57 protein-coding genes (2 of these 57 running past the window's edge) are annotated in these 55,173 nt (G+C 67.2%); 24 read left to right on the top strand and 33 right to left on the bottom strand.

From position 1 onward, the window contains the following. Nucleotides 1-202, top strand: partial view of a response regulator gene (locus C8J47_RS15640; RefSeq protein WP_060526092.1) — the 3' portion only. The gene continues 185 nt to the left of window position 1, outside the view; 202 of the gene's 387 nt are visible here — the last part of the coding sequence; its start codon lies off the left edge, out of view; the stop codon is at nt 200-202. Here C8J47_RS15640 and C8J47_RS15635 read toward each other — a convergent pair. The 6 genes from C8J47_RS15635 to C8J47_RS15610 form a co-directional block, all read right to left on the bottom strand. Further along, nucleotides 192-1,724, bottom strand: coding sequence for a sensor histidine kinase (locus C8J47_RS15635; RefSeq protein WP_259467595.1), 1,533 nt, complete (start codon nt 1,722-1,724; stop codon nt 192-194). The genes C8J47_RS15640 and C8J47_RS15635 overlap by 11 nt on opposite strands. A gap of 5 nt (nt 1,725-1,729) precedes the next feature. Continuing rightward, on the bottom strand, nt 1,730-2,329 hold the full coding sequence (gene ssb, locus C8J47_RS15630) for a single-stranded DNA-binding protein (RefSeq protein ID WP_056053734.1): 600 nt from the start codon (nt 2,327-2,329) through the stop codon (nt 1,730-1,732). Between the two features lie 8 nt (nt 2,330-2,337). Further along, the gene (locus tag C8J47_RS15625) at nt 2,338-4,212 is read right to left on the bottom strand and encodes a ferrous iron transporter B (protein ID WP_121886446.1); all 1,875 of its coding nucleotides are present in this window, start codon (nt 4,210-4,212) and stop codon (nt 2,338-2,340) included. A 9-nt stretch (nt 4,213-4,221) separates the two neighbouring features. Next, nucleotides 4,222-4,497 (bottom strand): FeoA family protein, encoded by a 276-nt coding sequence (locus C8J47_RS15620; protein WP_060526089.1) that lies wholly within the window; start codon nt 4,495-4,497, stop codon nt 4,222-4,224. A 237-nt stretch (nt 4,498-4,734) separates the two neighbouring features. Then, nucleotides 4,735-5,388 carry a COQ9 family protein gene (locus C8J47_RS15615; RefSeq protein ID WP_121886445.1) on the bottom strand — a complete coding sequence of 218 codons (654 nt, stop codon included), beginning with the start codon at nt 5,386-5,388 and terminating at the stop codon, nt 4,735-4,737. Further along, a complete protein-coding gene (locus C8J47_RS15610; protein WP_121886444.1) occupies nt 5,385-6,383 on the bottom strand; it encodes a DMT family transporter in 999 nt (332 codons plus the stop codon). The genes C8J47_RS15615 and C8J47_RS15610 overlap by 4 nt, the downstream gene beginning before the upstream one ends. 51 nt (nt 6,384-6,434) lie before the next feature. On the opposite strand from C8J47_RS15610, the gene C8J47_RS15605 reads away from it, so the two are divergent. Both C8J47_RS15605 and C8J47_RS15600 read left to right on the top strand, forming a co-directional pair. Further along, on the top strand, nt 6,435-7,523 hold the full coding sequence (locus C8J47_RS15605; protein ID WP_121886443.1) for an alkene reductase: 1,089 nt from the start codon (nt 6,435-6,437) through the stop codon (nt 7,521-7,523). Nucleotides 7,524-7,786: 263 nt separating this feature from the next. Then, the gene (locus tag C8J47_RS15600; RefSeq protein ID WP_259467593.1) at nt 7,787-8,281 is read left to right on the top strand and encodes a hypothetical protein; all 495 of its coding nucleotides are present in this window, start codon (nt 7,787-7,789) and stop codon (nt 8,279-8,281) included. Between the two features lie 3 nt (nt 8,282-8,284). Here the strand turns inward: C8J47_RS15600 and C8J47_RS15595 are convergent, their stop codons facing one another. The 11 genes from C8J47_RS15595 to gltX form a co-directional block, all read right to left on the bottom strand. Beyond that, nucleotides 8,285-8,659: a hypothetical protein gene (locus C8J47_RS15595; protein WP_056053716.1), complete on the bottom strand. Its 375-nt coding sequence runs from the start codon at nt 8,657-8,659 to the stop codon at nt 8,285-8,287. 48 nt (nt 8,660-8,707) lie between these two features. Beyond that, complete coding sequence (locus C8J47_RS15590) at nt 8,708-9,523, bottom strand: DUF1206 domain-containing protein (protein ID WP_121886441.1); 816 nt, start codon at nt 9,521-9,523, stop codon at nt 8,708-8,710. A 99-nt stretch (nt 9,524-9,622) separates the two neighbouring features. Further along, the gene (locus C8J47_RS15585; RefSeq protein WP_121886440.1) at nt 9,623-9,823 is read right to left on the bottom strand and encodes a DUF4169 family protein; all 201 of its coding nucleotides are present in this window, start codon (nt 9,821-9,823) and stop codon (nt 9,623-9,625) included. Further along, nucleotides 9,816-10,361 carry a GNAT family N-acetyltransferase gene (locus C8J47_RS15580; RefSeq protein ID WP_121886439.1) on the bottom strand — a complete coding sequence of 182 codons (546 nt, stop codon included), beginning with the start codon at nt 10,359-10,361 and terminating at the stop codon, nt 9,816-9,818. The genes C8J47_RS15585 and C8J47_RS15580 overlap by 8 nt, the downstream gene beginning before the upstream one ends. Further along, complete coding sequence (gene ribH, locus C8J47_RS15575) at nt 10,358-10,780, bottom strand: 6,7-dimethyl-8-ribityllumazine synthase (protein ID WP_121886438.1); 423 nt, start codon at nt 10,778-10,780, stop codon at nt 10,358-10,360. The genes C8J47_RS15580 and ribH overlap by 4 nt, the downstream gene beginning before the upstream one ends. After that, complete coding sequence (gene ribB / locus C8J47_RS15570) at nt 10,780-11,946, bottom strand: 3,4-dihydroxy-2-butanone-4-phosphate synthase (protein WP_121886437.1); 1,167 nt, start codon at nt 11,944-11,946, stop codon at nt 10,780-10,782. The genes ribH and ribB overlap by 1 nt, the downstream gene beginning before the upstream one ends. Beyond that, on the bottom strand, nt 11,930-12,553 hold the full coding sequence (locus tag C8J47_RS15565; protein ID WP_121886436.1) for a riboflavin synthase: 624 nt from the start codon (nt 12,551-12,553) through the stop codon (nt 11,930-11,932). Before C8J47_RS15565 ends, ribB begins: the two co-directional genes overlap by 17 nt. Then, complete coding sequence (ribD, locus tag C8J47_RS15560; RefSeq protein WP_121886525.1) at nt 12,553-13,536, bottom strand: bifunctional diaminohydroxyphosphoribosylaminopyrimidine deaminase/5-amino-6-(5-phosphoribosylamino)uracil reductase RibD; 984 nt, start codon at nt 13,534-13,536, stop codon at nt 12,553-12,555. Before ribD ends, C8J47_RS15565 begins: the two co-directional genes overlap by 1 nt. Then, nucleotides 13,533-13,880 (bottom strand): hypothetical protein, encoded by a 348-nt coding sequence (locus tag C8J47_RS15555; RefSeq protein WP_056053696.1) that lies wholly within the window; start codon nt 13,878-13,880, stop codon nt 13,533-13,535. The genes ribD and C8J47_RS15555 overlap by 4 nt, the downstream gene beginning before the upstream one ends. Nucleotides 13,881-13,935: 55 nt before the next feature. After that, complete coding sequence (locus C8J47_RS15550) at nt 13,936-14,601, bottom strand: TonB family protein (RefSeq protein WP_121886435.1); 666 nt, start codon at nt 14,599-14,601, stop codon at nt 13,936-13,938. 517 nt (nt 14,602-15,118) lie between these two features. Continuing rightward, on the bottom strand, nt 15,119-16,444 hold the full coding sequence (gene gltX / locus C8J47_RS15545) for a glutamate--tRNA ligase (RefSeq protein ID WP_121886434.1): 1,326 nt from the start codon (nt 16,442-16,444) through the stop codon (nt 15,119-15,121). Between the two features lie 96 nt (nt 16,445-16,540). Between gltX and C8J47_RS15540 the strand changes: the two genes are divergently transcribed. Next, nucleotides 16,541-17,479, top strand: coding sequence for a ribose-phosphate pyrophosphokinase (locus C8J47_RS15540; RefSeq protein WP_056053689.1), 939 nt, complete (start codon nt 16,541-16,543; stop codon nt 17,477-17,479). Nucleotides 17,480-17,808: 329 nt separating this feature from the next. On the opposite strand, the gene rpoZ is transcribed toward C8J47_RS15540, so the two are convergent. Further along, nucleotides 17,809-18,153: a DNA-directed RNA polymerase subunit omega gene (rpoZ, locus tag C8J47_RS15530; protein ID WP_056053686.1), complete on the bottom strand. Its 345-nt coding sequence runs from the start codon at nt 18,151-18,153 to the stop codon at nt 17,809-17,811. 128 nt (nt 18,154-18,281) lie between these two features. Here rpoZ and C8J47_RS15525 point away from each other — a divergent pair, with 128 nt between their 5' ends. Beyond that, nucleotides 18,282-19,442, top strand: coding sequence for a phosphatidylserine/phosphatidylglycerophosphate/cardiolipin synthase family protein (locus C8J47_RS15525; protein WP_121886432.1), 1,161 nt, complete (start codon nt 18,282-18,284; stop codon nt 19,440-19,442). Between the two features lie 246 nt (nt 19,443-19,688). On the opposite strand, the gene C8J47_RS15520 is transcribed toward C8J47_RS15525, so the two are convergent. Continuing rightward, nucleotides 19,689-20,303, bottom strand: a complete 615-nt coding sequence (locus C8J47_RS15520) for a class I SAM-dependent methyltransferase (RefSeq protein ID WP_121886431.1) — start codon at nt 20,301-20,303, stop codon at nt 19,689-19,691. Between the two features lie 215 nt (nt 20,304-20,518). On the opposite strand from C8J47_RS15520, the gene C8J47_RS15515 reads away from it, so the two are divergent. Next, nucleotides 20,519-20,848: an antibiotic biosynthesis monooxygenase gene (locus tag C8J47_RS15515; RefSeq protein WP_121886430.1), complete on the top strand. Its 330-nt coding sequence runs from the start codon at nt 20,519-20,521 to the stop codon at nt 20,846-20,848. Next, the gene (locus C8J47_RS15510; protein WP_121886429.1) at nt 20,845-22,149 is read left to right on the top strand and encodes an MFS transporter; all 1,305 of its coding nucleotides are present in this window, start codon (nt 20,845-20,847) and stop codon (nt 22,147-22,149) included. The genes C8J47_RS15515 and C8J47_RS15510 overlap by 4 nt, the downstream gene beginning before the upstream one ends. Nucleotides 22,150-22,406: 257 nt before the next feature. On the opposite strand, the gene C8J47_RS15505 is transcribed toward C8J47_RS15510, so the two are convergent. Next, nucleotides 22,407-22,970, bottom strand: a complete 564-nt coding sequence (locus tag C8J47_RS15505; RefSeq protein WP_259467592.1) for a TetR/AcrR family transcriptional regulator — start codon at nt 22,968-22,970, stop codon at nt 22,407-22,409. A gap of 122 nt (nt 22,971-23,092) precedes the next feature. On the opposite strand from C8J47_RS15505, the gene bdcA reads away from it, so the two are divergent. Together bdcA and C8J47_RS15495 are read left to right on the top strand one after the other, a co-directional pair. After that, the gene (gene bdcA / locus C8J47_RS15500; RefSeq protein WP_121886427.1) at nt 23,093-23,806 is read left to right on the top strand and encodes an SDR family oxidoreductase; all 714 of its coding nucleotides are present in this window, start codon (nt 23,093-23,095) and stop codon (nt 23,804-23,806) included. 19 nt (nt 23,807-23,825) lie between these two features. Further along, nucleotides 23,826-24,479: an NADPH-dependent F420 reductase gene (locus C8J47_RS15495; RefSeq protein ID WP_121886426.1), complete on the top strand. Its 654-nt coding sequence runs from the start codon at nt 23,826-23,828 to the stop codon at nt 24,477-24,479. 378 nt (nt 24,480-24,857) lie between these two features. On the opposite strand, the gene C8J47_RS19610 is transcribed toward C8J47_RS15495, so the two are convergent. Both C8J47_RS19610 and hemC read right to left on the bottom strand, forming a co-directional pair. Next, on the bottom strand, nt 24,858-26,543 hold the full coding sequence (locus tag C8J47_RS19610) for a uroporphyrinogen-III synthase (RefSeq protein ID WP_259467591.1): 1,686 nt from the start codon (nt 26,541-26,543) through the stop codon (nt 24,858-24,860). Continuing rightward, a complete protein-coding gene (gene hemC, locus C8J47_RS15485) occupies nt 26,540-27,445 on the bottom strand; it encodes a hydroxymethylbilane synthase (protein WP_121886425.1) in 906 nt (301 codons plus the stop codon). Before hemC ends, C8J47_RS19610 begins: the two co-directional genes overlap by 4 nt. Nucleotides 27,446-27,505: 60 nt before the next feature. On the opposite strand from hemC, the gene tsaD reads away from it, so the two are divergent. Continuing rightward, nucleotides 27,506-28,534, top strand: coding sequence for a tRNA (adenosine(37)-N6)-threonylcarbamoyltransferase complex transferase subunit TsaD (gene tsaD / locus C8J47_RS15480; protein WP_121886424.1), 1,029 nt, complete (start codon nt 27,506-27,508; stop codon nt 28,532-28,534). After that, nucleotides 28,531-29,508: an NAD(P)H-dependent glycerol-3-phosphate dehydrogenase gene (locus C8J47_RS15475; RefSeq protein WP_121886423.1), complete on the top strand. Its 978-nt coding sequence runs from the start codon at nt 28,531-28,533 to the stop codon at nt 29,506-29,508. Before tsaD ends, C8J47_RS15475 begins: the two co-directional genes overlap by 4 nt. 214 nt (nt 29,509-29,722) lie before the next feature. Here C8J47_RS15475 and C8J47_RS15470 read toward each other — a convergent pair whose 3' ends face one another. After that, nucleotides 29,723-31,579: an AsmA family protein gene (locus tag C8J47_RS15470; protein WP_121886422.1), complete on the bottom strand. Its 1,857-nt coding sequence runs from the start codon at nt 31,577-31,579 to the stop codon at nt 29,723-29,725. Between the two features lie 153 nt (nt 31,580-31,732). Beyond that, the gene (locus tag C8J47_RS15465; RefSeq protein ID WP_082441494.1) at nt 31,733-31,891 is read right to left on the bottom strand and encodes a DUF1674 domain-containing protein; all 159 of its coding nucleotides are present in this window, start codon (nt 31,889-31,891) and stop codon (nt 31,733-31,735) included. A 104-nt stretch (nt 31,892-31,995) separates the two neighbouring features. Between C8J47_RS15465 and C8J47_RS15460 the strand changes: the two genes are divergently transcribed. The 6 genes from C8J47_RS15460 to C8J47_RS15435 all read left to right on the top strand — a co-directional run bounded on the left by C8J47_RS15460 (nt 31,996) and on the right by C8J47_RS15435 (nt 39,593). Beyond that, entirely contained in the window at nt 31,996-33,273 is a 1,278-nt protein-coding gene (locus C8J47_RS15460) for an RsmB/NOP family class I SAM-dependent RNA methyltransferase (RefSeq protein WP_121886524.1), read from the top strand. 168 nt (nt 33,274-33,441) lie between these two features. Then, nucleotides 33,442-34,098: a ribulose-phosphate 3-epimerase gene (gene rpe / locus C8J47_RS15455; protein WP_121886421.1), complete on the top strand. Its 657-nt coding sequence runs from the start codon at nt 33,442-33,444 to the stop codon at nt 34,096-34,098. Beyond that, nucleotides 34,095-35,831, top strand: a complete 1,737-nt coding sequence (locus C8J47_RS15450) for a heparinase II/III family protein (protein WP_259467590.1) — start codon at nt 34,095-34,097, stop codon at nt 35,829-35,831. The genes rpe and C8J47_RS15450 overlap by 4 nt, the downstream gene beginning before the upstream one ends. Before the next feature lie 205 nt (nt 35,832-36,036). Next, the gene (gene purH, locus C8J47_RS15445) at nt 36,037-37,611 is read left to right on the top strand and encodes a bifunctional phosphoribosylaminoimidazolecarboxamide formyltransferase/IMP cyclohydrolase (RefSeq protein WP_121886420.1); all 1,575 of its coding nucleotides are present in this window, start codon (nt 36,037-36,039) and stop codon (nt 37,609-37,611) included. A gap of 273 nt (nt 37,612-37,884) precedes the next feature. Next, nucleotides 37,885-38,223, top strand: coding sequence for a P-II family nitrogen regulator (locus tag C8J47_RS15440; RefSeq protein WP_056053652.1), 339 nt, complete (start codon nt 37,885-37,887; stop codon nt 38,221-38,223). An 11-nt stretch (nt 38,224-38,234) separates the two neighbouring features. Further along, nucleotides 38,235-39,593: an ammonium transporter gene (locus C8J47_RS15435; RefSeq protein ID WP_121886419.1), complete on the top strand. Its 1,359-nt coding sequence runs from the start codon at nt 38,235-38,237 to the stop codon at nt 39,591-39,593. Nucleotides 39,594-40,325: 732 nt separating this feature from the next. Here the strand turns inward: C8J47_RS15435 and C8J47_RS15430 are convergent. The 3 genes from C8J47_RS15430 to recQ are packed head-to-tail and all read right to left on the bottom strand — an operon-like array spanning nt 40,326 to nt 42,948. Beyond that, nucleotides 40,326-40,757 (bottom strand): hypothetical protein, encoded by a 432-nt coding sequence (locus tag C8J47_RS15430; RefSeq protein WP_121886418.1) that lies wholly within the window; start codon nt 40,755-40,757, stop codon nt 40,326-40,328. Beyond that, nucleotides 40,754-41,182, bottom strand: a complete 429-nt coding sequence (locus C8J47_RS15425) for a TIGR01244 family sulfur transferase (RefSeq protein ID WP_056053640.1) — start codon at nt 41,180-41,182, stop codon at nt 40,754-40,756. Before C8J47_RS15425 ends, C8J47_RS15430 begins: the two co-directional genes overlap by 4 nt. After that, nucleotides 41,179-42,948 (bottom strand): DNA helicase RecQ, encoded by a 1,770-nt coding sequence (gene recQ / locus C8J47_RS15420; RefSeq protein ID WP_121886417.1) that lies wholly within the window; start codon nt 42,946-42,948, stop codon nt 41,179-41,181. Before recQ ends, C8J47_RS15425 begins: the two co-directional genes overlap by 4 nt. A 270-nt stretch (nt 42,949-43,218) precedes the next feature. On the opposite strand from recQ, the gene C8J47_RS15415 reads away from it, so the two are divergent. The 3 genes from C8J47_RS15415 to C8J47_RS15405 all read left to right on the top strand — a co-directional run bounded on the left by C8J47_RS15415 (nt 43,219) and on the right by C8J47_RS15405 (nt 45,406). Further along, a complete protein-coding gene (locus tag C8J47_RS15415) occupies nt 43,219-43,521 on the top strand; it encodes a metalloregulator ArsR/SmtB family transcription factor (RefSeq protein WP_121886416.1) in 303 nt (100 codons plus the stop codon). Beyond that, nucleotides 43,503-44,162 (top strand): SdpI family protein, encoded by a 660-nt coding sequence (locus tag C8J47_RS15410; RefSeq protein WP_121886415.1) that lies wholly within the window; start codon nt 43,503-43,505, stop codon nt 44,160-44,162. Before C8J47_RS15415 ends, C8J47_RS15410 begins: the two co-directional genes overlap by 19 nt. An 89-nt stretch (nt 44,163-44,251) precedes the next feature. Beyond that, nucleotides 44,252-45,406 (top strand): type I restriction endonuclease, encoded by a 1,155-nt coding sequence (locus C8J47_RS15405; RefSeq protein ID WP_121886414.1) that lies wholly within the window; start codon nt 44,252-44,254, stop codon nt 45,404-45,406. Between the two features lie 361 nt (nt 45,407-45,767). Here C8J47_RS15405 and C8J47_RS15400 read toward each other — a convergent pair whose 3' ends face one another. Beyond that, nucleotides 45,768-47,597 carry an ABC transporter ATP-binding protein/permease gene (locus C8J47_RS15400; RefSeq protein ID WP_121886413.1) on the bottom strand — a complete coding sequence of 610 codons (1,830 nt, stop codon included), beginning with the start codon at nt 47,595-47,597 and terminating at the stop codon, nt 45,768-45,770. Between the two features lie 133 nt (nt 47,598-47,730). Here C8J47_RS15400 and C8J47_RS15395 point away from each other — a divergent pair, with 133 nt between their 5' ends. After that, complete coding sequence (locus C8J47_RS15395) at nt 47,731-47,961, top strand: hypothetical protein (protein ID WP_121886522.1); 231 nt, start codon at nt 47,731-47,733, stop codon at nt 47,959-47,961. A 107-nt stretch (nt 47,962-48,068) separates the two neighbouring features. Here the strand turns inward: C8J47_RS15395 and C8J47_RS15390 are convergent, their stop codons facing one another. From C8J47_RS15390 to crtY, 4 genes are all read right to left on the bottom strand, one after another. Beyond that, nucleotides 48,069-49,019, bottom strand: a complete 951-nt coding sequence (locus C8J47_RS15390; protein WP_121886412.1) for a phytoene/squalene synthase family protein — start codon at nt 49,017-49,019, stop codon at nt 48,069-48,071. A 151-nt stretch (nt 49,020-49,170) separates the two neighbouring features. Beyond that, complete coding sequence (locus tag C8J47_RS15385) at nt 49,171-49,752, bottom strand: TIGR00730 family Rossman fold protein (protein ID WP_121886411.1); 582 nt, start codon at nt 49,750-49,752, stop codon at nt 49,171-49,173. Nucleotides 49,753-49,948: 196 nt separating this feature from the next. Next, on the bottom strand, nt 49,949-51,427 hold the full coding sequence (locus C8J47_RS15380) for a phytoene desaturase (protein ID WP_056487654.1): 1,479 nt from the start codon (nt 51,425-51,427) through the stop codon (nt 49,949-49,951). Then, nucleotides 51,424-52,590, bottom strand: coding sequence for a lycopene beta-cyclase CrtY (crtY, locus tag C8J47_RS15375; RefSeq protein WP_121886410.1), 1,167 nt, complete (start codon nt 52,588-52,590; stop codon nt 51,424-51,426). Before crtY ends, C8J47_RS15380 begins: the two co-directional genes overlap by 4 nt. Before the next feature lie 586 nt (nt 52,591-53,176). Here crtY and C8J47_RS15370 point away from each other — a divergent pair. After that, entirely contained in the window at nt 53,177-53,725 is a 549-nt protein-coding gene (locus C8J47_RS15370; RefSeq protein ID WP_121886409.1) for a GNAT family N-acetyltransferase, read from the top strand. Here the strand turns inward: C8J47_RS15370 and C8J47_RS15365 are convergent. Next, on the bottom strand, nt 53,709-53,909 hold the full coding sequence (locus C8J47_RS15365; protein ID WP_121886408.1) for a hypothetical protein: 201 nt from the start codon (nt 53,907-53,909) through the stop codon (nt 53,709-53,711). The two genes, C8J47_RS15370 and C8J47_RS15365, sit on opposite strands and share 17 nt — an antisense overlap. 412 nt (nt 53,910-54,321) lie before the next feature. Here C8J47_RS15365 and C8J47_RS15360 point away from each other — a divergent pair, with 412 nt between their 5' ends. Both C8J47_RS15360 and C8J47_RS15355 read left to right on the top strand, forming a co-directional pair. Then, nucleotides 54,322-54,831: a DUF2141 domain-containing protein gene (locus tag C8J47_RS15360; RefSeq protein WP_235529776.1), complete on the top strand. Its 510-nt coding sequence runs from the start codon at nt 54,322-54,324 to the stop codon at nt 54,829-54,831. A 69-nt stretch (nt 54,832-54,900) separates the two neighbouring features. Then, nucleotides 54,901-55,173 carry the 5' portion of a MipA/OmpV family protein gene (locus C8J47_RS15355; RefSeq protein ID WP_121886407.1) on the top strand. 591 nt of this gene lie beyond the right edge of the window, so 273 of the gene's 864 nt are visible here — the first part of the coding sequence; the start codon lies at nt 54,901-54,903; its stop codon lies beyond the right edge, outside the window.

Here is a 55,173-nt window from a genome sequence, read left to right as displayed (position 1 = left end):
GGAAATCGCCAGGCGGATGGCGCGGGAGTACGGCGTCAAGGTCGTGTTCGTAACCGCCAACCCGTCGCAGATCGGCGATGCGGAATGCCTCGGCTATATCCGCAAGCCGTTCAGCGACGCGGCGATCCTGGCTGCAGCGGCGTTAGCGTGCGAGGAAGAGGCGATCGCCCACGACGACGTGATCCGGGTCGTCAGCGGCTGAACGCAGGCTTCGGAATAGTCAGTTCGACGACCAGGCCGGTGTCGTTCCAGATCCGGTTCACCGTGCCGCCCAGCTGACGCACGGCGCTCATTTCGATCAGCTGCGTGCCGAAGCCGGCAGGCATAGTCGGCTTGGTCACAGCCGGGCCGCCCACTTCCCGCCAATGCAACGTTACCGAATCATCGTTCGCTGCAATCGTAATCCGGACCGTGCCGAGCTCGGTCGCGAGCGCGCCGTACTTGGTCGCATTGGTGGCAAGCTCGTGGAACAGCAGGGCGAGCGGCGTGGCGGAGCGATCGTCGATCGTCACGTCGTCGCCGGTGACGCTGAGGCGTGCGCCGTCGATCCGCTGATACGGCTCGAACAATTCCTGCAACAGCCCGTGCAGGCTGTTCTGCGCGGCGGCCGGACGCGAGTTGGCACTATGCGGGCGGACGAAATCATGCGCGCGGCCGAGCGCGTTGATGCGGTGACGCAGGTCGGTCGCGATCCCCATGAACTCGGGCTTCCCCCGCGCGGAAAACGCGATCAGCCCGGCGATCACCGCGAAGATGTTCTTGATGCGGTGGCTCAGCTCCTGGCTGATGATCTCGCGCTCCTCATAGGCGAGCTTCTGTTCGTGGATGTCGGTGCACGTCCCGAACCAGCGCTGGATCGCGCCGCTTTCGTCACGCACCGGCAGCGCGCGGCCGAGCACCCAGCGATACGTGCCGTCGAAATGTCGCAGCCGGTATTCGATATTGTACGGCTCGCCGGAGTCGAGCGACTGGCGCCAGACCGCCCAGGCGCGATCCTGGTCCTCGGGGTGGAACATGTCGTTCCAGCCTTCGCCGTCGGTCGTCCCCACGGGCGTGCCGGTGAACTCGTACCAGCGCGCGTTGAAATAGTCGTGGAAGCCGTCGGGCAGCGTCGACCACACCATCTGCGGCATCGTGTCCGCGAGCGTGCGGAACTTCAGGTCGCTCGCCTCCAACGTACGGCGCGCCTCGGCGTCGGCCATCGCCTGCTCGCGCGCCGACCGACGATCGTCGAGCCGCCCCATCGCCGCCTTCGCCAACAGCGTCATGCCGTCGCGCTGGAACCGGGTGAGCCCCTCGCGCGGACGGGGTGCCAGCACGCAGAGCGCACCCAGCGGCACGCCTTCGCTGGAGACCAGCGGCGCACCCGCGTAGAACCGCACATAGGGCGGCCCGGTCACCAGCGCGTTGTCGACGAAGCGCGGGTCCTCCAGCGTATCCGCCACCTCCATCACCTCGTGATGATGCATGGCGTGCGCGCAGAACGACATGCTGCGCGGCGTCTGCTCGAGGTCGGTGCCGGTGCGCGACAGGAAGCGCTGATACTCGTCCTCGACGAGGCTCAGCAACGCGACCGGCGCGGCGCACAACTCGGCAGCGAACGCCACGATGTCGTCTAGCTGGCCCTTCGCACGCGCGCCCGCGACGTCGTACGCCGCGATGACACGCGAGCGCTCGGCCTCGTCGAACACGGCGGTCGCGGGGACGGAATCCAGCGTCGTCACGGAGATCAGAACGGCACGTCGTCGTCGAGATCGTCCGAGAAGCCACCGGTCTGGCCGAAGCTGCCGCCGCGTGCGCCGCCACCGCTACCGCCACCCGAGGGTGCGCTGCCGCCACGACCACCGCCGCCGCCGTAACCGCCGCCGCCGCCCGACGAACCACCGCCGAAGTCGTTGCCGCCACCACCGCCGGCCCAGTCGTCGCCACCGCCGCGGCTACCACCGCCGCCGCCTGCACCCCCGCCTGCGCCGCCATTCGGACCGTCGAGCATCGTCAGCACGCTGTTGAAGCCCTGCAGCACGATCTCGGTCGAATACTTGTCCTGGCCCTGCGCGTCCTGCCACTTCCGGGTCTGGAGCGCGCCCTCGATATAGACCTTCGAGCCCTTGCGGAGATACTTCTCGGCGACGTTCGCGAGACCTTCGTTGAAGATCGCGACCGAATGCCATTCGGTCTTTTCCTTGCGCTCGCCCGACATCTTGTCCTTCCAGGACTCGGATGTCGCGATACGCAGGTTGACGACCTTGCCGCCGTTCTGGAACGCCTTGCTCTCCGGGTCGCGACCCAGATTGCCGACGATGATGACCTTGTTGACGCTGCCTGCCATGATGCCCCTCAGAGGCCGGCGAACACCGCCAGCCAGTATGTAATGCCAGCCATGATGTAGGCGGCGGCGAACAAATAGCCAACCATGAAGGCGGGCCATTTCCACCCATTGGTCTCGCGACGCGTGACGGCGATCGTCGAAATGCACTGCGGCGCGAACACGAACCACATCAGGAAGGCGAGTGCGGTCGGCAGGCTCCAGCGGCCGCGGAGGTTCTCGATCATCGCCTTGCCGCCCTGGTTGCTGGCCGGATCGTCGATCGCATAGACCGTACCGATCGCCGCGACGGCGACTTCGCGCGCGGCCATAGCCGGGATCAGCGCGAGGACGATGTCGCGGTTGAAGCCGATCGGCGCGAATACAGGGGCAATGCCGTTGGCGATACGACCGGCGACCGAATAATCGACCGCGGAGATCTTCGGCGCGCCGGCGGGCTGCTCGGGTGGCTTGGGAAAGCTCAGCAGCACCCACAGGATGATCGTCGAGGTCAGGATGATCCCGCCGGCGCGCTTCAGGAAGATCTGCGCGCGACTCCAAAGCCCGATGGCGACGTCGCGCCACTGCGGCCACTGGTATTTCGGCATCTCCATCATGAAGCCCGACGACACGCCCTTGGTCACCGTCCGGCGCAGCACCAGCGCGGCGACGAACGCACCGGCGATGCCCATCACGTACAGGCCGAGCATGACGAGGCCCTGCAACCCGACGAACGGCAGCACCTGCGTATTGGGGATGAACGCGCCGATGATCAGCGTGTAGACCGGAAGGCGCGCAGAGCACGTCATCAGCGGCGCGATCAGGATCGTGGTCAGCCGGTCCTTCTCGTCGTCGATCGTCCGCGTCGCCATGATGCCCGGAATCGCGCAGGCGAAGCTCGATAGCAAAGGGATGAACGCGCGGCCCGACAGCCCGACGCTCGCCATCACGCGGTCCATCAGGAACGCCGCGCGGACCATGTAGCCGCTGGCTTCGAGGACGAGGATGAAGAGGAACAGGATCAGGATCTGCGGCAGGAATACGATCACCGCACCGACACCGGCGATCACGCCGTCGACAAGCAGCGAGCGGAGCAGCGAATCCGGCAGTTCGGCGGTCAGGAACCCCTGCAACGCGGTGAAGCCCGCATCGATCGCGTCCATGAACGGCTGTGCCCAGCTGAACACCGCCTGGAACATCAGGAACATGATCGCGAGCAACAGGATCGGTCCGGCGACCGGGTGCAGCGCGACCGCGTCGAGCATGTGCGTCCAGCGACGGACCTGCGTCTCGGATACGGTCGCGGACGTGGCGATCTGGCGCGCGCGGCGCTGGAGCGTGACGATGTCGTCCTGCACGCTTCCGTCGGATTTGCGGAGGCGCATCGGGCCGTTGACGACGATGCTTGAGAGCGCGGCCTTCAACTCGTCGAGGCCGCGCTTGCGCACCGCGACGGTCGGGATCACCGGCACGCCGAGTTCGCGCTCGAGCACCTTGGGATCGAGCTTCAGCCCGTCGCGCTCGGCGAGATCGACCATGTTGAGCGCGACCACGACCGGCAGGCCGAGCGCGATCAGCTGGAGCGTGAAGCGGAGATGGTTGTCGAGATTGGCGGCATCGACGACGACGACCAGGGCGTCGGGAAGGCGCTCGCCGTCCTGCGTGCCGGTGACGACGTCGCGCGTGACGCGCTCGTCGGGGGAGGAGGGTTCGAGACTGTATGCCCCGGGCAGGTCGACCAACTCTACGGGCCGGCCGTCGTCGAGCATCAGCCGCCCGACCTTCCGCTCGACCGTGACGCCGGGATAATTGCCGACCTTCTGGCGCGCACCCGTCAGCGCATTGAACAGCGCGCTCTTGCCGGCATTGGGATTGCCGACCAGCGCAACCAGCGGTGCTGCGTTCATTTTAAAGGATTATTCGGCCGCGGCAGGCATCGGAGAGACATGGATCGCGCCGGCGACCGCACGGCGGAGCGCGACGGTCATGCGACCGATCCGGCAGGCGATCGGGCCTTGGCCCAACGTCGCGCGGTGCAGCACCTCGACATCGACACCTTCGTCGAAGCCCAGTTCGCGGAGGCGACGCGCCTCAGGCCCCGCGAGCCGCGCCCATTCGATCGCGGCGACGATCGCATGCTGCTTGCGAGGCAGCGTTTCGAGGCTGACGGAACGATCGGGGCGAGTGTCCATGATGCGACTGATTATCAGTAACGCCCGGGGAAGGGAAGCCCAAAGCCGATCAACTGACCGATAACGCTCCGTCATCCTGACGAAAAGTGCATGACCAAGCTCAAGCAACACCCAATCGTCATTCCCGCGCAGGCGGGAACCCATACTGGCAAGCCTCACGACCCGCTCGCCGACGTTCGAGTTTATGGGTCCCCGCCTCCGCGGGGATGACGGCAAATGCAGTGAGACGCGGCCCGATCAGGCAGTCGGATAGCGCAAGCGGCCGACGAATCGCGACAGGCTGAAACCGTGCTCAGTGCGCTTGAGAAACCCGGCCTTGGCCTTCTCGAACTGCATGATCCCGTCGATGCGACGACCGAGGAACGCGCGGGTGTCGGCGAGGCCTTCGCTCTCGTCGTCGAGAAACACCGTGATCGTCGACGCATACACGCCGAGCAGGATGGTCCGCTTGGTGTAGTAATTATAGTCGGTCGCGACGTCGCCGGCCGCGCGCCAGATCGTGTCGACCGTCCGCCAGCCGAGCCGCGTCGCCTTCGCCAGATTTTGCGGGAGCGCGAGGATCGCCAGCGCGCGCCGCAGCGACTCGCGATCGATCGACGTCGCGTCGAGCCGCGCCTCGACCAGCGCGGTGATCTTTTCGCGGACCTTCATCAGCGCGAGCCGCTCGGGCGGGACCGTGGTCAGCATCACGCCATCGATATGCGCGAACCACGCGTCGATCATGTCGACCGGACCGTCCTTGAACGCGAGCGCGGCGATGTCGGTGTCGATTCCCTCGGCCTGCGCGGCCATGTCGCGCGCGGCGTCGCTCCAGCCGTCGAACGCCGCGTTGGCAGCAATGCCGGGGGCGAGCTTTGCGCGGATTTCGTCAAGCGTAAGGTCCTGGGTCATACCGTCTCCTGCCGTTCAAAATCAGGCGTATCAAGCGTGTCTTCAAGGGGTGGCGACACTTCCGGGGGAGGTCCTCGGCGGACGAGCACCAGCGCGACCGCCACCATCACGACACCGACCAGATCCGCCGCGCCGAGCCGCTCGCCGTACACCAGCCAGCCGACCACGCCGGCCACCACCGGCTGGATCAGCAACGCGATGCCGATCACCAGCGGCGTGAACCGCCCGAGCGCATAGATCATCAGCCCTTGCCCGAGCACCTGGCTGCAAAGGGCAAGCCCGATCAGCGGCCCCCAATGCGCGGGCAGCACGCGCTCGCCCATCGCCAGCGCGAATACGAGCATCGGCACGATCCCCGCCAGCGTCGCCAGCGTCAGCGCGGACATCGGCGCCAGCGTCGCCCGTGCTCGCGCCATCAGGACGAAATAGATCGTGTAGAGCAGCCCCGCGAGCAGGCAGAACAGATCGCCCGCCAGGTTCTTCGCATCGAGCTGATACGACCGCCCGAGCAGCAACGCGCCGCCCGCCGCCGCCAATGCGAGCGCGAACCCTTGCGTTCGCGTCGGCCAACTGCGGGCGATCAGGAACCCGTAGATCGGGAAGATCAGCGTCGCGACATTGCCGAACAGCGTCGCGTTGGCGAGCGTCGTGCGCAGGATGCCGAGATGCCACGTGCCGAGATCGGCCGCGAAGCACACCCCGCCCGCGAGCAGCCCCGCCCACAATTTCCACCCGAGCCGCATCGGTCGCGCGCCCTGCTGGACCGCGAGCACGATCAGGAACGGTACCGCCAGCGTCAGCCGCCAGAACCCCGCAGCCACCGGCCCGACCTCGGTCGCGCGCACGAACCACGGCCCGAACGCCAGCGCGACGTTCGCCACCAGAAGCGCCGCAAAGGCGATAAGTCCCGGCGCGGCAACACTTTGCGCAACCGGCGTCAAACCGTGCGGCGTATCGGGCACGCTAGATAATCTTTGCGGGTCGGGGCGATGCATGCCGCGCTGTAGCCTCCTATCTTCCGCCCGTCAGGCCAATAAGGAGCCCCCATGCCTAGCCTTTTCGATCCGATTACCCTTGGTGCCGTCGACGCGCCGAACCGCATCATCATGGCGCCGCTCACCCGCGGGCGTGCCGACAGGGATGCGGTGCCGACCGACATCATGGTCGAATATTACACGCAGCGTGCGAGCGCCGGCCTGATCATCTCGGAAGCCACCGGCATCAGCCGCGAAGGTCTCGGCTGGCCGTTCGCGCCGGGTCTGTGGACCGATGCGCAGGTCGCCGCCTGGAAGCCCGTCACCGACTCGGTGCATGCCGCTGGCGGCCGGATCGTCGCGCAGCTGTGGCACATGGGTCGCCAGGGTCATTCGTCGGTGTACGAGACGCAGCCCGTGTCGTCGTCGGCAACCGCGACCGAAGGCCAGGCGCACACGTTCGAGGGCAAGAAGGACTTCGAGGTCGCACGTCCGCTCGAGACCAACGAGATTCCGCGCCTGCTGAACGATTACGAGCTGGCGACCAAGAACGCACTCGCGGCCGGCTTTGACGGCGTGCAGATCCACGCAGCCAATGGCTATCTGATCGACCAGTTCCTGCGCGACAACGCCAATTTCCGCACCGACGAATATGGTGGCTCGATCGAGAACCGCGTCCGCCTGCTCCGCGAAGTCGCCGAGCGCGTGATCTCGGTCGCAGGGGCTGACCGTGTCAGCGTCCGCCTGTCGCCCAACGGCGATTCGCAGGGTGTCGACGACAGCAACCCCGAGGCGCTGTTCACTGCCGCTGCCAAGGCGCTGTCCGATCTCGGCATCGCGTTCCTCGAACTGCGCGAGCCCGGCCCCGATGGTACGTTCGGCAAGACCGACGTGCCGAAGCTCAGCCCGGCGATCCGGAAAGTCTTCAAGGGCGTGCTGATCGTCAACTCGGACTACACGACGGTCGAGGAGGCGCAGGCCGAGCTCGATTCGGGCAATGCCGACGCGATCACCTTCGGCCGCACGTTCATCGCCAACCCCGACCTGCCCGAGCGCCTGCGTGCCGGCGCACCGCTGGCGAAGGACGACGCGAAGACGTGGTATAGCCAAGGCCCCGAGGGCTATATCGACTACCCCGCGCTCGAGACTGCCAACGCGTAAGCGGTGAAGGCGGATCGACATCGAGCGTTGATCCGCCCGGATTGCCCAAACCACCCCGTCACCTCGGGCTTGTTCCGGTGCCCACTGCTCCGCACGATCGATCCCATCGATTTTGCGGAAGGGTGGATGCCGGAACAAGCCCGGCATGACGAAGCTGGTTGCTCGCCATTCAATGTGATCCTCGGCCTAGTCACCCGCGCCGCCATCGCTTAGCAGCGCGCTTCCGCGTCGCTGGTGGCGCACCGGTGACGACAGGATATCTAATGACCGACGGCTGGCCGAGCGGCGGCAGGGGAACAGGGCCGCTCATGCCCGGCACCGCCGACCGGGCCGCAAAGCGCGCGGAGGAGCGTGCCAACGGCCGCGAGCAGCGCGCGAAGGAGCGGCTTGCCGCGTCCGAACAACGATCAGAGTCGCGCGCCGCCCAGCGTGATCTCCAGACCCAGGAGCGCGAACGCGCCCGCGAGACGCGTCGGATCGAGGAGGATCAGCGGATCAAGGCACGGCTCGATGCACCGCCGACCAACGATATCGAGGCACTGAAGATTTCCAAACGCCGCCGCTCGGGCGCGCTCGCGCGCAGTGGCGCGGAATCCAAGACCGACCGCGACACCCGTAGCTACAAGACCATCGTCGACACCGCGCGTATCCGCACGCTCGCCGATCGCGGCGCGTCGGTGGCGGGGCTTGCCGGCGCGTTCGGCATCACGATCGAAGAGGTCGAGGCGGCGTTGCTGGAAACGACCTCACAGGACTAGGAGTCAGGTGGCGGTACGATCCCCGGCCAGCCACGCCTTGGCCTCGTCGATATCAAGGAACGTCCGGCAGTTCTCCGCCTTCAGATAGCGTTCGGTCTGGAGCTTCGCCAAATGCGACGCGACCACCGCCGCGATCGGTGCCGACGTCACTTTGAGCGCCTTGGGCATCATCGCCTCCAGCGCATCGACGACTTTCAAGGGCTGGATCGCCGCCTTGCGCAGGTCGGCCAGCACGACGAACCGGCCATGATACAGTCGTGCAGCCGTGCCGCGCGCGAGCAGCTCGGCGGAGAATGCCGCAGTGGTCGCAACCGACCAGAACCCTTCGGTGACGATGGTGAGCGTCTTGCTCGGAACGTCGAAGGTGATCGTGTACATATTCATCTCCGGTAACGCCGGTACCTTAACGATATGTTATCTTTCACTTTAGTTGGTACCGGGAAGATCGACGTGGATCCGCCGGAATCGCGCCTCGACCAGGCTGTAGGCGCCGAACAGCGCCAGCCCGATCCCGGTCAGCGCGAGCAGCCACGTGCCGCCCGGTTGCGATTGCAGCCGCTCCAACGCCTCCGCCACGCCGCCCGCGTCGCTCGCATGCGCGGTCCAGGCGGCGAGCGCGAACAGTCCCGCGACGATCAGGAACACCAGTGCGCGGGCGCCGTAGCCGATCCGGCCCATCGTGCAGACGTAACCGGGGGCCGGCGCATCGCCGCGCAGGTCGTGGATGAAGTCGCCGCGCCACGCCTTTTGCGCCTGCTGGAACGCCGCGACGAGGATCCCGACTGCGACCGCGCCGACCAGAACGCGCCCGGCCGGCTGGTCGAGCAGCAACGCGGTCCAGTCGCGCGCGCTCTCGTCGCCGGGCGAGACGGCGGCGTCGCGCGATCCGGTCTTCATCGCGAGCTTCGCGGCGGTCCAGGCTAGGATCAGGTGCGCGATCCCGCTGACGACGTGACCGATCCGCTTGAGGCTGCCCTTGACGTCGCTACCGATCTGCTCGGGATTCGCGGCCGCCTCGGTCAGCCGCCAGATCGCGTAGCCGAGCAGGCCGGCGGCGACGATCGCGAGTAGCACCGGCCCGAACGCCTCGTCCGCGATCGACCCGATCGCGCCCTGGTTGTCGGCGATCCTGCCACCGCGGAGTGCCGCATCGACCGCGAACCACCCGACCAGCAGGTACACCACGCCGCGCGCGGCAAAGCCGAGCTTGGCGAGCAATGTCGCATTCGCATCCGAGATCATGACAGCCCCTTTGTTACGGGGGCATAACGGCGCGGGGAGCGTGACGTTCCGGCGTTGGGTGAGGGGAGGGCCGTCGTCTTCATCATTGGAAGGGTGATGCTAGGTGATAGGTGTGTCGGGCGTGAGATCATCGCGCCGTGCGCCGTCGAGCGTCTTCTCGATCCGAGCCTTCGCGCTCGCGTCGGCCGCCTTCTCCGCAACCGTCCGCCCGAACAGCCTGCGGTTCTGATCCGCGCGGACCAAAGCCTCGTCTCGCGCGCGTTGCTTCCGGACTAGCCGCAGGTTGATCACGTCACCCACGCCCTGCGCTCCGCGCCCGCCAGTCGGCGGCGCTCTGACCCCAATCGTCCACCGGCAGCGCTTCGAGCGGCGGGGGGAGTGTCGTTCGGCCGCGGTTGGTCGACCCGAGCCGCCGCGCGAGCGCGATCGACTCCACGTTGTCGGGCGCGATGGTGTGGATGATGTCGGTCCAGCCGAGCACATCCACCGCATAGTCGATCGTCGCCGTCGCAGCCTCGCGCGCGAACCCGCGACCGGCGAACTGCGATGCGAGTCCCCAGCCAATCTCCGTCCCCGGCCAGTCTTCGGGCTGCCACGGGCCGACGCGGCCGATCCATTCGCCGGTATCGCGCAGCGTCACCGCGAACATCGAGAAGCCACGAATGCTCCACGAGCCCGCCATCGCGCACAGACCGCGCCACGCGACGCTGCGCGACTGGACGCCGCCGAGATGACGCATCGTCACGGGATCGGCGTGGAACGCATACCACGCCTCGGCATCCTCCGGTCCCAAGGGCCGGAGCAACAGGCGCTCCGTCAGGAGCACCGGCGCGGTCATGCGATGAAGCGGTCCTTGAGCGCCAGCATCGCCAGCGCGGCCTTTGCCGCACCGCCGCCCTTGTCGCCTTCGGTGGGCTTTGCGCGGGTCAGGGCCTGCGCCTCGTTCTCGGTGGTCAGGATGCCGTTGCCGATCGACAGCCCGTCCATCGTCAGCTGCATGATCCCGCGCGCGCTTTCGCCCGCGACGATCTCGAAATGATAGGTCTCGCCGCGGATCACCACGCCAAGCGCGACATAGGCGTCGAACGTCTCGCTCTCCGCCGCCAGCGCGATCGCGCCGGGGACTTCGAGCGCGCCGGGCACGGTGATCGTCTCGTGGGTGTGGCCGGCGGCTTCGATCGCGGCCTTCGCACCCTCGACCAGCAGGTCGTTGAGGTGATCGTAGAACCGGGCTTCGACGATGAGGAGATGCGCCATCAGTTGCTCTTTTCGGTGTTCAGGGACGCGATCGGGCGCTCGCCGACGATCGACAGGCCATAGCCGTCGAGGCCGACCAGCGTGTGATGCGTGTTGGTGATCAGTACCATGTCGTGGACGCCGAGTTCGGTCAGGATCATCGCGCCGACGCCGTAGTCGCGCAGTTCCTCCATGTCCGGGGTGATCTCCGCGCCGGCCTTCTTCATGACCGCGGAGGTGAAGGTGTTGCTGCGCGGACGGTTGATCACGACGATCACGCCCGCGCCTTCGTCTGCGATCATCTGCATCGATCGCGCGAGAATGCGACCGCGTTCGCCCGATTCGCCGAAGATGTCCGCGAACGGCGACAGTGCGTGCATGCGGACCAGTGTCGGCTTGGCGGGGTCGATCTTGCCTTTGACCAGCGCGACCTGCTCGGTGCCGGTCGCCTTGTTCCAGAACGTCAACGCGCTCCAGTCGCCACCCCATTCTGAGGTGAACTTGGCCTCGGCGCGCTTCTCGACGAGGTGATCGTGGCGGCGGCGATAGGCGATCAGGTCGCGGATCGTGCCGATCTTGACGTTGTGGAACTGCGCGAAGGTGACGAGGTCATCCATCCGCGCCATCGTGCCGTCCTCGTTCATGATCTCGCAGATCACGCCCGAGGGGTTGAGCCCGGCGAGGCGCGCGACGTCGACCGCCGCTTCGGTATGACCGGCGCGCACGAGCACGCCGCCGTCGCGCGCAACCAGCGGGAAGACGTGGCCGGGGGTGACGATGTCCGGCTTGCCCTTGGTCGCATCGACCGCCACCGCGATGGTGCGCGCGCGATCGGCGGCCGAGATGCCGGTCGTGACGCCTTCGAGCGCCTCGATCGACACGGTGAACGCAGTCTCGTGCCGCGTGCCGTTGTTGCGGCTCATCAGCTCGAGCCCTAGCTCCTCGGTCCGCTCCCTGGTCAGCGCGAGGCAGATCAGGCCGCGACCGAACTTCGCCATGAAGTTGATCTTCTCCGGGGTCGCCATCTGCGCTGGGATGACGAGGTCGCCCTCGTTCTCGCGATCCTCGTCATCGACCAGGATGAACATCCGGCCGTTGCGCGCCTCGTCGATGATCTCTTCGGGGCTGGAGAGATAGCCATGCTTCAGACGGGCCAATTCGGACGAACGTTCAGCGGGCAGCGGCACGGTAATGCTCCATTCTTTGGAGGTAACGGGCGAGGACGTCGATCTCGATGTTGACCGATTGTTCCACGTGGATCGTTCCGAGCGTGGTGACGCTCCAGGTATGCGGGATGATGTTTAGGCCGAATTCGACCTCTCCGTCGACGTCGCGGACGCTGTTGACGGTAAGCGATACGCCGTCGACCGTCACCGAACCCTTGGGGGCGATGAACGGCGCGATATCCGCGCCGGCGCGGATCGTGACGCGGTGCGATCCGCCGTCCTCGCTCACAGCCACGACGGTGCCGAGGCCGTCGACATGGCCGGTGACGATATGGCCACCGAGTTCGTCGCCGAGTTTCATCGCGCGTTCGAGGTTGAACTGGCGTCCTTCGGTCCACTGATCCTTGGCGGTGCGGCTGATCGTCTCGCCCGAGACGTCGACCGCGAACCAGCCCCCCTGGGCATCGGTGCCCTTGTCGACGACGGTCAGGCAGACGCCGGAGCACGAGATCGACGCGCCGAGATCGACGGTCTCGGTATCGTAGGCGGTGCGGACGACGATGCGCGTGTCGCCGGGCGACTCCACGCGCGCGACCGTGCCGATGTCGGTGATGATTCCGGTGAACATTATGCCTCGTTTCGTTCGCGCTCGTAGACCTCGAGCCGGTCCATGCCAAGTTGCCGCGCATCGAATGGCGTCCAGCGAGCATGCGCTGCGCTCAGGTCGGTGAGGCCGATGTCGCGGAGTGCGGGCTTGCCGCCGCCGATCAGGATCGGCGCACGGTAGAGAAGGAGCCGGTCGACCAGTTCGGCCGCGAGGAACGCCGACGCTACGGCCGCGCCGCCCTCGACGAGGATATGGTCGACGCTTGGGAGGGTGGCGATATCGCGCGGAGCGGCGATGACGGTCCAACCGGGCACGTCTTCGGCAGTCGAAGATAAAAGCACCCGCATCGGTCCGCGGTCTTCCAGACCCGGCAACCGCACATCGAGTCGCGGTGAATCTGCGTCATACGTACCGCGGCCAACGAGAATCGCCTCGTGCCGACTCCGCTCGAGATGCGCGTGCATCCGCGCCTGCGGACCGGTGATCCAGCGACTCGACCCGTCCGCCATCGCGATGCAGCCGTCGAGCGATGTCGCGAGCTTCAGGGTGACGTGCGGACGGCCGAGCGCCTGCCGGGTGAGAAAGCCGGCCATCGAACGGCGGGCCTCGTTCGCACGAACACCCCGCGTCACCGCAATGCCAGCGGCCTCCAGCCGGGTAAAACCCTGGCCTGCCGTTCGTGCGTCGGGGTCTCCGAGGGCGGCAACGACACGCGCAACGTCCGCCTCGATCATCAAGTCGCTGCACGCTGGCCCACGCGGGGACTGATGCGCGCAGGGTTCGAGTGTGACGTAGGCCGTAGCCCCTCGCGCGTTCGCACCAGCTTCGGCCAGCGCCATCGCCTCGGCATGCGGACGTCCGCCGACCTGCGTCCAGCCGCGCCCGACCACGCGGTCTTCGCGCACGATCACGCAGCCGACATTGGGGTTGGGCGCGGTCCGTCCTCTGCCGCGCTCGGCCAGTGCCAGCGCGGTGCCCATCCAGCGGGTATCCGCCTGGGTCAGATGCCCATGGCCTTCAGCTTGTCGTCCAGCCGCTTGAACGACGCGCGCTGTGCGTCCTCGCGCGCCTTTTGCTCGGCGAGTGCCTTGGCCTTGATCGGCGCGTCGATCTTCTGCTGCGCGATGATCTGCGCATCGGTGCGATCCGCGGGCCATTGCTCGACGTAGATGATCTTCGGGCGGTATTCCTTCTCGACGTACGAATCCTTCATGAACGCGTAGATCAGGAAGCTGGTGACGCAGAGCGCCGCCACGAGAAAGATGAGCTCGTACGGCCGGCGCTGGCTGAGAAAGAGCCGCAGGTCGCGATAGGCGACGATCGGCGTGAAACGACTGAAAAAGCCCATGCGCGCCAAGATAGGGGGGCGGAGCCGGCTAGGCCAGCCCCGCACCTCGCAACCTTCAGTTCTGGAGCACGAACGTCAGCGCCATCGATCGCCACGCCTCGACCGGGACGCCATCGCGCGTCGCCGGCTTGAACCGCCACTTTGCCAGCGCACGGTCGAGCGTCGCGCGGTAGAACGCGTCGGTGGTCGCGCTGACCCGCTCGACCTGCTTCACGCGACCGTCGACACCGACAAGCACGCGCACCACGACCTTGCCCTCGCGTTCGGCGCGGCGTTCCTCGGACGGGTAACTCGGCTGGAAATCGGCGGCGTAGCGCGGGTCGATGCCGGGCTGGACGAACAGCGGCGGCAGTTTCGGCGGATCGACCGCGACGGTGCCGGTGCCCGTGCCTTCGACTCCGATCGGCGGCATGTAAGGGAGCGGATCGGGGACGACCGTGAAGCCGGTCTCCGTCTGCGTCGGTACCCGCGGGATCGGTGCGTCGGGACGCGGGGCAGGGCGCGGTTGCTGGCGGATCAGCGGATCTGCGGGCGGGGTTGGCTCGGGCGGCGGCGGCGGGGTGTACGGCACATAGGTGACGAGCGGCTTGTCGGGCACGAACGGCAGCACGTTGGGCGCTGCGAAGAACAAGGCTCCGATCACCGCGCAGTTGATCGCCAGCGCGACGCCAAGGCTCCCGGGATTGAATCCGCCCGTCCGGTTCAGTCGATCAGCGTACATTACCGTCTCCTTCGCATCTCCTCGAGGATGGCGGCGACATAGGTACCGCCGGCTGGGATGGTACATCATTACATTTTGGTGGCAAGGAGTTTGGAGGTGGGGTGCGGGGATTGTGGTGGTGCTATTGCATCGGCATTCGATCGGTGCCGGCTGCGGTCGCGATTGACTGATCGTCGGAATGGTTCTGCGCACCAATCCGACCGGTTAGGCAGCATGCCCCCCAACGCCGCCACCCCGGCGGAGGCCGGGGCCCAGTTGGGTTACGTTGCTAACTGAAGCCGGCGCTTCGTCACTGCGGCCTTTCCAACTGGGCCCCGGCCTTCGCCGGGGTAGTGGTGAGAGGGAAAGGCGGTGCTTTTTCGAGCGCGGGCAAAGTGACTGCCGGCAAAGTATAGTCTGTAACTATCGGATCGACCGCAGCCCGTTCTTCCTTGTTCTGCCGCGAAGGCGGGAGCCCAGACTGGACTCTCGCCTTCGCGGGAGAACATGCTTTTTTGGCGAACTTCGAGGACCTCGATCAGCGCGCCGCGAGTCGCTCCAGCGCCCGCTCGCGCCCGATCAGCGGCAGCAGCGCCGCCATGTCCGGCCCATGATCGCGCCCCGTCAGCGCCAGCCGCAACGGCAGGAACAACGCCTTCCCCTTACGCCCCGTCTCCGCCTTCAACCGAGCCGTCAGCGCGTGCCAGGGATCGCTCGACCAGTCGATCTCCCCAGCCGCCAACAGCGCCTGATCGAGATACGCCGCGTCGATATCGCCCTCGACGGCGATCGGCCCCTCGATCACGCCCCACCAGTCCGCCGCATCCGCCAGCGTCACGAGGTTCGGCCGCACCGCGTCCCAAGCCGCCACATCCATGCCCCCAGGCAACCGCGCGGCCACCGCCTCGAACGGCAGCGCATGCAAAATCCGCGCGTTCAACGCCGTCAGTTCGGCCTCGTCGAACCGCGCCGGCGCGCGCCCGAACCGGGCAAAGTCGAACCCAGCGATCAGCGGCGTGGCGTCGGCGATCGGCTCGACCGGGTCGCTCGTCCCGATCCGCGCGAGCAGCGCACGCACCGCCTGTGGCTCGATCCCGACCTCGCGGAAATGATCGACGCCGAGCGAACCGAGCCGCTTCGACAGTTTCCCCTCCGCCCCGGTCAGCAACGCCTCGTGCGCGAACCGCGGCGGCGCGACGCCGAGCGCGGCAAACATCTGCAACTGCAGTGCGGTGTTCGACACGTGATCCTCGCCGCGCACGACATGCGTAACCCCCATCTCGGCATCGTCGATCGCCGACGGAAGCATATACAGCCACGATCCGTCCGCGCGGCGGATGACCGGGTCGCTCATCGTCTTCGCCTCGAAATGCGCCACGCCGCGGATCAGGTCGTCCCACGCGATCGCCGAGTCGTGATCGAGCTTGAACCGCCAGTGCGGCTTCACGCCGTCCGCTTCCAGCTTCGCCCGCGCGTGGTCGTCCAACGCCAGCGCCGCGCGATCATAGATCGGCGGCAATCCGCGCCCGGCCTGGATCTTGCGCTTCAGGTCGAGCTCCTGCGTGGTCTCGTACGCGGGATACACGTGTCCGCTCGCGACCAGCGCCGCGAACCGCGCCTCGTACAAAGCGAACCGCGCCGACTGCCGCTGCTCCGCGTCGGGCGTCATCCCGAGCCAGTCGAGATCGGCGCGGATCGCGTCGACGAAGCGCTCTTCGCTGCGTTCGGGATCGGTATCGTCGATCCTGAGCACGAACTTGCCGCCCTGCGCGCGCGCGAACATCCAGTTGTGGAGCGCGGTCCGGATATTGCCGACATGCAGCCGGCCGGTGGGCGAGGGGGCGAAACGGGTGATCACGGTCATCTCGCCGCTCTACTGGGAGTGCGTCGGCGGGCAAACCCTTCCACCACACGATTCGTGCGCCTAAGGGGTTCGCGTGATCGAGCGGGGAAGACTTTCATGAAACTGATGACCGGCAATTCGAACCTGCCTCTCGCGCAGGAGATCGCCGCCTATCTCGAAACCCCGCTGACCGACGTCAGCGTGCGGCGGTTCGCGGACGAGGAGGTCTTCGTCGAGATCAACGAGAACGTCCGCGGCGAGGACGTGTTCGTGATCCAGTCGACCGGCTACCCCGCCAACGACAATCTCATGGAATTGCTGATCATGATCGACGCGCTCAAGCGTGCGTCGGCGCGCCGCATCACCGCGGTGATCCCGTACATGGGCTACGCAAGGCAGGACCGGAAGCCGGGCCCGCGCACGCCGATCTCGGCCAAGCTCGTCGCCAACCTGATCACCGTCGCGGGCGCGAACCGCGTGCTGTCGGTCGACCTGCATGCCGGCCAGATCCAGGGCTTCTTCGATATCCCGACCGACAATCTCTATGCGGCGCCGGTGATGTCCGCGGATATCCTCGCGCGGTTCAAGGGCAAGAATTTGATGGTCGTGTCGCCCGACGTCGGCGGCGTAGTGCGTGCGCGCGTGCTCGCCAAGCGGCTCGACAACGCGCCGCTCGCGATCGTCGACAAGCGCCGCGAGCGCGCGGGCGAGTCGGAGGTGATGAACATCATCGGCGAGGTCGAGGGACGCTTCTGCATCCTGGTCGACGATATCGTCGATTCGGCTGGCACGCTGTGCAACGCGGCGGCGGCGTTGAAGGAAGCGGGCGCGGAGGACGTCGTCGCCTATGTCACGCACGGCGTGCTGTCGGGGGGTGCGGTAGCGCGCGTCGAGGGCTCGGAACTGCGCGAACTCGTGATCACCGACTCGATCGGCAACCACGACGTGATCAAGGGCGCGCACGGCAAGATCCGCCACCTCCAGATCGCGCCGTTGCTCGGCGAGGCGATCAAGCGGATTGCGGACGAGACGTCAGTGTCGAGCCTGTTTGACTGATGACGGGCGCAGGCGCGGCCACGTCCGCGCCGATGCCCGCGATAGCGGGCAGCGCCCGGCACGGCCGGCGGTCGGCTAATGCCGAACCGTCCGACGACGGCTTTGCCGACGGCGCGCCAACTGGCACCACCTCTGCCTCCGTCATCCTGACGAAAGTCAGGACCCAGAGCCACCGGCGTCATCGTTCGTAACCCTGGGTCCTGACTTTCGTCAGGATGACGGAAAGGGTTCGTGGTCGCCGTCACGCCTTCTCACAGCCGCAGATACGAAAAGACCCGCGGCACTCGGCGTGCCGCGGGTCTTTTCACGATACCAATCCCAAGAGCCAATCAGCCCTCGTAATCGGCACCCAGATTCTGGTTCCGCGGCGGCGCGGCGGCGGTCAGGCGAAGCGCCTCGGCCGACGCCGACAGGCTGCCCACAGCATCGACCTCGTCGTCATCGTCGACGCGAACCTTCTGCAGGCCCTGAATGACCTGTTCCTTCAGATGCGCCGGCTTGACGTTCTCGTCGGCGATCTCGCGCAGCGCGACGACGGGGTTCTTGTCGCGGTCGCGCTCGAGCGTCAGTTCGGCGCCGCCCGAGATCTGGCGCGCACGCTGGGCCGCGAACAACACCAGGTCGAACCGGTTGGGGATCTTGTCGACACAATCCTCGACGGTAACGCGCGCCATGCGGCTTCCTTCGTAACAACGATAGAATGAGAATGCGTCGCCTACGAGCGATACCCCGCAAAGTCAAGAAATGCGGCGGACGCGCCCGCGGGTTGCCACCGACGCCCCCCATGTCCATCACGCGGCGCATGGACGATCCCGCCGAACAACCGCGCTTCACCGTCGATGGCAACCGGCTGACGCTGCTCGACACCGGCCCCCGGCGGCTCGATGCGGTGCTCGCGCTGATCGACGGCGCCGAGCGGACGCTGCGCGTACTCTATTACATCTACGCCGACGATGACTCGGGCAAGCGCGTCAACGCCGCGCTGATCGCGGCCGCCCAGCGCGGGGTCGAGGTCGCGCTGATCGTCGACGGCTTCGGCAGCGACGATGCGCCGCACGCGTTCTTCGAGCCGTTGGAAACCGTCGGCATCTCGGTCTGTCGCTTCTCCGCCAGATTCGGTCGCCGCTACCTGCTACGCAACCACCAGAAGCTCGCGCTCGCCGACGAAGCCCGGATCATCATCGGCGGCTTCAACATCGAGGACGATTATTTCGGCACCGCCGCCGACCAGGCGTGGCGCGATCTGGGCTTGCTGGTCGAGGGGGCCGCGGCTGGCCGGCTGGCGGGATATTTCGACGCGCTGAAGGAGTGGATCCACGAGCCCAAAGGCAAGCTCCGACACCTGACGGCAGCGTTGGCGAAGTGGAGTGAGACTCAAGGACCGACGCGCTGGCTGATCGGCGGGCCGACGCGAAAGCTCTCGCCCTGGGCACGCGCGGTGCGCGACGACATGCGGCGTGGCCGGCGGATCGACGTCATCGCGGGCTATTTCACGCCGAGCCCTGCGCTGCTGCGGCGGCTCGATCACGCCGGCCGTCGCAATGCCGGGGTCCGCGTCGTCACCGCGAGCAAATCGGACAACAACGCGACGATCGCCGCGGCGCGGTTCACCTATGCGGGTCTGTTGCGCAAGGGCGTGCGGCTGTTCGAATACCAGCCGACCAAGCTGCATACCAAGCTCTACGTGATCGACGACGTCGTCCATATCGGCTCGGCGAACTTCGACATGCGCAGCCTGTTCATCAACATGGAACTGATGCTGCGGATCGAGGACGCGGCGTTCGCGGGCCATGTCCGGCGCTATGTCGACGGCGAGGTCGCGAAGTCGGTCGAGGTGACTGCGGCGCTGTACAAGGCGAACACCGGCTGGATGCAGCGGTTGAAGCAGCTCGGCGCGTATTTCCTGGTCGCGGTGGTGGACCCGAGCCTGTCGCGCGGGCTGAACTTCGGGATCGACGAGTAAGGGGGGCGGCGGGGTCGAGGACTTCGCCCCCCCCTTCTGTCATCCTGACGAAAGTCAGGACCCAGAGCCACACAGAACAGCGTTAGCGCCCCTGGGGCCAGACTTGGACCACATCAGCGCCGACGGCAAAGCCGCCGTCGGACGGGTTCGGCTAGTTCTAGCCGACCCGCCGTCCGGGCCTGACGCTGCGCCTACGCTGCGCCTACGCTTCGCTTGCGCATCGGCGCGGGCGTGGCCGCGCCTGCGTCAGGCCTTCCACGCCCAGTACAGCTGGGCGGGCGGCACGTTCCACCACTCCATGTCGTGGTCGATCGACTCGAAATGCGGCGTCAGGAAGTCCTTCACCTTGGGCGAGAACTGATAGACCAGGAACGCGCCACCGATGCGCAGGACAGACTGCGTCGCCGCCGCGATCGCCGGGCCGATGCCAGCCGGCAGCGTCGAGAACGGCAGCCCGGAGAGCACGTAGTCGGCCTTCTCGAAGCCATGGTCGGCGACGATCGTCTCGACCGCGTCGGCCGAGCCCAGCACCGCGACGAACCGCGGATCGGTGATCGTGTGACGCAGATACTGGATGAATTCCGGATTGGTATCGATCACGATCAGCGTCGCATCGGGCGCCATCCGGTCGAGGATCGGCCGGCAGAACGTACCGACGCCCGGGCCGTATTCGACGAACAGCTTGCAGTTCGCCCAGTCGACCGGCCCCAGCATTTTCCGAATCAGCTTGTCCGACGACGGCACGATCGAGCCGACCATGACCGGGTGTTTCAGGAACCCCGAAAAGAACATCTGCCACGGGGACGGCACGCCTGCAGGGCGGCTGCGCGCACGCCGGGTGGCGGTGGTCGAACTGGGCATCGCATTCCTTACGGTCAGGGGTCCCGCACGCTGGCGAGGCTTTGGCCCTCCCGTCGCACGAATTCCGAACGCGTTTCAAGGCCGCGGGTTGCATCGGGCGACGAACCGAAGGCGAAGTCGTGCCGCGCCAAGCGGTTCCGCCCGCCTTGCCGCGACCTCAACCCCTAGCTTGTCCCTTGGCTTGCCAAGCGTACCGCATCGCTTAAGCACGGATCATGAACGACGATCGTACAGGCCAGATTGCGGTTATTTTCACGTCGATCCGTAACGGCGCAGACGCCGCCGGCTATGGCGAGGCGGCGGCGGCGGCGGCGATGGACGCGCTGGCCGCCGCACAGCCCGGCTATCGCGGTGTCGACAGCGCACGCGAAGCGGACGGCAGGGGGATCACGGTCAGCTATTGGGCCGACGACGCCGCGGCGATCGCCTGGCGCGACCATCCCGAGCACACCGCGATTCGCGAGCGCGGGCGGTCACTCTGGTACGACCACTATTCGGTGACCGTGACCCGGGTCGAGCGCGCCTATGCCTGGACGCGGCCATGATCGAAGCCTCGACGGACGGCCCGAAGATCGACCGCCGCTTCGCGCTGATGTTCCTCGTCATGCTGACGATCGCGGCGGGCAACACCGCGCTGCAATCGGTGCTGCCCGCGCTCGGGCGATCGCTGGGGGTTGCGGACAGCGCGGTGGCGGCGGCGTTCTCGGTATCGGCGCTGCTGTGGGTGATCGCCGCGCCGTTCTGGGCGAACCGGTCGGACCGGCACGGTCGGCGCGCGATGATCCTGCTCGGGGTCGGCGGGTTCAGCGTATCGCTGACGCTGTGCGGCGTGTTCCTGCTGGCCGGGATCAACGCGTGGATCGGCGGCACGACCGCGTTCCTGTGCTTCATCGGCGGCCGGCTGATCTACGGCACGTTCGGCGCAGCCGCACCGCCGGCGGTACAGGCGCTCGTCGCCGGCGAGACGACGCGCGAGGAACGGACCAAGGCGCTGACCCTGCTCGCCTCGGCGTTCGGGCTCGGCACCATCCTGGGGCCGGCGATCGCGCCGTACCTGATCCTCGGCTCGATCGCCGGAGTCGAGATCGGGCTGGCGGGCCCGGCGTTCCTGTTCGCCGTGTTCGGCGTGGCGGTGTGGATCACGGTGCGGCGGATGCTGCCGGACGACAAGATCGTCGCCCCGCACGAGACGCACGGCGCGAGTTCGGCCTACCCCTCGATCGGCGGCGCCCCGACCGGCGCCTCGGTCGCCGCCGCCACCGGATCGCATGTCGAGCATGTCGGCTATACCGATCCCCGGATCCGCGCGTGGATGATCGCCGGGCTGGTGATGGGCCACGCGCAGGCGATGACGGGCCAGGCGATCGGCTTCCTCGTGATCGACCGCCTCCACCTCGCCCCCGCACTCGCACTGGAGCCCACCGGCATCGTCCTGATGATGGGCGCCGGCGCCGCATTGCTCGCGCAATGGGGCATCATCCCGCGTCTCAACATGACGCCGCGCCAGCTCGTGCTGACCGGACTGGTCCTGGCGGCGGCCGGCACCGCGCTGACCGGGCTCGCGACGTCGCTCTACACGATCGCGACCGCCTACGCGCTGGCCAGCCTCGGCTTCGGCTTCACGCGCCCGGGCTTCACCGCCGGGTCGTCATTGGCGGTAGGCGCGAACGCCCAAGGCTCGGTCGCCGGCAAGGTGACGTCGATCAACGGCGCGAGCTTCGTGCTGGGTCCGTCGATCGGCGTCGGCCTGTACGAAGCCCAGCACGCGCTACCCTATCTCGTCGCGGGCGCGGCCTGCGTGATGATGATCGGCTACGCGTACGTCGCGTTGCGCGATGTGCAATAAGATCGGCTAGGCCAAGACCGCCCGTTCGATGTTCGATAGTCTGGACACGCCCACACCCGGACGTTCAGGCTAGCGATCCGAGCTACCAACAACGGCTATTCGTTAAGCGGCATCTTTCCCGTTTCTCCGTCTTCGATTGGCCATTTCGGGAAAGAGCAATTGGGAACAGATTTCGCGAAAGCGAAACTCGCAGACGTCCGTCAACGCGATCGAGGCGGCGAGATTCCACCAGACGTTCCTTTACGGGAACGTCGTGTTCACTTTTCCCGACCTTGCCTATCAAGCGCGAACGTCTGTTCAAGACCGACTCCTGCGAGACGGGCGGTTGCGAGCAGGCGATCAAAATTGTGCCCGTTACGGGCGCTGGCGGACAGCCCGGCCATTACGGTGCTCATATAATCTTGGATACACGCGGCTTGATCGGGATGCCGGGCGGCAATGAATCGATAAATCGCCTCCTCCCCAGCCGTAATGAAAGCGCCAGCAGCGCCTTTTGCTTCTCGGTCGGCGCAGCGCGCACCCTCGATGACGAGGCAACCCGCCGCGCCGGGATCGGCTGCGTAGCGCCGGGCCGCCTCTTCCAGCACCGCCACGAGACATTCCGCGATCGGTCGGTCCGCGCTTAGCAGATCGGGCAGCGGGATCGCGCCCTGGGCGGCATAACGATCGAGGATGCGGCTGTAGAGGTCCGCCTTGCTACCAAAGGCGGCATAGAAGCTGGGCGGATTTATACCGATCGCCTGGGTGAGGTCAGCGACGCTGACCGCATCGTAGCCGCGGGCGTGAAACAGGCGCTGAGCGGTCGCGACCGCTTCGTCCAAGTCGAACTGGCGCGGTCGGCCACGTGTGCGGCGGCTTTCTGTTTGCTCCACTACAAATACCTTGACGCGCGGGTTGAACCATTTATGTAGCGGATCGTAAGTTATGGATCAAGGAGGGTGCGATGGGTGCGTTCGAGGGAAAATCCGTTCTTGTGCTTGGTGGTAGCCGCGGAATCGGGGCGGCAATCGTTCGGCGCTTTGCAGCGGATGGCGCGACCGTGGTCTTCACCTATTCCGGCTCGCGAGACGCAGCCGAAGCGTTGGCGGCCGAGACGCGCAGCACGGCCGTGGAGACGGACAGCGCGGATCGCGACGCGGTGATCGCCCGCGTGAAGGACAGCGGCGCGCTCGACGTGCTGGTCGTCAATGCCGGCATCGCCGTGTTCGGCGACTCGCTGGACCAGGACCCGGACGCGATTGACCGGCTGTTCCGGATCAATGTTCACGCGCCGTATCATGCATCGGTCGAGGCGGCGCGCCAGATGCCCGAGGGCGGGCGCATTATCGTTATCGGATCGGTGAACGGCGATCGGATGCCCGTTCCCGGCATGGCGGCTTACGCGCTCAGCAAGTCAGCGCTGCAAGGGATGGCACGTGGGCTGGCACGCGACTTCGGGCCTCGCGGGATTACGATCAACGTCGTGCAACCCGGTCCGATCGACACCGACGCCAACCCGGCAGACGGACCGATGAAGGACCTGCTGCACGGCTTCATGGCGATCAAGCGTCACGGCCGGCCGGAGGAGGTCGCGGGAATGGTGGCATGGCTCGCCGGACCGGAGGCAGGGTTCGTAACCGGCGCCATGCACACCATCGACGGCGCGTTCGGTGCCTGATCCGTTGGAGCGATCAACTATGGCCACCATCGGCATCATTGGTGCGGGGGAGGTCGGCAGCCAGATCGCCCGCGCCGCCATCGCGAACGGCTACCGGGTGGTGATCGCCAACTCGCGCGGGCCGGATACATTGGCCCGCCTGGTCGCCGAACTCGGACCTGACGCGCGCGCTGCGACCGCTGCCGATGCGGCCGAGGCGGGGGATTTCGTCGTGGTGGCGGCCCCCCTCAAGCTCGCCAACGACATGCCGGTCGAGCAACTGGCGGGCAAGATCGTGCTCGACACCAACAACTACATGCCGTGTCGTGACGGGCGCTACGCCGTGGTAGACGTCGGTGAGAAGACGGAGCACGAGCTACGGCAGGAACAGCTCCCCACCTCTAAGGTCGCGAAGGCGTTCACGCACATTCAGGCACCGCGCCTGTTCCTGTCGGCGCGGCCATCTGGCACGCCGGGGCGGCACGCGCTGTCGGTATCAAGCGACCACCCCGAGGCGGTGGAGCTGGTCACGCGGCTTTACGATCAGTTCGGCTTCGATACAGCAGACAACAGTCCACTTAGCGGGTCCTGGCGGAGCGGCCCAGGTCAGCCCGCATGGCACGCGCACGAACATCAGACGCTCCCCGAGTTGATCGTGAACCTTGCCAAGGCGAGACGGCTCCCGCTGAGGTAGAACGGCCGGCTCTGCCTTTCTCGAAACTCGATCCTTTTTGGGAAAGCCGGCAGCTGCCCAACGTCGGATATTGCCACCCGCCCTCCCGAAAGCAGCCGGTCCGGTTTCCTCCCCAACGCAGCCATTCGCTGTCGACGAGGTGGAGTTGTCTCAATCGTTTCGGGAAAGTTGGCGATGCCACAGCACGGCGGCTATTGCCTTGCGCTAGCGGCCGAGGCTTGCATTGCACCCGGGACAGGCACCGGAGTCGGATTATGTGGCTGCATCAGCTCAGGTTGCGAAGCCCGATAAGGTCACCAGCGACACCATCCGTGCGCGATGCGCCGTGATGGCTCGGGCGGAGGCGTGTGGAAACTTCCTGTCGTTACCGACCGGTCGTTACTGGCCCGTAGCTTGTCCGGCCGGCTTCGGCACGGCAGCCTGCGATCCTGCGCTTTCGTCGGTCACCGTCGATGTTTCGGTGACGGCCGAGGGCATCACCACCGGCGCGGGCTGGGGTTGCCCGGCCTGGCCGATCAGCGCCGCGTTCTCGATCACGTCGAGGGCATGCCGCGCCTGGACGTAGCGGCCTGCGGCTTCCATCCAGTTGCTCGCCTGGTTCGCGCCCGGCAGCCGTGCGACTTCCGCGCGGGCCGCCTCGACCTGGCCCGCTTCGAGCAGACGCCGGACGCGGGCGAGCCGATCGGCGGGCATCGTCGACGGCGTGCCGGCCTTGCGCAGCACGACCAGCGAATCGATCTGGTGCTGGATCGTGTCGAGCCAGCCGTCGCCGGTGGTCGACGTGATATCCGGCGCGATCGTATCGAGCCCCTGGCGCAGGTCCTCGAGCGTCACCGGCTGGCGCGCCGCCTGGATCAGCGTGGTCGTCGCGCGCGGTTGCGCCTGACCGAACCGCAACCGCAGCTGCTCCTCGAGATAGCCGAGCGTCACGCCGCGATCGAGCGCACGTCGCGCGGCAAACGCCACCAGCAGGCCTTCCGCGCGCGTCGCCTGTCCGGCAGCTGCGGACGCGTCGGTGGCGATCGTCGCGGTGCGCGTCTCCAGCGCGGTCAATTGCGCCGCCAGCGTCGCCTCGCGCGTCGCGAGCACGGCGGTATCGATCGGGGCTGGGGCCTGCGGCTCGCCGTTCGGGCCGAGCGGTTGCGACGGAATATACCCCGAACTGCCCGCCGCCGCCTTCTGCGCGGCGGTCGTCGTCCCGGCGGTCGTCGCATGCCCGCCGAACCACGGCAGCTTCTTGGCGGCATAGCCCATAAGGCCCAGCCCCGCGACGAACGCGAGGCCGACAAGGGCAAGGATCACACCCATTTTGGGTCCGCGTGCCCGTGGGCGATCGGTCGGCACGTAGTCGCTCATGGCGTGCTTATCCCCGCCACGCGCGCGCTGGTCAATCGCGCGCGTGTTCGCGTGCGCAGCAGCGAGCGCGACGACCGCCGGATCGGTCGGTTGCGGGGCGATCGTCACGTCTCGCCAACCGTGCCCCGCCGCGTCGCCGACCGCCCGGCTGATGGCGACGAGCGCGATCCTGTGGCGAGCCGTACCCGCCGCATCGACGAGTTCCGCCAGCCGTTCCGCGGCGCGCACCGAATGGACCAGAACGATCGCATCCTCGAACGATCGCGCGTCCTCGGGGTCGATCGGCACGGTGTCGCTCGCATAGACGGTGATCGCCTCGACGCCGTCGCCGGTCTCGCGCCGGTCGCGCCCTGCGAGGTGGAGCAGCCGCGCAAAGCCGCGGTCGCGCGCGTCCGCCACCACGGCCCGCGCGTCGTCGGAACCGGTGACCGCGACCGCGAACCCGGCCTTCGTCGCCGCCGCCGCGGTCGCGGCACCGACCGCGACGACCGGCAACCGCTTGAATGCGTCGAGCCCGGCGCCGCCATGCCTGACCGCGTTCGCGCTGGTCAGCAACAGACCGTCGAACCCGGCAGGATCGGGCGGCGTCCAGTCGACCGGCACGACCCCGAACAGCGGAACCTGCCGCGCCTCCAGCCCAAGCGCGCGCAAGGATGTCGCGGTGCGCGTGTTGCCGGGTTCCGGCCGCAGCACCACGACGGGTGTCATGCGGCGAACAACCGCCGGACGCTGGCCGGCGCGCGCGCGAGCAGGTCCTCCGCGAGCGCGGTCCCGAGATCGTCGTCGATCGTCCCCTCGATCGATCCGTCGACATCGCACGCGCCGTCCTCGGCGATCAGCTCGGCGCGCAACGTCAGCGTCTCACCCGCCAGCGACGCCAGCGCCGCGACCGGCGAATGACAATCCGCCCCCAGCCTCGCGAGCAACGCACGCTCGGTCAGCACGCACGCGCTCGTATCGTGGTGGTCGATCGCCGCGACGATCTCGCCCGCCGCGCTCCCGGCGAGAACCTCGACCCCGACTGCGCCCTGGGCCGGTGCCGGCAGCATCACGTCGGTGGGGATCGCGTGGCCATCGTCGCGCCCGAGCCGGTCGAGTCCCGCCGCCGCTAGCAACGTCGCATCCATCTCGCCGCTCGCGACCCGGCCGAGCCGCGTGTCGACGTTGCCGCGGATCAGCACGATCTCTAGGTCGGGCCGCAGTCGGAGCATCTGCGCGCGCCGCCGCGGCGAACTCGTGCCGACCACCGCGTGCGGGCGCAGGTCGGCGAGCGTCTCCGCGCCGATCAGCCGATCGCGTACGTCGGCACGCGGCAGCATCGCCGCGATCCTCAACGTGCCGGGCCGGATCGTCTCGACGTCCTTCATCGAATGCACCGCGCCGTCGATATCGCCGTCATGCAGCGCGCGATCGAGCTCCTTGGTCCACAGCGCCTTGCCCCCGATCTCGGCGAGCGCGCGATCCTGCACGCGGTCGCCGGTGGTGCGGATCACGACGATCTCGACCATGTCGGGCGACCAGCCATGCGCCGCGCACAGTGCATCGCGCACCATGCCCGCCTGGGTGAGCGCCAGCGGCGAACCGCGCGTACCGAGCCGAAAACGAGTCATCTGCGCGCCATGCAGAAACCGCGCGGCTTCGACAAGCTTGGCGCGGCGCGATAGGGGTAGGTGATGATCATCCTCGGCATCGAATCCTCCTGCGACGAAACCGCCGCCGCGCTCGTCACCGGCGACCGTCAGGTCCTCGCGCACCGGCTGCTCGGGCAGGAAGCCGCGCACGCCCCGTTCGGCGGCGTCGTCCCCGAAATTGCCGCGCGCGCGCATGTCGAGGCTCTGGAGCCACTGATCGTCGCGGCGTTGGCCGACGCCGGGCTCAAGCTGGCCGACGTCGACGCGATCGCCGCGACCGCCGGGCCGGGGCTGATCGGCGGCGTCATGGTCGGGCTGGTGACGGGCAAGGCGCTCGCCCACGCGGCCGGCAAGCCCCTGATCGCGGTCAACCATCTCGAAGGCCACGCGCTTTCGCCGCGGCTGTCCGACCCGGATCTCGAATTCCCGTACCTGTTGCTGCTGGTGTCCGGCGGGCATTGCCAGTTGCTGCTGGTCGAGGGCGTCGGCACCTACCGGCGGTTGGCGACGACGATCGACGACGCGGCAGGCGAAGCCTTCGACAAGACCGCCAAGCTGCTCGGCCTCGGCTTCCCCGGCGGCCCCGCGGTCGAACGCGCCGCGGCACTCGGCAACCCGAAGGCGGTCCCCCTGCCACGTCCGCTCAAGGGCTCGGCCGAACCGCATTTCTCGTTCGCGGGCCTCAAGAGCGCGGTCGCCCGCGTCGTCGGCCAGTATTCGCCCGAGGACTTGGCCGCCTCGTTCCAGGCCGCGGTCGTCGATTGCCTGATCGACCGCACGACCAAGGCACTCCGCACCTCGCACGGCGCCACCGCGCTGGTCGTCGCGGGCGGAGTCGCCGCGAACACCGCGGTCCGTGGCGCGTTGCAGACGCTCGCCAGCGCGCACGGCCTTCGCTTCGTCGCGCCGCCGCTCTGGCTCTGCACCGACAACGCCGCCATGATCGGCTGGGCGGGCGCCGAGCGCTTCGCCGCCGGCCTCACCGACCCGCTCGACGTCGCCGCGCGCCCGCGCTGGCCGCTCGATCCGAACGCCGAAGCGGTGCGTGGCGCGGGAGTGAAGGCATGAAGATCGGCGTCATCGGCGGCGGTGCCTGGGGCACGGCGCTCGCCCAGGTTGCCGCGCACGAAGGTCGCGACGTCGTCCTCTGGGCGCGGGAAAGCGCGGTGGTCGAGTCGATCAACGCGCATCACGAGAACACCCTGTTCCTCGCCGGCGTCGCGCTCTCCCCGACGATCCGCGCCACCGATGACCTAGCCGCGCTCGCCGACATGGACGCGATCCTCGTCGTCGCCCCCGCGCAGCACGTCGGCAGCGTCCTCGCCGCGGCCCCGGTCGGGCGCATCCCGCTCGTCCTCTGCGCAAAAGGCATCGAAGCCGGCAGCAAGCGTCTCGTCGGCGAAGTCGCGCGGGCCGTCCACCCGAACGCACCGATCGCGGTCCTCTCCGGGCCCACCTTCGCGCACGAAGTCGCCGCCGGGCTGCCCACCGCGGTTACGCTGGCGTGCGAGGATGCCGACCTTGGCGAACGTCTCGCCACGCGGTTGGCAGCGCGCCATTTCCGCACCTACGCCTCCACGGACGTCGCCGGCGCGGAGATTGGCGGCGCGGTGAAGAACGTCCTCGCGATCGGCTGCGGCGTGGTCGAGGGGGCAGGGCTCGGCCAGAACGCGCGCGCCGCGCTGATCGCAAGAGGGTTCGCCGAGATGACCCGCTTCGGCCTAGCCCGCGGCGCGCGCGCGGAAACGCTCGCCGGGCTATCGGGACTGGGCGACCTCGTCCTCACCTGCTCCTCGACCAGCTCACGCAACTTCTCGCTCGGCGTCGGCCTTGGCCGCGGCGACTCCGCTGCGGCTTTGCTCGCCGACCGCCGCACCGTCGCAGAAGGCGCCTTCACCGCCCCCGTCCTCCGCGAAGCCGCGCAAGACGCCGGGGTCGACATGCCGATCACCGAAGCCGTCTGCCGCCTGTTGGAAGGCGCCCCGGTAAGCGACGTCATCGGCGACCTGCTCGCGCGGCCGCTGAAGGGCGAGGCGGGCTAATCCCCAAAACTGTTTCCCCGCGAAGGCGGGGACCCAGACTGGGCTCCCGCCTTCGCGAGAGAACAAGGGGGAGCCGACCTCGCAATCCTCCCCCGCCAGGGGGAGGTGGCACCGAAGGTGACGGAGGGGGAGGACACGGAACCTACGTTGCCCTTACCTCCCCCTCCGTCTGGCAAGAGCCAGCCACCTCCCCCTTGCGGGGGAGGATCAGCAATCACCGCAACACCCGCGCCGCCAACCCCGAGCAATCCGCATCCTCCGCCGTCGGCCCCTGATTCCCCGAAATCGCCCGCCCGATCGCCTTGAAGATATTTCCCACCGACTTCACCTCTGGCGGGATCGTCACGTTGGGCCGCTCTATCGTCCCGGTCATGTACGCCGACCCCGGCAACCGCAGCAGCGCATGCTGTTTCGGCGTGCCCGTCAGCCGGATGTTCAGCGTCTCCCCCCGAAACACCACGCTCCCCTGGCCGCGCAACTGACTGGCCGTCGTATCGACGATCATCGGATCGATCCGCCCACGTCCGCGCGTCACGTCGAGCTTCAGCACCACGCAGCGCAGCCCCGCCCGCTCGCCATCCTTCGCCAGCAACGCCCGCGCCGCATCGAAGCCCAACGCCGCGGCGATCCCCTGCGGCAACTGCCCATCCCGCGCGACGAACCCGATCGTCCCGTTCGACCGCCCGACTGCCGCGCGGATGGTCTCGCCCGGCCCCGTCAGCCGCACCCGCGCGCTGACGTTGCCGCTGAAATCGCCGCCGCCGCCTGCAAGCGCCTGCACGCTGCTACCGCGCAACCTGAGGTCGATATCGACCGTCGGCACCTTCCGGTCGCCGCGCTGGTCGACCGTCACCTTGCCCGTGACATTGCCATGCGACAGCCGCGCGACCAGATCGCTCAACGTCAGAAGCTGATGATCGATCGCCAGCACGCCCTTGGCGGACAGGATTGGCGACGCGCCATTGCCGCTCACGATCCGCCCAATCCGGAACCCCATCCGCGCGTCGGTCCTGTCGATCTTGCCGATATCGATCCGCGTGTTCGGCACCAGCCGCGGCCCGATCGCGCGTTCCAGCGCAGCGCCCTCGGCCTTGCCCTCGTCCGACGCCAGATCGCCGAAATCGAACTGCCGCGACACGATGTCGCCATCGACCTTGCTGCGCCCCGCCTGCTTATCGACCGTCACGTGGCCTGCAAAATCCGACCGTCCGACCACGCCCTTCAACTGCGTGACGGTCCATTTCGGCTGGTCGTGCCGGACGTGCGCGCTGAACGACACCGGCTGCGTACGGAACAGCCCCGCCTCGATCACCGCGTCGATCAGCTTGAGGTCGGTCGCGCGCGCCGTCACGTCGAGGCTCATCGCGTCGGTATCGAGCGGCCGATCCATCAGCCCCTTTGCCGAAACCGACAGCTTTTCACCGTCGATCGACGCGGTGAACGGCCACGGCTTGCCCTGGAACTTCTCCACCGAAGGCCCCGCGACCGCGATCCGCACCGCCGCCCCGCGGATCGTGCCCGACCCGTTCGCGCGGATACCATGCACCGGATCGGACACGAACCGCGCCGTGACGAAGCGGTCCTGCTTGTCGTCGCGATACTCGATCACGCTGTCGCTGATCGTCAGCCCGTCGAGATCGGTCGAACTGCCGCCGCCCTTGGGCTTGCCTGGCCGTTCCCAGTTGGTCCGACCGTTCTTGTCGCGCACCAGCACCAGATGCAGTCCCCGCGCCTTCACGTCGCGCGGCCCGAACGCGCCCTTGAGCAAGCCGAGCCCCGAAAACGTCGCTTCCGCCTCGCGCAGGTCGACAAAATCGCCTTTGCCCGCCCAGTCGGCCTGCGGGATGCGCACGTTCGTGATGCGGATCGTCGGATTGAACCCGAACGCGTCGACCCGCTCGATCCCGCCGATCGTCACCGGGCGCCCGAACCGCGCGGTCAGCTGCCGCTCGATCACGCCTTTCAGCGATCCCCACGGAAACGCGGCCAGCCCCACCAGCCCCAGCACGAGCACGCTCGCGACAACGATGCCGGTGACTTTAACCCAGCGTTTCTCGAAGAATCCCCTCATCGAAGCGGCGACGCGCCGGACGGGTAATCGTTCCACATGCGTCAGGACCGCTGGCGCAGATTACATCGTCATCCTGACGGAAGTCAGGATCCAGAGCCGAATACGATGCCGTTTGTGATCCTGGATCCTGACTTTCGTCAGGATGACGGAAGATCAGAAATCGATCGCCATGCCCTTCAGCTCCCAATCGCCATAGCGCGTCGGATCGCGCGGCTCGGGGTCCTTGTCGGGCACGATCGCCTCGGGCTTCGGCACCGGCGTATTCTTCGCAAGGTATTCTGGCGGCTTCAGATGATCGGGGCGCTGGCCCATCGCGGCTCTCCGGATTTGCGTGTTGGCGTCGTAACCGCCACATGGGCCCTGTCGCGCCGCTTTGCCACAAGCCGCGCGACAAACCGAACGCGAAGGACCTTCATATGCCCGACTATACCCACGCCCCCGAGCCGCTCGGCGTTCCGACCCGACGCGCCGCACTTCGTCTGCTCGATGCCGTGCTCCGCCGCGGCGAGTCGCTCGAATCCGCATTGCCGGCTGCGACCCGCGCGATCCACGGTCCCGATCGCGGTCTCGCGCACGCGATCGCCGCCGAGACGCTCCGTCGCCTCCCCGATCTCGACGCGATGATCGATTCGGTCACCAAGACGAACCTGCCCGACGATGCGAAGGCGCGGATGGCGCTGCGGATCGCGCTGGTCCAGGTGCTGATCCTCGGCACCCCCTCGCACGCCGCGATCTCGACCGTGTTGCCGCTGGTCGACGGTGGCCCGCGCAAACTCGTCCACGGCGTGTTCGGCACGTTGTTCCGCGCAAACATGCTGCTCCCCGAAGTGCCGACGCTGCCGGCCCCCGTCGAACTGCGCTGGGAAGCCGCGTGGGGCGAGGAGATGGTCGACGCCGCCGGCCGCGCGATCGCGCAGGTGCCGCCGCTCGACCTGACGATCGCCGACCCGTCCGAGACCGAAGGCTGGCGCGAAAAGCTCGGCGGCGAGAGTTTCATGCCCGGGCATTTGCGTTTGGGCGACCACGACTCGGTCCCCGACATGGCAGGCTTCGGCGACGGCGCCTGGTGGGTCCAGGACATCGCCGCCTCGCTCCCCGCACGCCTGCTGGGGAAGGGGGAGGGCCACGTCCTCGATCTCTGCGCAGCCCCCGGCGGCAAGACGTTGCAGCTCGCGAGCGCCGGCTGGACCGTCACCTCGGTCGACAATTCGCAGAGCCGGATCAAGCGGCTCCGCGAGAACCTCTACCGCACGCACCTGAAGGCCGAGGTCGTCAACGCCGACATCCTCGAATGGGCGCCCGCCGAGCCCGCCGACGCGATCCTGATCGACGCCCCGTGCAGCGCGACGGGCATCTTCCGCCGCCACCCCGACGTCCTCCATCGCATCCGCCCCTCGATCATCGCCGAAACCGCGGCGTTGCAGGCGCGGATCTTCGCGAGGGCGGCGGACTGGGTGAAGCCCGGTGGCACCTTGGTGTACGCCACTTGTTCGCTGGAGCCATCGGAAGGCGAGGCGCAACTCGACGCGTTCCTCGCGGCCCGCAGCGACTACACGATCGCCCCGGTAGACCAGTCCGAACTCCCCGTCGGCATTACGCCGACGGAGGCGGGCACGATCCGCACGCTTCCCGGCATGCTGGCGGACCAAGGCGGCTGCGACGGCTTTTTCATCGCCCGGCTAAAACGAAGCTAACCTTCTGCTTCCCCCCTCCCTGAAAGGGAGGGGCCGGGGGTGGGTAGGCCGGCTCGGGCCGCAACCGCAGGACCATGTGGAACCCGACCCACCCCCAACCCCTCCCTTCCAGGGGGGGGCAAAAACCAAGGCCTTCGCACCGCACGAATCCCGCGCTAGGACAATCTCATGCAACCCGTCCGCATCGCCCCCTCGATCCTCTCCGCCGACTTCGCCAAACTCGGCGAGGAAGTCCGCGCCATCGACGCAGCCGGCGCCGACTGGATCCACATCGACGTGATGGACGGCCATTTCGTCCCCAACATCTCGTTCGGCCCCGCGGTCATGAAGTCGGTCCGCGGCGTCACCACCAAGCCGTTCGACGTCCACCTGATGATCTCCCCCGTCGACGCCTATCTCGACGCGTTCGCGGAAGCCGGCGCCGACTGCATCACCGTGCATTACGAAGCCGGCCCGCACATCCACCGCTCGCTCCAGCACATCAAGAGCCTCGGCAAGCGCGCCGGCGTCGTGATCTGCCCCGGTACCCCCGCCAAGATGCTCGACTACCTCATGGACATGGTCGACCTCGTCCTCGTGATGAGCGTCAACCCGGGCTTCGGCGGCCAGAGCTTCATCCCGAGCCAGCTCAAGAAGATCAGCGCGATCCGCACGATGATCGAAAAGAGCGGCCGCGCGATCGACCTCGAAGTCGATGGCGGCGTCGATGCCGAGTGGGCGAAACGCTGCATCGAAGCCGGCGCCGACGCGCTGGTCGCCGGCACTTCGGTCTTCCGCGGCGGCCCCGACCACTACGCCGCCAACATCGCCGCGTTGCGGGGGTGAACGAGCCGCGTGATCTTGTAACCGATCCCGCCCCCGACGGGATCGACGAAGGCCGCCGCCTGATCCGTCTCGGCGGCGACAAAGGGCTGTCGCTCGCCGATCGCCTGGCTGAGCGCTTCCACCGCCTGACGTGGCGCACCCCGCTCCACACGCTGCGCCTCAAGGGGCGGTATCCGCTGAAGCTGATCGCGGTCCCCGATGACCCCATCCTCGGCGACATTGCGCGCGGCACGATGCTGCTGGAGGGCGTCCTATCGTTCCGCGGCGAAGCGCGCGACATCGAGACGCTCGATCTTGCGAAGCCGCTGCCCAAACCGTTCGCCGAATACTTGCACAGTTTCGCGTGGCTGCGTGACCTGTCGACCGTTGCGACCCGCGCACGGGGCGCACCGATCGCCGAATACCTCATGAGCCTCTGGCTGACCGCGCACGCCGACACGCAGGGCGGGATCGCGTGGCGACCCGACATGTGGGGCCGCCGCATCCTCGCCTGGACCGCGCACGCGCCGCTGATCCTGTCGTCCTCCGACCAGATCTACCGCTCGAAGGTGCTCAACGCACTCGCAAAGGGCGCCCTCCACCTCGACCGCACCGCCGACAAGGCCCCGGCCGGTGCGCCGCGCATCGCCGCGTGGTGCGGAGTCGTCGCCGCTGGCCTCCTCATCCCCGGCGGCGAGCCGCGCCAGGCGTTCGGTGAAGCCGGCCTTCTCCGCGCGCTCGGCACGGGCCTGTTCGACGATGGCGGCTCGGTGTCGCGAAGCCCGGCAATGCTGCTCGACTCGATCCAGCTGCTGACCCTGCTCCAGGAAAGCTACGCCGCGCGCAGCGCCGAACTCCCCGAGACGGTCGCGGTCACGCTCACCCGGATGGTCGCGGCGCTGCTCGGTGTCGCGCACGCCGATCGCGGCCTGTCGAGCTGGCAGGGCGGTGGCCCCGCCAGCGAAACGCAGGTCGCCGCGGTCATCGAGGCCAGCGGTGTCCGCACCCGCCCGCTGCGCCAGGCGCGCGACTGGGGCTATCAGCGACTCGCCGCCGGCACCGCGGTGCTGATCGTCGACGCCGCCCCGCCGCCGATCGCGCGCCTCGTCGAAGGCGGTTGCGCGTCGACGCTAGCGTTCGAATTCTCGGACGGCCCGGCGCGGATCGTCGTCAATTGCGGCGGCGCACGCGCGGGCATCGCGCAACTCCCGCCCGCGATGGTCGAAGGCCTGCGCTCGACTGCCGCCCACTCGACGCTGACGATCGCGGACAGCAACTCGACCGCGATCCTCGCCGACGGCACGCTCGGCCGCGGCGTCGGCGAAGTCGAGCTCAGCCGGCAGGAATCGGACGCCGCCAGCCGGATCGAGGCGAGCCACGACGGTTACGTCCGCCGCTGGGGCTTCCTCCACCGCCGCCAGCTGATGCTCACCGGCGACGGCCGGGAACTCCGCGGCGAGGACGCGCTGTTGCCGCAGGGCCGCAAGCGACGGGCCGGCTTGTCGCTGTTCGCGATCCGCTTCCACCTCGGCGAAGGCGTGCAGGTCTCCCCCACAGCGGACGGCCTCGGCGCGATCCTCCGCTTGCCGGGCGGGCCCTTGTGGCAGTTCCGATGCCGCGGCGGCGCGCTGGTGGTCGAGGACAGCGTCTGGATCGACGCCGACGGTCGCCCGGTCGCGACGCAGCAACTGATGATCACCGGCGAAGCGGCAGCCGGGGGCGCAAGCGTAAGCTGGGCGCTGAAGAAGGCCTGAGTTCTTCCCCCCTCCCTGAAAGGGAGGGGCCGGGGGTGGGTCGGGTTCCATGTGTCCGGACAGTCGCGGCTCGAGCGGGCCTACCCACCCCCAACCCCTCCCTTTCAGGGAGGGGAGCAGCGTTCCCACCCGCACGCCCCCCTATTCCCCAACGTCAACCAACGCTAAGGCACCGCCGCACGGCGACCCCCGACGAAAGACCCTCATGACCAGCATCCCGAACACCCTCCCCATTCGGCGCGCGCTCCTGTCCGTCTCCGACAAGACCGGGATCGTCGATCTCGGCAAGGCGCTGGCGAGCCACGGCGTCGAACTCGTCTCCACCGGCGGCACCGCCACCGCGCTCCGCGCCGCCGGCCTCACGGTGCGTGACGTCAGCGAACTCACCAGCTTCCCCGAAATGATGGACGGTCGCGTCAAGACGCTCCACCCGATGGTCCATGGCGGGCTGCTCGCGGTCCGCGACGACGCCGGCCACGCCGCCTCGATGGCCGAGCACAAGATCGGCGCGATCGACCTCGTCATCGTCAACCTGTACCCGTTCGAGGCTACGGTCGCAAAAGGGGCAGACCGCGACACCGTGATCGAGAACATCGACATCGGCGGCCCCAGCATGGTGCGCTCGGCCGCCAAGAACCACGCCTATGTCGCGATCGTCACCGACCCCGCCGACTATGCGCTCGTTTCCGGCGGCACGACCACGCTCGAAGACCGCAAGACACTCGCCGCGAAAGCCTTCGCCACCACCGCAGCCTACGACTCGGCGATCGCGACCTGGTTCGGCACGGTAGATCAGGCCGAGGAATTCCCCGCCACGCTGCCGATCACGCTCAAACGCGGCGACAGCTTGCGCTACGGCGAGAACCCGCACCAGTCCGCCGCTTTCTACACGGCGACAGGCTCGGTCCGCGGCATCGGCCAGGCGCGCCAGCTCCAGGGCAAGGCGCTCAGCTACAACAACCTCAACGACGCCGACGCCGCGCTCGAACTGATCGCCGAATTCCGCGATGCTGAGCCCTCGGTGGTGATCGTCAAGCACGCCAACCCCTGCGGCGTCGCCACCGGCGCCACCCTCGCCGAAGCGTACGCCGCGGCGTTCGCCTGCGACACGGTGTCAGCATTCGGCGGCATCATCGCCGTGAACCGCACGCTCGACGCCGAGACCGCGCGCGCCATCACCGGGATCTTCACCGAAGTCGTCGTCGCGCCGGATGCCGACGAGGAGGCGATCGCGCTGTTCGCCGCCAAGAAGAACCTCCGCCTGCTGCTTACCGGCGCCCTCCCCGATCCCGCCCGCCTTGGCTTGACGGCAAAGTCGATTGCCGGCGGCTGGCTCGTCCAGGGCCGCGACAACGGCACGCCCGGCGAGTTGAAGGTCGTCACCAAGCGCCAGCCGACGCCGCAGGAACTCCTCGACTGCCGCTTCGCCTGGACGGTCGCCAAGCACACCAAGTCCAACGCGATCGTCTACGCCAAGGACGGCAGCACCGCGGGCATCGGCGCCGGCCAGATGAACCGCCTCGAATCCGCACGCATCGCCGCATGGAAGGCGAAGGACGCGGCGGAGAAGGCCGGCTGGTCGACCCCGCGCACGATCGGCTCGGCGGTCGCGTCGGATGCGTTCTTCCCCTTCGCCGACGGCCTGCTCGCGGCGGTAGAGGCCGGCGCAACCGCGGTGATCCAGCCCGGCGGCTCGATCCGCGACGCCGACGTCATCGCCGCCGCGGACGAAGCCGGCCTCGCGATGGTCTTCACCGGCATGCGCCACTTCCGCCACTGAGTTCGACACGCTCGGATCGCTCGCGCTAACTGTTCCCCCGCGAAAGCGGGGGCCCAGGACCACAAACGGCATCGTTCGTGACCATGGGCTCCCGCTTTCGCGGGAGAACAGAGTGCCCGGCAAGGTTGCCCATAAAACAGGCACCCGTACCGCACTGCACAAGTTTTAACCGCAAATTCACGTCTGCTCGCCCACCGAGCCCACCCCACCCCTCCACGCCCCAACTGGCACGCACATTGCGAGGCACCTCCCGTAACAAGGGGAAGGGGCGCGATGAAACTCGTCATTGCCATCATCAAGCCGTTCAAGCTCGACGAGGTGCGCGAAGCGCTCACCACGATCGGCGTGGCGGGCATGACGGTCACCGAGGTCAAGGGGTTCGGCCGTCAGAAGGGCCAGACCGAGATCTATCGCGGGGCCGAGTACAGCACCAACATGGTGCCGAAGATCAAGATCGAGGTGGTCTGCGCCGCCAGCCTGTCCGACCGCGTGGTCGAGGCGATCCAGGCGTCGGCGAACACCGGCGCGATCGGCGACGGCAAGATCTTCGTGCTCGACGTGGGGCAAGCGGTGCGCATCCGCACCGGCGAGACCGACGATTCAGCGCTCTGAGGGGGGACGAGATGAAGCATGATTTGAAGAAGGTCGCCGTCGCGGCTCTGGGGTTCGGCGCGGCGATGATCGCCGCCGCACCCGCCTGGGCGCAGGACGTCGCGGCACCCGTAGCCCCGGTCGTCGCGCCCGTGGTGGCGACGGTGAACAAGGGCGACACCGCCTGGATGATGACGTCGACGCTGCTGGTGTTGATGATGATCGTCCCCGGCCTCGCGCTGTTCTACGGCGGTCTCACCCGGTCGAAGAACATGCTGTCGACGATGACGCAGATCGGCGCGGTCGCGTGTCTCGCGATGCTGTTGTGGGTCATGTACGGCTACACGATGGCGTTCGGCGACGGCGGCGGCGAGTATATCTCGGGCTTCGGCAAGGCGCTGCTCCGCGGCATCACGCCCGACTCGACCGCGGCTACCTTCACCGCGGGCGTCGCGATCCCCGAATATGTCTTCATCTGCTTCCAGATGACGTTCGCCGCGATCACCGTCGCGCTCGTGCTCGGCTCGGTCGTCGAGCGGATGAAGTTCTCGGCGGTCATGGTCTTCGCCGCGGTCTGGCTGACGATCGTGTATTTCCCGGTCGCGCACATGGTGTGGGCATCGGGCGGCAAGTTCTTCAAGATGGGCGCACTCGATTTCGCCGGCGGCACCGTCGTCCACATCAACGCCGGTGTCTCGGCGCTGGTCGCCGCGCTGATCCTCGGCAAGCGGATCGGCTATCCCACCGATCGCATGGCGCCGCATTCGCTGACGATGACCGGGATCGGCACCGGGCTGCTCTGGGTCGGCTGGTTCGGCTTCAACGCCGGCTCGGCGCTCGAGGCCAACGGCTCGGCCGGGCTCGCGATGCTCAACACCTTCGTCGCCACCGCCTCGGCGGGCCTCGCCTGGATGCTGATCGAGCGCGTCAATGGCCACAAGGGTTCGGCGCTCGGCTTCTGCTCGGGCATCATCGCCGGCCTCGTCGCGGTCACGCCGGCGGCCGGCAACTCGGGCCCGTTCGGCGCGATCATCCTCGGCGCGGTCGCTTCGGTGATCTGCTATTACGCGGTGACGGTCTTGAAGCCGAAGCTCGGTTATGACGATGCGCTCGACGCGTTCGGCATCCACGGCATCGGCGGCATGATCGGCGCGATCGGCACCGGCATCGTCTACGCCCCCGCGTTCGGCGGCCCCGGCAAGCCCGATTTCGACATGGGCCACCAGCTCTTCGTTCAGGTAGCGGCGGTCGCCACAACCATCGTCTGGGCGGCGATCGGCACCGTGATCGCGATCTACATCGCCAAGGCGATGACCGGCTTGCGGGTCTCCGAGGAAGTCGAGCGCGAAGGCCTCGATCTCGGCGAGCACGGCGAACGCGCCTACGATTAAGCAGTTCGGTAGCGGGCCGACCGAGCCCGCACCCACGACGTTCCTCCTGCGGACAACCTTGGCTCGGTGTGGCAACACACCGGGCCATTTTTTTGGTTTCGATCGAAGTGGTACTTCGATCGAGTTTAACGGGGGAGCGCACCTACTATGTTCTCCCGCGAACGCGGGAGCCCAGGGCCAAGCAAAGCGACGGTTAAATCCCCCTCCCGCTTACGGGAGGGGTTAGGGGAGGGGGCGACGTACGTACCGGCGTCCGGCCCATGAGGCTAACCCCTCCCCCAACCCCTCCCGCGAGCGGAAGGGGAGCCGACAAATGCTACCCTCGGCATCGATCGGCACTTAAGTCCTAAGCGCAGGTACCACCCCGGCGAAGGCCGGGGCCCAGTTGGAAAGGTCTTGGTAACGAAGGGCAACCGTCATTAGCACCGTTGCCCAACTGGACCCCGGCCTCCGCCGGGGCGGTGTTTCCGCCAGGCGATCGTCCTTAAGGAATATTGCCTCGAGGTGATTTCCTCAGCGCAAACACCCCAACCCGTTCGTGCTGAGTAGCGACCGAGTAGCTCCGTCAGGAGCGTATCGAGGGCGCGTATCGAAGCATGATTTCCGTGTGCCAACCTGTCCTTCGATACGCCGCTTCGACAAGCTCAGCAGCTACGCAGGACGAACGGGGAGGGGGAGCGAGGCGAGAGACGTGCGGAGCGCGTAAACCGCGACCCCAGCAAAAGTCCCCGCCTAAACCCGCACGCCCTTCGGCGCCAACCGTCGGATATCGAGCACATCGACCCGCGACAACATCACCGCGCCGAGCATCTTGTCGCCGGTCTCGACCAAAATCCCCTCGTGCGTAGCGCGCACCGTCCGCCACGCGACCTCGCGCACCGCGAGCCGCTTGCCGACCCGCTTCACCGCCGCGACGCGCCCATCGTCCGCCACCGCCAGCGCACCCTGGCCATCCGCGCCGACGACGGCTCCCGCCACCGCGAACCCGTGCAACTGCGCCTGTGCGGCGTCCGCCGCCTCTTCCGGCGTCTCGATCTTCACTACCCGCCGCGCCCGCACGATCACCCAGGCAACGACGAGACCAACGATCACGAGCACGACCACGACCGAGCCGCCGATCGCATAGGGCCCAACCAGATAGGGCCCGATCGCAACCGGGCTCATCGCGGCCCTGCGAGCGCGTCCAGCATCGGTCGGATCCCGCGCAGGTCATACCCGGCGTCCTCGGCCTGCGCGAGCAGCAGGTTAGGGTTGCGCCCCGCCTTCGCCGCCGCGAGCGCCCACAAATTGCAGCTCCGCGTCCCCGACCGGCAATAGGCCAGCACCGGCCCGTCCGAGTCCGTCAGCGCCTGCGTCATCGCGTCGATCTGCGGATGCGAGAACCCCGCATGCGTCACCGGAATCGAGACGTACTTCAGCCCGGCCGCCTCCGCCGCCGCGCGGATCGCGTCGCCCGAAGGCTGCCCCGCATCCTCGTCGTCCGGCCGATTATTGACGATCGTCTTGAACCCCGCCGCGGCGATCTCCGCGACCTGCTCGACCGCGATCTGCGGCGCGACCGAAATACTTTCGTTGATGTGCCGTATCATGCGGACTCGCGGATCACCTGGAGGAAGGCATCCCCATAGGCGTCGAGTTTCCGCGCGCCAATGCCTGAAAGCAGGCTCAGCTCGGCCCGCGACGCAGGCCGCTGTCGCGCAATGTCACGCAACACCGAATCGTGGAAGATCACATACGGTGGAACGCCCGCTTCCTTCGCCAGATCGCGCCGCCGCACGCGCAGCGCCTCGAACAGCGGATCGTCGACCGGGTTCGGCACAGCGCCAACCGCCCCCTTGCGCCGCCGCTCACGCTTCGGCGGCACGACGATCGACACCGCCGCCTCGCCCTTGAGGATAGCCTTAGCCGCCGGCCCGAACTCCAGCCCGCCATGCGGATTGGTGCGCAGCGCATCCTTCAGCATCAGCGCCCGCGACACGGGCTTCAGCAACGCCACCTCGTCGCCATCGACGATCCCGTACACCGATAGCGCCTCGTGCCCGTTCATCAGGCTCCGCTCCGACGACACCCCCGTCAGGATGCCCTCGATATACCCCACGCCAAACATCTGCCCGGTCCGAAACACCGCCGACAGGAATTTCCGCGCCGTCTCGGTCGCATCCACCGCATCGACGTTACCAAGGCAATTGTCGCAATTCCCGCAATCCTCGAGCCGCTCCTCGCCGAAATGCTTGAGCAGGATCCGCCGCCGACACCCGGCCGTCTCGACCAGTCCGCCCATCGCCGTCAGCCGCTGCCGCTCGCCCGCCTGCCGCTCGGGCTCCACCTCGCCGATCCGCTGCCGCGCGCGCGCGAAATCCTCCGCACCCCAGAACAGATGCGTGATCGCCGGGTCGCCATCACGCCCCGCACGCCCGGTTTCCTGATAATAGGCCTCGATCGACTTCGGCAGCCCGGCATGGCACACGAACCGCACGTCGGGCTTGTCGATCCCCATCCCGAACGCGACCGTGGCGCAGATCACCATGTCCTCGCTCGCGACGAAATCCGCCTGGTTCTTGGCGCGCACCTGCGGGTCGAGCCCCGCATGATACGCCCGCGTCGGCCGCCCGCTCCGACCCAGCGCCTCCGCCAGCTTCTCGGTCGCCGCGCGCGTCTGGGCGTAGACGATCCCCGGCCCCGGGATCTTCTCCAGGATATCCGCGATCTGCCGGTTGACGTTGTCGCGCCCCGAAATCGCATAGCGGATGTTCGGCCGGTCGAACCCCGAGACGATCAGCCCTTCTTGCGAGATCCCCAGCTGCTCGAGAATATCCGCCCGCGTATGGGCATCCGCAGTCGCAGTCAGCGCGAGCCGCGGCACATCCGGAAAGCTATCGAGCAAAGGCCGCAGCAACCGATAGTCCGGCCGGAAGTCATGCCCCCATTCACTGACGCAATGCGCCTCGTCGATCGCAAAGAGCGACAGCTTGGCCTGGCTGAGCAGGTTGCGGAAGCTTTCGTTAGAAGCGCGCTCGGGCGCGACGTACAGCAGATCCAGATCGCCCGCGCGGAACCGCGCGATCGTCTCCTCGCGATTGGTATCGACGCTCGTCAGCGTCGCCGCCTTGATCCCGACAGCAGTCGCCGCCCGCAACTGGTCATGCATCAACGCGATCAGCGGCGACACGACCACGCACGTCCCCTCCAGCATCGTCGCCGGCAACTGGTAGCACAGCGACTTGCCCGCCCCGGTCGGCATGACGGCGAGCGTCCGCTGCCCCGCGAGCACCCGGTCGACGACATCGCGCTGCACGCCGCGGAAATCGGGAAAACCAAAGATGCGCTGGAGATCGGGAAGGGGGTCGAGTGCCATCGCCGTCTAGGTAGCGATCCCCCACGCGATGTCGAGGAGAGTGGGGAGTGTTATCGACGAAGAGCGTTTCAGGGTTCAGCGATGGTCAGAACGCGACGCTTCCATCCAGTACCACCCCGGCGAAGGCCGGGGCCCAATTGAGAGGTGGTCGTAACGGCGGACGGGGCTCAGTCGGCAAAGTCCCCCATTTGGGCCCCGGCCTTCGCCGGGGTGATGCGCGCAGAGTTTAGCCATCTTGCTAATTAGCCGCTTCACGAATAAACCAAGCCCATGGACTCGGTCTTCGACGCCCTCGCGCACCCCACGCGCCGCCGCATTCTCGAGCTGCTCAAAGGCGGCGCGATGACCGCTGGCGCGCTTGCCGACGCGTTCGCGGTGTCGAAGCCGACCATGTCGAACCACTTCGCCAAGCTGAAGGCCGCCGGCCTCATCCAGGCCGAGAACCGCGGCACGTCGATCGTCTACACACTCGACCTGTCGGTGATGGAGGAGGTGGTGATGGGCTTCATGGGCCGGCTCCGCGTCGGCGGCGCACACGAAAAGGGAAGCGAGACATGCGTTACCGGGACCTGATGATCGCGTCGGCGCTGACCGCCGCGACGCTGGCGATCGTCGCCGCGATCGCTCTCGGCCGCTTCCCCGCGGGCACGCAACTGCCGACCCACTGGGGTGCCACTGGGCTGCCCGATCGCTTCGCCAGCGTGAGCAGGGCGCTGTTCACGCCCGTCGCGCTGACGGTCGGCCTCTCGCTGTTCATGGCGGCACTGCCGTCGCTCGAACCGTTGCAGGACAAGCTCGAACAGTCCGCGCCGCTCTATCGCACCGCCTGGGCCGGGCTGCTCGGGATGATGGCCTTGTCCGAAGCGCTGGTCGCCGCCCCGGCGTTCGGTTTCGCGTTTCCTCCGACGACGATGCTCGCCGGCCTGGGCGCGTTCCTCGTCGCGATCGGCAACGTCCTGCCCAAGTCGCGCCCCGGCTTCTTCGTCGGCATCCGCACCCCCTGGGCGATCGTCGATCCCGACAACTGGATCGCCACGCATCGCTATGCCAGCCGCATCATGATGGCCGCGGGGCTCGCGATCATCGTCCTCGCCGCGCTGCCGATGGAGGGCGAAACCCGCACCGCAGTCTTCCGCGCGCTGCTGCTGGTGATGGTCGCGACGCCGATCCTCTATTCCTTCTTCTACTGGCGCCGCACCCGCCGCGCGCAATAGATCGAGATCCGGTCGGGTTGTCGCGGTCCCGTCATGGACCGGCGCAACTTCCCTGCGCATCCTCTCCCGGTCAATCCGGGGGGACGCGCATGGAACTGAACATCAGGCTGGCCGAGCTGCAAAAGCGCACGATCGAACACCGTGAAGTCCTCCTGACCGAGGAGGCAGCGAAGACCGCGCTCGTCATGCCGTTCCTCCAGTCGCTCGGCTACGACGTCTTCAACCCGTCCGAGGTCGTCCCCGAATTCACCGCCGACGTCGGCACCAAGAAAGGCGAGAAGGTCGACTACGCGATCTGCGCCGGCGGGAAAGTGTCGATCCTGATCGAGTGCAAGCCGTCCTCGGTCCAGCTCAACGTCAATCACGCCGGGCAATTGTTCCGGTATTTCAGCGTCACCGACGCGCGCCTCGCGGTGCTCACCAACGGCGTCGTCTACCAATTCTACTCGGACATTGAGCGCCCGAACAAGATGGACGACAAGCCGTTCTTCACCTTCACGATGGACGCGATCAAGCCCGGCGACATCCGCACGCTCGAGAAATTCACCAAGGCTGCGTTCGACATCGACAAAATCGTCCAGGAGGCCGGCAACCTCAAGACGCAGTCGCTGATCCGCCTCGAACTCGAAAAGGAGTTCGCCGAGCCGTCCGACGAGTTCGTCCGGATGATGGCGCAGCGCGTCCATGGCGGGCGCCTGACGCCGGCGATCAAGGACGGGTTCGCGAAACTGCTCGCCCCGGCGATCGCCGCACTGATCCGCGATTTCGTCAACGAACGCCTGTCGTCCGCACTGAAGGCATCGAGCCCGGTCGAGGATCTGCCCGTGGGCGCGGACGACGACCCGTCCGACGGCGACGGCATCGTCACCACGCAGGAGGAGATTTCCGGCTTCCACATCATCCAGGCGATCGCCTCGCGCCTGGTCGACCCGAAACGTGTGATCGTCCGCGACGCGAAGTCGTATTGCGCGATTTTGCTGGACGACAACAACCGGAAAACGGTCGCGCGGATGCACTTCAACGGGATCACTACCAAGTATCTCGGGATGTTCGCCGGCAAGGACGAAACGCGGCATCTGCTGTCGGACCTGACGCACATCTACCAATATTCGGAAGCGATCGAGGCACGGTTTGCGCGAGCTGGACCCGTCGATTCCAGCGTAGCGGCCGCCCCGGGTCCCCGCTTTCCTTCTGTTCCCCCGCGAAAGCGGGGGCCCAGGGCCCAGCAGCGCCATCACTTGTAAATCCTGGCCCCCCGCGTTCGCGAGGGAACAGAAGGAGCGGCGTGCGATGCGCTGCTCGCCTTTAATGCTCCCCCCGGCATCCAAACCACCACCCCGGCGGAGGCCGGGGCCCAATTGGAGAGGTGGCAATGACGACGCGCTGTCATCCGTTAGCAACGTCCCTCAATTGGGCCCCGGCCTTCGCCGGGGAGGGGTGGCGGGAGTGAGCCTACTCTTCCGTCATGCCGGGCTCGTTCCGGCATCTACCCGTTCCCGAACTCGAAACGTGAGAGTGTGGGGAACGGTGGACCCCGGAACATGTCCGGGGTGACGGAGCTTTTTGGCGAGCGCCCGCTGGTGATTCAAGCGAGTCGAACGCACTTTACTCCGCCGCCAACGCCCCATCATCATCCCCGGCGCGCTCCTGAGCCTGCCGGTTCCACATCTCCGCATACACGCCGTCCTGCCGCAGCAAGTCCGCATGCGTCCCCTTCTCGACGATCCGCCCCGCCTCCAGCACGACGATCTGGTCCGCATGTACGACCGTGGAGAGCCGGTGCGCGATCACGATCGTCGTACGGCCGCGCTCGATAGCCTCCAGCGTATCCAGGATCTCCGCCTCGGTCCGGCTATCCAGCGCCGACGTCGCCTCGTCCAGGATCAGGATCGGCGGGTTCTTGAGCAGCGTCCGCGCGATCGCCACGCGCTGCTTCTCGCCGCCCGACAGCTTTAACCCACGCTCGCCGACGCGCGTCTCATACCCTAGAGGCTGGCGCTCGATGAAGCCGGCAATCGCCGCGCCCTTCGCGGCAACCTTGACCTCAGGCATCTCAGCCCCCTCACGGCCATAGGCGATGTTGTACCCGATCGTGTCGTTGAACAGCACCGTATCCTGCGGCACGATCCCGATGGCGGCGCGCAGAGACGCCTGCCGCACCTGCGCGATATCCTGCCCGTCGACGGTAATCCGCCCGCCCGTCAGGTCGTAAAACCGGTACAGCAACCGCGCGAGCGTCGACTTCCCCGCCCCCGACGGCCCAACGACGGCCAGCGTAGATCCCGCCGGCACGTCCAGGTCCAGGTCGCGAAGGATCGGCCGCCCTGCGTCGTACCCGAACGACACCCCCTCGAACCGAACATGCCCCGCGCTCACCACCAGCGCAGGCGCGCCCGGCGCATCGACGACCGTGGCCGGCGTATCGATCAGGTCGAACATCGCCGCCATGTCGAGCGCGCCCTGCCGGATCGTCCGATACACCATCCCCAACAGGTCGAGCGGCCGGAACAGCTGCGCCAGCAGCGTCGATACGAACACCACGTCGCCCGCCGACGCCTCGCCGCGGCTCCACCGCCACACGACGAAGCCCATACCGCCCGCCAGCATCACGTTGGTGATCAGCGCCTGGCCGAGGTTCAGCCACGCGAGCGAATTCTCGCTCTTCACCGCCGCCTCGGAATACGCCGTGATCGCGCTGTCGTAACGCCGCGCCTCGCGCTCCTCGGCGCCGAAATACTTCACCGTCTCGAAGTTCAGCAGCGAATCCACCGCATGCGCGACCGCGCCGGTATCGAGGTCGTTCATCCGTGCACGCAACGCATTGCGCCAGTCGGTCACCATCCGCGTGAAAAGGATGTAGCCGACCACCATCACGACGGTCGCGACGACCAGCGGCCAGCCGAACTTGGTCCAGAACAGCCCCAGCACCAGGACGAGCTCGAACACCGTCGGCGCGATATTGAACAGGAGGAAATACAGCATCGTATCGATGCTCTTGGTGCCGCGCTCGACCACCTTGGTGACCGCGCCCGTCCGCCTGGACAGATGGAAATCGAGGCTCAGCGCATGCAGATGGCGAAACACCTGCGCCGCCAGTCGCCGCGACGCGTCCTGCCCGACGCGCTCGAACACCGCGTTGCGCAGATTGTCGAACAGCGTCGTCCCGAACCGCGATGCCGCGTACCCCACCACCAGCAGCACGACGAGCGTCAGCGCGGTACGATCGTTCCCCGCCATCCGGTCGACCGCATATTTCAACGTGAACGCCGCGCCGAAAACCTGGATCAGCTTCGACGCGATCACGAGCAGCATCGCGACGACGATCCGCGCCTTCAGCTTGGGCTGCCCCGCCGGCCACAGGAACGGCAGGAAGCGGCGGAGCGTCGGCAGCAACGGCTGGTCCGCGCGGGTGGAGGTGTACGTATCGGGTGGCATGGATCGAAGCGATGTAGGCGCAGTCAAGCCCCGGCGAAAGCAGTTGGCGGAACAATCCTGCCACTTCGTCGCTTTTGTTATCGTGTCCGATGTCGGGCACGACGCCTGTCACCGCGAGCCACTGGAGAGTGAAATGGAACCGCTGTTCTACGTCATGGCCATCATGGGCTGCGGCGACGGTAACGTGAACTGCACCGAGGCGCGGGTCATTCCGGCGCGCTACGAGACAATGGCGCAGTGCCGTGCGGCGCTACCCGATCAGTTGGCGCAGAACACCGACGTTCCATATCCGATGATCGGCGCAAACTGCCGTGCGCAGGGCCAGTTGATGGCGAAGGCCGGCAAGGCCAAGTCGCAGGGCTGACCCTACCTACGGCCATTCCCGCGAAGGCGGGAACGCGTACTGGCGACCGTCTCGACCGATCGATACGGCATAGATTATGGATCCCCGCTTTCGCGAGGATGACAGAGTTAAACCCGGGGCCGCGTCCACAACCGGGCATCTCTCACAGTGCGCGGATACAGTTTCTCCCGTCGAGCCGCTTCCCGCGCCGCCGTCACGATAAACCCCAATTTCTGCATCTCCGACGTCGTCACCCGGTGATCCCACGCGTGCTCCCCCCGAGCCGCCACGGTCCGCCCGATCGCCCCGTAAATCCCCGCCGCCGACAACACTGCCCAGGCCGAACGGAACGACAGCGCCGGCGTCCCCTCCCGAGCGCTAGCCTCGAACGCCGCAGCCCGATCCGCCATCCGCTTCGTCAACACCGCGAGCCGAGACCGAAACGGCGGCTTCATGTGCTGACCCGGTGGAAAGTCCATTTCGACCAGCCACTCCTCGGGCAGATAGCACCGCCCGACGCGGTCATCCTCCTCGACATCGCGCGCGATATTCGCGAGCTGGAACGCCATCCCCAGGTCGCACGCGCGATCGAGCGTATCCTCGTCCTCGGGATCGACGCCCATCGCGATCGCCATCATGCACCCGACGACGCCGGCGACATGGTAGCAATATTTGTAGAGGTCGTTCTCCGACCGCGGCCGCCACTCGCGCGCATCGAGCGCGAAGCCCTCGACGAGGTCGCGCGCGAACCGCTTTGGCAGCCGAGTCTCGGCGGCGAAAATCCGCAACGCATCGAACGCCGGCTCGCCGACGACTTCGCCCGCCAACGCCTGCTCGGTCATGGCCGAAAGCACCACGAGTCGAGCCGGCGCGTCCTCGACCACGGTCATCCCGTGGCCATGATCCTGCCCGTCGGCGATATCGTCGCACCGCCGACACCACGCATACAGCAGCCAAGCCCGCTCGCGCGTCGGCTTGTCGAACAACAGGCTGGCCGCTGCAAAACTTTTCGACCCGCGCGAAATCGACTCATGCGCAGTAGCCACGATCGCCTCGCGCGAGGGCAGGGGGTGGTTCACAAGATCACCCCGCCAACTACCACCCCGGCGAAGGCTGGGGCCCAATTGGAAAGGCCGAAGTAACGACGCGCAACGCAAACCAATTCACGTCCCTCAATTGGGCCCCGGCCTCCGCCGGGGTGGAGCAGGGTGTCGGGGTGTGGTTCGAAGCTCACAAATCCGACGCGTTCATCCGCACGATCGGCTGCGTCGGGACATGGTCCGCCATCCGGTCGAGCAGCACGTCCAGCGTATCCGCCACGATCAGCAGGTCCCGGTGCTGCGGCCGCAAAAAGCCAACCTCGCCCATCTTCTCCCAGAACGCGATCAGGTGATCGTAATACCCAGCGGTATTCAGCAGTCCGACCGGATCCGCATGATAGCCAAGCTGCGCCCAGCTCAGCGCCTCCCACAGCTCGTCCATCGTCCCCGTCCCACCCGGGATCGTGACGAATCCGTCGGAGAGATCGGTAAACATCTGCTTCCGCTGATGCATGCCGCTGACGACGTGCAGCTCGGTAAGCCCCCGATGCGCCACCTCCGCATCGACCAAGGCCTGCGGGATCACCCCGATAACCTCGCCACCACCCTCAAGCGCGCCATCCGCGATCGCACCCATCAGCCCGGTCCGCCCGCCGCCATAAACAAGGCCAATCCCCCGCTCGGCAAAAGCCAGCCCGAGCGCCCGAGCGTCTTTGATATAGGTGGGATCAGCCGGCGTCGCCGACCCGCAATACACAGCAAGTCTCTTCATCCCGCCTCGCTAGGGGAAGCGCGCGGGGTGCCGCAAGGAAAGAATGGGTTCACGCGAAGGCGCAAAGGCGCGAAGATGTCTTTCCTGTCGCAAAGCGACTTACACATCCCAAGCCGCGAAAACGGCTCATGCAGCATGGCGCTACGCCCTTCACGAAAATCTTAGCGCCTTCGCGCCTTCGCGTGAACAAAACCCCTTACTTCTCGCCCTCAAGCATCAACCGAGCAGTCGCCTTCGCACTCCCCACAACCCCCGGAATACCCGCCCCCGGATGCGTCCCAGCGCCCACGAAGTACAAATTGGGAATATGCTCGTCGCGGTTGTGCACCCGGAAATACGCGCTCTGCGTCAACACCGGTTCCAGCGAGAACGCCGACCCCAGATGCGCATTCAGATCCTCCGCGAAATCCTTCGGCGCATACGAGAACTTCGTCACGATCCGCTCGTGGATATCCGGGATCAACCGCCGCCCGATCTCGTCGAGGATGCGCTTTTCCAAGATCGGCGCGATCTCGTCCCAGTCGACCGGGAATTTCCCGAGATGCGGTACCGGCGCCAACGCATAAAACGTCGAATGCCCCTCCGGCGCCAGCGAAGGATCGGTCACGGTCGGATGATGCAGGTACAGTGAGAAATCTTCCGACAGCACGCCATGATCGTAAATGTCCTCGAGCAGCCCCTTATAGCGCGGCCCGAACAGGATCATGTGGTGCGGGATGCCCGGCCACGTGCCCTTGATCCCGAAATGCACGACGAACAGCGACGGCGAATATTTCTTCCGCTCGAGCGACCCCGTCTTCCGCTTGGCACTGCGCGACGTCGCCAGCAGGTCGCGATACGTGTGCATGATGTCGCTGTTCGCCGCGATCGCATCCGCCTGACCTGACCAGCCGCTCGCCGTCGTCACGCCCGTCGCGCGATCGCCCAAAGTCTCGATCGAGGTCACCGGATCGTCGAGCCTCAACACGCCGCCTAAGCGCTCGAACTGCGTCACCAGCGCCGCCACCAGACGATTGGTCCCGCCACGCGCGAACCACACCCCGCCGTCACGCTCCAGCTTGTGGATCAGCGCATAGATCGCGCTCGTCGTCATCGGATTGCCGCCGACCAGCAGCGTATGGAACGACAGTGCCTCGCGCAACTTCTCCGACTTCACGAAGCTCGACACGATCGAATAGACCGACCGCCACGCCTGGTATTTCGCTAACGCCGGCGCCGCCTTGATCATCGACCCGAAGTCGAGGAACGCGACATGGCCGAGCTTCTCGTATCCCTCGTGGAACACACCCGCCGAATATTGCAGGAACTTCTCGTATCCCGCCCAGTCGCCGGGATGCAGCTTCTCGATCTCGGCGCGCATCTGCACGTCGTCGTTGGTATAATCGAAATTCGTCCCGTCCGGCCAGTTCAGGCGGTAGAACGGCAGCACCGGATCGAGCGTCACGTCCTCGCTCATGTCCCGCCCGGTCAGCGCCCACAGCTCGCGCAGGCAATCCGGATCGGTGATGACCGTCGGCCCCGCATCGAACGTGAAGCCGTCGCGCTCCCAGAAATACCCACGGCCGCCCGGCTTGTCGCGGCTCTCGACGATCGTCGTCTGCACGCCCGCGGATTGCAGCCGGATCGCGAGCGCCAGCCCGCCGAAGCCTGCGCCGATGACTATTGCGGTCTTCATGATGACATACTGCCTGCGATGGCGCGGACGGCGCGCACGATGGGGACGGGGGGCTTGCCGGTCAGAACGCGAGCCTTGTCGGAAAGCGTCGAGCGTCCGGCGTAGAAACGGCCGATGAGCGAGGGTGAGAGGCGGTAGAAGCGCTCGAGGATGCGGTAGCGTTCCTCCGGTTCGGCGGCGCGGAACAACATCGTGTCGAGCATCCGGTAGAAGCCGCGGCTTTTCCACGTCGCCCGCGCCATCGCATGCGTCACATCGTGGAGTTTCGCGCCGGTGAAATCATCGAGGCCCGCCAGCATCGAAGCGGTCCGCACCGCATCGGGCAGCGAGTACCCCGTCGTCGGATGAAACATCCCCGCGCGCATCCCGGCCTTGGCGACATGCGCGCCACCCGACCGCCAATACGCCTCGAAATCACCACCCATCGCCACCGGCAGCACGCCCGATTCCACGCGCGCCGCCTGCGCCACGGCCCAGCCGCGCGCCTCGGCATAGTCGTGGATGCGGGTCGTGAGCGCCTCGACATCGAGATCGGGAGTGTCGCTGTAATAGGTGTCCTCGACGAACATCCGGTCGGCGGCGAGCGGCAGGCAATAGACGAAGCGATAGCCGTCGATCTGCGGCACGGTCGCGTCCATCACCGTCGGCTTGGGGCTGTCGTGCGGCGCGTTCAGCACCAGCTCGCGCCCGACGAACTTCTGCCACGCCAGATCGAGTAGCGACAGGTCGCCCGGGCCCCGCACGTCGATCACGCCCTTGGCTTCGATCCGGTCGCCATCCGCCAGCACCACCGCGGTCGGACTCGCGCCCGACACTTTCCGTCCCAGCATCAACGCATGCGGCGGCAGCACGCGGCGCACCTCGCGGTCGAGCCGCTCGCTCTCGATCGAATAATAGGTCGCGTCGATCGTCCGCGCATGAGCCGGGAAACGCACGTCGTACCCCCGCCACGCATGCACCACGAGCGGCGCGACGATCCAGCGATCGCCTTGCGCCACGTCGCTCCCGAAGAACGACCAGAGATGATTGCCGCCAACGACCGTTGCAGAGTCGATCAGCCGCACGTCGAGTGCCGGATGCCTGGCCTTGAGCGCCAGCGCGATCATCCCGCCGGCCAGGCCCGCGCCGACGATCGCGACGTCGCAGGAGATCGTCGATGCCATCTGCTCGGACTAGCGCAAAGCAGCGAGCACGAAAACAGGCTTTCCGAAGCAATCGCGGCCGAAGACAACCTGCGTTGCCAGGAGCGTGGGGGAGGCGAGGGAGGCGGGGCGGCAGACGGGAAAGGATAACCTACCGATCCTCCCCCGCAAGGGGGAGGTGGCAGGCGTTTGCCTGACGGAGGGGGAGGACAGGGGAACCGCCGTGCCGGGTCCTCCCCCTCCGTCACCTTCGGCGACACCTCCCCCTGCCGGGGGAGGATTGCAGAACTCCTTGGCGGAGGAGGATTGAACGATCGAGGATCAAGGATCGCGCCGTTCGCGCCGTGCGAAGGAAGAAAGCCGCTCTTGCCCCCCCTCCCTGGAAGGGAGGGGCTGGGGGTGGGTCGGCGTCCGCATACCCGCACGCGAGTGGCTCAAGCTGGCCGACCCACCCCCGACCCCTCCCTTCCAGGGAGGGGAGAGCACGTGGCAACGATACCTGCCCTTCCAGGGAGGGGAATACGTGGCAACAATACCCTCCCTCCAGCAAGGGGAGCGGGCCCAGCAACGGATACCCCTCGACCAAGATCACCCTTAGACAGTAAGAATGCCCACGCCCCCATCCGCCCCCACGCTGACCACCGCGCGCCTCACGCTCACCGGCCACACCGCCGCCGATCTCGACGACTGCGCAGCGATGGCGGCCGACCCCCGCGTCTATGCAATGCTTACCGGCCAGCCCCGATCGCGCGAGGACGTCTGGATCCGCCTCCTCCGTTCGATCGGCCAATGGACGCTGTTCGGCTACGGCAGCTGGATCGCGCGCGATACGGCCACGGGCCAGTTGATCGGCGAACTCGGCCTGATCAAGGCCCGCCGCGCGATCGAGCCCTCGATCGACGCGACTCCCGAAGTCGGCTGGACGCTCACCGGCGACGCGCAAGGCCGGGGCTACGCCTCCGAAGCGCTCGCCGCGATCCTCGCCTGGACCGACGCGCGCATCCCCGCGACGACCTGCATCATCGATCCCGCCAACGCCCCCTCGATCCGGCTTGCCGAGCGCCTCGGCTACCGCCTGCGCACGACCGGCACGTACCGAGACGCGCCGATCCTGATCCTCGACCGCGCCGCGCCCGACGCTATTTCTGCGCGGTGACGACCGGCGTCTGCACCGAAGCGATCGGCATCGGATCGCCCGCCCGGTCATAGAACGCCATCAACACCAGCCCCAGGGCCAGGATGCTGCCGGCGATCACGTAGATCAGCCTTTTGTGGTCCTTGCCCGTATCCCGGCCAGTATTCCGCCCCGTATCCCCGCGCGCGGCGCTATGGTTTGCCATGCATCACTCTCCGAATTGGCAGGTCATCCTGCTCTAGGGAAGGAAGCTATCAGGATTCCACGCACTGCATAGAGCGTATTGCAACGCCAGGATTTTCCAGGACTGGGCCTGCGCCGTCACCCCGGAGAACAGAGCAGCGGACGTAATTACGTACATGCTGCGAAATGTCCCATCACAGTCCCGTCGCCCGACCGAGCGCCAACGGAAGCTGTGGTACTTGCGCTACGGGTCCTGGCAATTCCGATCGCCGTCGGCATGCCAGGTTTGGCGATGGCGGTCGCGACGGGTATGGGCGGAGGCTATCATGTGGTGCGGGAGGTTTTCCCGCGGTTCATGTGGCGGAGAGCAATGGGGACACGGCCGATCACGGTCGGTCGCCATCGGCGACATCATGAACGATACGGGTGCAAACATGGCCATCATTTCCGAACCTGGGATCGGCTCTGCGACACCGGCGAACACGGTGTTGAAGACGGGGCGGACCATGCCGAAGCGACTGTACGGCGCGGCGAGTCTCGGCGCGGTGTGGATGATGCTGGCTGCGACCGCGCCGGTCACGCGGCTCGACGTCGAGGTCGACAATCTGCGCTCGGCGAAGGGGACGATCCGGATATGCCTCACCGCAGATCCCGATAATTTCCCCGCCTGCGTCGACGATGCCAACGCGATGACCCGGTCGATCCCCGCCAGCGTCCACGCGACCAGCTTCCCCGGTCTGCCGCAACGCGCCTATGCGCTCGCGATCATCCACGACGAGAACAACAACGCCAAGCTCGATACGATCGCCGGCATCCCGCGCGAGGGCTATGGTTTCTCGCGCAATGCCGCGGTCCGGTTCGGCCCGCCGCGCTTTTCCGCCGCCGAGTTCACGCTCGCCGGTGATGCCGATATGCAACAGGTGAAAATGCGTTACATCTTCTGACGAATCGTAACGGACCGAAATTGGTTTCCCCGCGTTTCGCCGTGGAACCTTTTTGTCCGGAGCACGTCCTTGCGCGCATTCATTCTGTTTCTGTCTGCCGCATCCGCGGTACTCGCGACCGCCACCCCCGCTCTCGCACAGACCGATCCCAACCCGTCGCCGCCGATCACCAACCCTGCCGACAACAACCGTGTCACGGTCGCGCTCGGGGTGGTGTCGATGCCCGATTACGAAGGCGCGGACAGCAATTCCTTCACGCCCGCCGGTGCCGTTGTCGGCACGGTGCGCGGCCATGATTTCTTCCTGCGCGGCACGCAGCTGTACTTCAACCTGATCCCGAAC

It is taken from the genome of Sphingomonas sp. PP-F2F-G114-C0414 (assembly GCF_003688595.1).
Taxonomy (GTDB): Bacteria; Pseudomonadota; Alphaproteobacteria; order Sphingomonadales; family Sphingomonadaceae; genus Sphingomonas.
The sequence above is the reverse complement of the archived record's forward strand: the minus strand, read 5'-3'. Positions and strand labels throughout refer to the sequence as shown.

Bases quoted from the DNA above. Each gene is read 5' to 3' on its own strand.
- C8J47_RS19610 (WP_259467591.1), bottom strand. From the start codon at position 26,543: ATGACACCCGTCGTGGTGCTGCGGCCGGAACCCGGCAACACGCGCACC.
- recQ (WP_121886417.1), bottom strand. From the start codon at position 42,948: ATGGCACTCGACCCCCTTCCCGATCTCCAGCGCATCTTTGGTTTTCCC.
- rpe (WP_121886421.1), top strand. From the start codon at position 33,442: ATGCAACCCGTCCGCATCGCCCCCTCGATCCTCTCCGCCGACTTCGCC.
- C8J47_RS15610 (WP_121886444.1), bottom strand. From the start codon at position 6,383: ATGCATCGCCCCGACCCGCAAAGATTATCTAGCGTGCCCGATACGCCG.
- C8J47_RS15415 (WP_121886416.1), top strand. From the start codon at position 43,219: ATGGACTCGGTCTTCGACGCCCTCGCGCACCCCACGCGCCGCCGCATT.
- C8J47_RS15550 (WP_121886435.1), bottom strand. From the start codon at position 14,601: ATGTACGCTGATCGACTGAACCGGACGGGCGGATTCAATCCCGGGAGC.
- C8J47_RS15515 (WP_121886430.1), top strand. From the start codon at position 20,519: ATGAACGACGATCGTACAGGCCAGATTGCGGTTATTTTCACGTCGATC.
- C8J47_RS15395 (WP_121886522.1), top strand. From the start codon at position 47,731: ATGGAACCGCTGTTCTACGTCATGGCCATCATGGGCTGCGGCGACGGT.
- C8J47_RS15360 (WP_235529776.1), top strand. From the start codon at position 54,322: ATGGCCATCATTTCCGAACCTGGGATCGGCTCTGCGACACCGGCGAAC.
- C8J47_RS15600 (WP_259467593.1), top strand. From the start codon at position 7,787: ATGACCGACGGCTGGCCGAGCGGCGGCAGGGGAACAGGGCCGCTCATG.
- C8J47_RS15425 (WP_056053640.1), bottom strand. From the start codon at position 41,182: ATGATACGGCACATCAACGAAAGTATTTCGGTCGCGCCGCAGATCGCG.
- C8J47_RS15615 (WP_121886445.1), bottom strand. From the start codon at position 5,388: ATGACCCAGGACCTTACGCTTGACGAAATCCGCGCAAAGCTCGCCCCC.
- C8J47_RS15525 (WP_121886432.1), top strand. From the start codon at position 18,282: ATGGACGATCCCGCCGAACAACCGCGCTTCACCGTCGATGGCAACCGG.
- purH (WP_121886420.1), top strand. From the start codon at position 36,037: ATGACCAGCATCCCGAACACCCTCCCCATTCGGCGCGCGCTCCTGTCC.
- C8J47_RS15625 (WP_121886446.1), bottom strand. From the start codon at position 4,212: ATGAACGCAGCACCGCTGGTTGCGCTGGTCGGCAATCCCAATGCCGGC.
- C8J47_RS15465 (WP_082441494.1), bottom strand. From the start codon at position 31,891: ATGGGCCAGCGCCCCGATCATCTGAAGCCGCCAGAATACCTTGCGAAG.
- C8J47_RS15410 (WP_121886415.1), top strand. From the start codon at position 43,503: ATGCGTTACCGGGACCTGATGATCGCGTCGGCGCTGACCGCCGCGACG.
- hemC (WP_121886425.1), bottom strand. From the start codon at position 27,445: ATGACTCGTTTTCGGCTCGGTACGCGCGGTTCGCCGCTGGCGCTCACC.
- C8J47_RS15540 (WP_056053689.1), top strand. From the start codon at position 16,541: ATGAAACTGATGACCGGCAATTCGAACCTGCCTCTCGCGCAGGAGATC.
- C8J47_RS15380 (WP_056487654.1), bottom strand. From the start codon at position 51,427: ATGAAGACCGCAATAGTCATCGGCGCAGGCTTCGGCGGGCTGGCGCTC.
- C8J47_RS15510 (WP_121886429.1), top strand. From the start codon at position 20,845: ATGATCGAAGCCTCGACGGACGGCCCGAAGATCGACCGCCGCTTCGCG.
- C8J47_RS15370 (WP_121886409.1), top strand. From the start codon at position 53,177: ATGCCCACGCCCCCATCCGCCCCCACGCTGACCACCGCGCGCCTCACG.
- C8J47_RS15460 (WP_121886524.1), top strand. From the start codon at position 31,996: ATGCCCGACTATACCCACGCCCCCGAGCCGCTCGGCGTTCCGACCCGA.
- C8J47_RS15440 (WP_056053652.1), top strand. From the start codon at position 37,885: ATGAAACTCGTCATTGCCATCATCAAGCCGTTCAAGCTCGACGAGGTG.
- C8J47_RS15400 (WP_121886413.1), bottom strand. From the start codon at position 47,597: ATGCCACCCGATACGTACACCTCCACCCGCGCGGACCAGCCGTTGCTG.
- ssb (WP_056053734.1), bottom strand. From the start codon at position 2,329: ATGGCAGGCAGCGTCAACAAGGTCATCATCGTCGGCAATCTGGGTCGC.
- C8J47_RS15520 (WP_121886431.1), bottom strand. From the start codon at position 20,303: ATGCCCAGTTCGACCACCGCCACCCGGCGTGCGCGCAGCCGCCCTGCA.
- C8J47_RS15580 (WP_121886439.1), bottom strand. From the start codon at position 10,361: ATGACCGCGCCGGTGCTCCTGACGGAGCGCCTGTTGCTCCGGCCCTTG.
- gltX (WP_121886434.1), bottom strand. From the start codon at position 16,444: ATGACCGTGATCACCCGTTTCGCCCCCTCGCCCACCGGCCGGCTGCAT.
- rpoZ (WP_056053686.1), bottom strand. From the start codon at position 18,153: ATGGCGCGCGTTACCGTCGAGGATTGTGTCGACAAGATCCCCAACCGG.
- C8J47_RS15620 (WP_060526089.1), bottom strand. From the start codon at position 4,497: ATGGACACTCGCCCCGATCGTTCCGTCAGCCTCGAAACGCTGCCTCGC.
- ribH (WP_121886438.1), bottom strand. From the start codon at position 10,780: ATGGCGCATCTCCTCATCGTCGAAGCCCGGTTCTACGATCACCTCAAC.
- C8J47_RS15475 (WP_121886423.1), top strand. From the start codon at position 28,531: ATGAAGATCGGCGTCATCGGCGGCGGTGCCTGGGGCACGGCGCTCGCC.
- bdcA (WP_121886427.1), top strand. From the start codon at position 23,093: ATGGGTGCGTTCGAGGGAAAATCCGTTCTTGTGCTTGGTGGTAGCCGC.
- C8J47_RS15365 (WP_121886408.1), bottom strand. From the start codon at position 53,909: ATGGCAAACCATAGCGCCGCGCGCGGGGATACGGGGCGGAATACTGGC.
- C8J47_RS15595 (WP_056053716.1), bottom strand. From the start codon at position 8,659: ATGTACACGATCACCTTCGACGTTCCGAGCAAGACGCTCACCATCGTC.
- C8J47_RS15555 (WP_056053696.1), bottom strand. From the start codon at position 13,880: ATGGGCTTTTTCAGTCGTTTCACGCCGATCGTCGCCTATCGCGACCTG.
- C8J47_RS15565 (WP_121886436.1), bottom strand. From the start codon at position 12,553: ATGTTCACCGGAATCATCACCGACATCGGCACGGTCGCGCGCGTGGAG.
- C8J47_RS15590 (WP_121886441.1), bottom strand. From the start codon at position 9,523: ATGATCTCGGATGCGAATGCGACATTGCTCGCCAAGCTCGGCTTTGCC.
- C8J47_RS15605 (WP_121886443.1), top strand. From the start codon at position 6,435: ATGCCTAGCCTTTTCGATCCGATTACCCTTGGTGCCGTCGACGCGCCG.
- crtY (WP_121886410.1), bottom strand. From the start codon at position 52,590: ATGGCATCGACGATCTCCTGCGACGTCGCGATCGTCGGCGCGGGCCTG.
- C8J47_RS15495 (WP_121886426.1), top strand. From the start codon at position 23,826: ATGGCCACCATCGGCATCATTGGTGCGGGGGAGGTCGGCAGCCAGATC.
- C8J47_RS15470 (WP_121886422.1), bottom strand. From the start codon at position 31,579: ATGAGGGGATTCTTCGAGAAACGCTGGGTTAAAGTCACCGGCATCGTT.
- C8J47_RS15405 (WP_121886414.1), top strand. From the start codon at position 44,252: ATGGAACTGAACATCAGGCTGGCCGAGCTGCAAAAGCGCACGATCGAA.
- C8J47_RS15430 (WP_121886418.1), bottom strand. From the start codon at position 40,757: ATGAGCCCGGTTGCGATCGGGCCCTATCTGGTTGGGCCCTATGCGATC.
- C8J47_RS15435 (WP_121886419.1), top strand. From the start codon at position 38,235: ATGAAGCATGATTTGAAGAAGGTCGCCGTCGCGGCTCTGGGGTTCGGC.
- C8J47_RS15385 (WP_121886411.1), bottom strand. From the start codon at position 49,752: ATGAAGAGACTTGCTGTGTATTGCGGGTCGGCGACGCCGGCTGATCCC.